The organism is Bartonella sp. PS17NMGDW (assembly GCF_042193555.1).
Taxonomy (GTDB): domain Bacteria; phylum Pseudomonadota; class Alphaproteobacteria; order Rhizobiales; family Rhizobiaceae; genus Bartonella; species Bartonella grahamii.
Genome location: NZ_JBHILY010000006.1, coordinates 1 through 57671 on the forward strand (window position 1 = coordinate 1; position 57671 = coordinate 57671).

The window sequence follows — 57671 nt, forward strand, 5'->3', positions numbered from 1 at the left end:
TCAAGCAACAGTGCGCTCCAGGTGATCTTTGGTTATGAGAACAGCATCAGTGCTTTTATGGGGTGTTTTGTTGTCGAGTCAGTGGTCAGTTGTGGTGGCAGTGATGGAGAGATCTTGCGCCTTTGTGGCAAAAGTGCCTCGATGCGTAAAGAACTCAAAGAACAGGCGAGTGAGCATTTTGATCACAAAACTGTTGGTGAGATTGTTGAGACACTTGCCAAACGCCATGGTTATCAAGCAAAGGTCAGTCCTCAGTTCACCAAACAAACTTTGCCTTATGTGATTCGCACAGATCAATCGGCTGTTGATTTTTTAACCCGCCTTGCTGATCGTATGCGGGCACGTTTTTTGATCAAGGACAATAAGTTTTTATTTTTAAGCGGTGACAATTTACCAGCACTCGAACTTCATAAACACGACTGTTCCAACTGGGAATTTACCCTAGAGCCACGCACGCAATATGGCACCATTGAAGCTTCTTATTTTGATCGCTCAAAAGGGCAGCAATGCCAAGTCAAGCATCAGACAGGGGTTAGCGGTCCCGTGCGGCGTTTACGGACTTGTTACACTTGTGAGGAGGAAGCACGAGCTGCTGCTGCTTCCGAGTCGGACAGGTTGTGTCGTGCTGTGGGCAGTGGTTCTTTGACCCTTGAGGGACGCCCAGAAATCATGGCGGATCAACCTCTGCTTCTTCAAGGGTTTCGAGGCGAAATCAATGGTCTATGGAAAGCCGCGACCGTCACCCACTGCTATGAAAAACAAAGTGGATACACCACAGAAATTACACTTGAAGCACCAAACAAGGGAAAAGAGGCAGGAGAAAAGGAAAACTCTGAGTGACAAAAAATCAAAGGGTCGACTTGACCCTTTGATCGGTGTTGAAGAGTATTGAGACCAAAATCAAAAGTTCGCACTTTGGTGTGGAGGTAAGGAATAGGTGCAACTTGCACCAATTGCTAAAACGAGCAATAGGATCAAGTTGATCCAATTGCATGAGTACAGCAATAGGGTAATGTTTACCCAATTCCTCAAAGGAGCAATGGTGCAAACATTGCACAATTGCAGACTGAAGAGCAATTTGGTCAAGTTGACCGAATTGCTTAAACGCTTTTTCTCTTTTTGATAGTATGCTTAGGATACAGAAAAATTATCAGTCAATTTGATTGATCATCTCAAATTGTGATTTTGAGCAGAAAAGAAAAAGAGGCTTTAAATGATCTTTGAAGATCCTTTGAGAACCACTTTAAAACTCTTTGAAAAAAAATAAATTGCTACAAAACCTAGTGGCAAAATATACAAAACCCGCTGGCAAGCTACAACAACAAAAAAAGTAATGGTAGCGGAGGAGGGATTTGAACCCCCGACACAAGGATTATGATTCCTCTGCTCTAACCTACTGAGCTACTCCGCCAAAATAAGCAATCATAATTGTAAAGAATTACATCTTTTGCGGATATAAGGGGTAGAATAGTAAGATGTCAAGCATCGTTTTTAAGCTTTTCTCTTGTCATTCTATTTTATCCTCGATATGTAAAAGTGTAATTTTATATGATAAAGTAGGGTAAGGCATGAAAATGGTGCCACGTGTAGCGGTTTTAGGATGCGGTCATTGGGGTGAAAATCATATACGAACACTCCATTCTCTCGGGGCTTTGGCAGCAGTCTCTGATATTGATAATGATCGTGCTGCTAGTTTTGCAACGATGTATGGTGTAGAGCTTGTTACACCAGATGATCTTTTTACTCATCGAGATATTGATGCGCTGGTATTAGCATTGCCGCCACAATTGCATACGCAAAATGTGCTCCGTGCTGTTAAAAATGGTAAAGATGTTTTAGTGGAAAAACCAATAGCCTTGAATGTTTCTGATGCTAAACGCCAAGTTCAGGAGGCTGAGGCTTATGAGCGAGTTTTTATGGTAGGCCATATTTTACGTTTTCATCCGGCTTTTGAAAAAATGTGTGAATTGGTGAAAAACGGAGAAGTGGGAGATGTGCGATATATTTATTCTCATAGATTAGGCTTTGGAAAATTTCACACACACAGCGATGCTTTATGGGATCTTGCGCCTCATGATCTCTCAATGATTTTGGCGTTGACAGGATGTGAACCTTCCGAAATTCGCGGTGAGGGGGCTGCTGTCGTTGATCAGATTTCTGATTTTTCTCATATTCATATGACTTTTCCAAATGGTGTGCGTAGTCATCTTTTTACTTCACGCTTGAGTTCTTATCGTGAGAGACGTTTAACTGTTGTTGGAACAAAGGCTATGCTCGTTTTTGATGATATGGAACCGTGGAGCCGTAAATTGGCAATGCACCATTTTGCCGTTTGGAAAGAAAATCAAGAGTGGGCTTTTAGCATGGATGAGCTGAATTATATTGATGTTTGTGAAGATTTGCCGCTTACTTGCGAATTACGGCACTTTCTTCATTGTATTGAAACGCGTCAATCACCTCGTACAAATGGTGATGATGCTATTGCGGTTTTACGGATTTTAACAGCTGCTGGTGTCAATTATGATAGATAAAAGAGATAGGTAGCGCTTTTGCATTCTTGTGATGATCAATGGAGTTAATATGCAATTCATCGACCTTGGGGCGCAGCGTGCGCGTATTGAAGATAAAATTAATTCTGCAATTGCACATGTTGTCGCTAGTGGTAAGTATATTTTGGGGCCAGAAGTAACAGAATTTGAAGAGAAATTGGCAGAATATCTTGGTGTTAAACATGTGATTGCATGTGCTAATGGAACAGATGCTTTGAAGATGCCTCTTATGGCTAAAAATATTGGTCCAGGGGATGCTGTGTTTTGTCCTAGTTTTACATTTTCAGCAACGGCTGAAGTGGTTGCTTTGGTGGGGGCTAAGCCTGTTTTTGTTGATGTTTTACCTGATACATTCAATATTGATATTGAAAAACTTTCTCATGCTATCGAAATGGTAAAAAAAGAGGGACGTCTAAGGCCAAAGGCTATTATTGCCGTTGATTTATTTGGTCTTTCTGCTGACTATGTGCAAATTGCTCAAGTGGCAGCAAAGGAAAATCTTTTTGTAATTGAAGATGCTGCTCAATCTATGGGTGGAAGAAGCGGTAATACTATGTGCGGTGCTTTTGGTGATGTGGCTGCTACAAGTTTTTATCCTGCAAAACCATTAGGATGTTATGGCGATGGAGGCGCTATGATGACCAATGATGATCATTTTGCAGAACTTTTACGCTCTATTTTGTTTCATGGTAAAGGTGAAACGCAATATGACAATGTACGTATTGGTATGAATTCGCGCCTAGATAGCATTCAGGCTGCAATTTTACTAGAAAAGTTTGCGATCTTTGAAGATGAAATGGAAAAGCGTGTAGAAATTGCTCAACGCTATTCCAATGGCTTAAGAGATGTTGTTACAGTTCCAGAAATAGGAGAAAATATTCGTTCTGCTTATGCACAATATACGATTAAGGTAAAAGAACGTGATAAATTAAAAGATTTTTTACAAAAAAATTCTATCCCTACAATGATTTATTATAAAACTCCTTTACATCAACAGCCAGCTTATAAACACTTTCCTTATGTAAAAGATTCCCTTTCTGTTTCAGAATCTTTAGGAGAGTGTGTTTTAAGTTTACCAATGCATCCTTACTTGACACAAACGGATCAGGATATGATTATCCAAAAAATAAGAGATTTTTATCACTTTTGAGAGCGTATTTTTATCCTTAAAATTATGGTCAAAGCTTTATTAGTGACTCATCTTAGAAGGTATTTTTTGTTAGAGTGTGTGACCAATGTTTTTGGTATTATTTGCTTTCTAGGACCTATGAAATGTTGTCCTTTCGGGCGGTGATATAATTAGCAAGTGAATCTGCTAAACAAGAAGATGCTTTTTAACAGAACGGTATGGGTTAAGAAACTTTGTCCTTTAGCTTAGCAAGAAAGTCACGTTTAATAAAAAGGATTTGGGTTATGAAAGTTATAATGAACCTTTGTTGATTTTACTCTTCATTCAAGGTGTTTTAAAAGATAACTTATTTAACGGGGTTTTGGGAGAGACAAGTGATTTTTTTGCGAATACGTGATGCGAGGTCATTTTTGCTTTTCGATTTTTGAATCAATGTATTGATGGGTGATGTGTTTCCCTCTTGTAGCGCTATTTGAGCTGCCAATGTTGCTGCAAGTTCTTTTGTTTCTTCACGGAGTTCTTCCAGCAATTGATGGTTAGCAGTCGTGTCAAGCTGATAAGTTTGGATTTTTTGTAAACGTTGCTGATAGTGTGCGATTTTTTCACGCATCATTTTTCTTTCCTTTGAAAGTTGTGGCGATATTTTGTTTGATTGCTATCGCTTCTTTAGTGAGAGTGTCTTGTGTGGGGAGGCATAGCCGATAAAATTGTTCTGTTATTTGGCTCAGTTGTACTTTTTGTTGGGCGTATTTTTTTTGCAAAAATTCGTACTTTTGTTGGTTGTTTGCTAATTCTACAGCATGTTGTGCACGAAGAAAATCGTGATTTGCTTCTATTTCCGCGAGTGATAATGGCATTTGCGCACAAACATCTTTATACGCAAAATGAACGGCTTTACGCCAAATAAAAGGAGACAAAAGCACCAGTACCCAAGAAGTGAAAGCAACTCCAAGAATAAAAAAAATAAACGATTGAATAAGCATAATACCCCTATTTCAAATAAGAATACGTTTAAAACGGATTCCATGTCGGTCTAGGTGTTAATTTTAAATATCCTATATTGATACCAAGGCGTGCACCGATCCCTGTACGTATTGGGATTAACAAGGTATTATGGTATTTGAGGACATGAAAACCAACACCTGCAATTAAATAGGCCGAACCTGAAATACCACCATAGCGTTTCCATAAATTATTTATGCTATTAAGGTTGTAAACTAAGATCATTAAACGGGAGCCTTGGCCGCCAAAATCCCATCCTACTGAGGGACCTTGCCAAAAAACTTTATGTTGACCATAGCTTTTGGTAAAAACTCTTCCTTCACCATAGGTTAATCCAGCAAAAAAGGCACCAGAAGCTTCTTCTCCTAAAATATAGGCATTGGGATAACCGTATTGTGAAAAAATATTTTGAATTGCAACAGCCAGACCACTGGCTGTTTTTCCAAAAAAAAGATGCCCAGAATCAATAATTTCTTGGAGTGAATAATGGGGTTCGTTTTGCTCTATTGGTTGTAGTTGAGCATGTGCAGTGTTTATGGTGATGAATAAAAGGAAGATTAAAGATATAATATTTTTGTACCAGTATTTGAGCAGAGAGAGAGCCATGAAGTTTTCTCCTTTTATTAGTGATAAACAAAAAGATAATATTAGAATTTTCATTCTATTCAAATAAAAAATAAGATATAAGGTTATTTAAATTCTTGAATTTATTTCTGAATTTCTTTTAGCATGATTGTTAATGTTTCCTATTATGCATCAGATATTAAGAGTTTTTCTTTAAAATAAAGTTTGTTTTTTTGAATCTAGGAGTTTTCAATCATTATGACGTTAGATATTTCTTTGAATCCTACGGATCTTGCTGCTTTGCTTTGTAGTCGTATTTGCCATGATTTGATCTCACCTGTGGGGGCTATTCAAAATGCAATGGAGCTTTATGATGAAGGAGGAGCTGAAGAAGATGCTTTACAATTGGTGCGTTTATCCGTTGCGAGTGCTGCTGCACGTCTACAATTTGCGCGATTGGCTTTTGGTTTTGCTGGTGCAAGTGGAGGACAAATAGATACACGGGCTGCAGAGCAGGTTGCTCAACAATATATGAAAGAAGAAAAAGCAACTTTAAAATGGCAAGCTTCTTCTTTATTGTTACCAAAAGATGAAGTTAAACTTTTGCTTAATTTATTATTGATTGCAAACGCAACAGTTTCTCGTGGTGGTGAAATTGTTGTTATGATTTTGCAAGAAGAAAATAAACGCTCTTTTCGATTTGAGGTTTTCGGTAAAACTCTCCGTATACCCCCTCATTTTCTTGCGTTATTTCGTGGAGAAGTTCAAGAAGAGCTTATTGATGCACATGTCATCCAATTTTATTACACAATGTTACTTTCTCAGATGACAGAGATGAAAATAAATATTGATGAAAATGATCATTGTATTGTTTTAGAAAGTGTAAAAAAGCTTTGAATAAGAGAGAAGCGCTTAAGCCGTGTTGGGAAAAGTGGCTTCGATTGAACATATGAGCAATAGAGTTATATGTGTAAATGCTGTATAGTTACTTATTAAGCTTTAAGCGCTTTCTATATGAGAATTTTTGGTGTGCGAGTTTTCTACTTTTAACAGAGAACAGATTTTGGGAAAAAATCTCGGCCCGCCACACTCCGAGATTTTACAAAGTGCATGTTCACTGCTTAAGCGGTTTTTCGTACGTTCTCTTCAACTGGATCACGTAATACATAACCGCGTCCCCAAACTGTATCAATGTAATTTACACTAGAAGAGACTGCTTCCAATTTTTTCCGCAATTTACAGATAAAAACATCGATAATCTTTAGTTCTGGTTCATCCATTCCACCATAGAGATGATTGAGAAACATTTCCTTAGTAAGGGTGGTACCTTTACGTAAAGAGAGAAGCTCTAGCATTTGATACTCTTTTCCGGTTAAATGAACGGGGCGCCCTGCAACTTCGACGGTTTTTGCATCAAGGTTGACAGTGAGATCACCGGTAACAATAACCGATTGTGCATGTCCTTTAGAGCGACGAACAACTGCATGGATACGTGCAATGAGCTCATCCTTATGAAAAGGCTTTGTCATATAGTCGTCAGCTCCAAAGCCAAAACCACGGACCTTGTCTTCAATGGCATTCATACCAGAAAGGATCAGGACAGGAGTTTTTATTTTTGCCAACCTTAGAGTCCGCAAGACATCATACCCTGACATATCGGGCAAATTCAGATCAAGCAAAATGATATCATAATCATAGAGTTTTCCTAAATCGATACCTTCTTCACCCAGATCAGTGATATAAACATTAAAGTTAGCTGACTTTAACATTAACTCAATGCTTTGAGTAACTGCTCTATCATCTTCAATTAATAATACGCGCATTTTAGATCCCTCACTTCGCTCCTTCACGAATCATAAGGAGCATTTCTATTTTATAATCAGTTAGCAAAACCACTGTTATAAAAACAATTCATGAAATCAAACACTTATAACAAAGTGTTTATGAATATTTCAGTAGTACGCGTAACAATCACTACTAAATTCCCCACTATCCATGATAGTGGTTAACAAAATATTTTTATTTTTGAAAGAGGCTGCAAAATTATTTTAGAAAAATCGCATATTTTTTTAACATAATAAAAAAAGAAGGGCTTTTTTTATAAACTTTAACTTAAAAAAATTTGTAAAAGAGCATTATAAATTACTTTTTTACAATTTCAGTGTTTGTTTACTGAGCTTTAAATCTCTTCATTTTATAATGGGGGGAAAAGTAAAGAAATAGTTATTGCTCTTTAAAGCAGATTGTATGTTCAGATGCTTTAATGAAAGGCGAAAATTGTTATAATTTCAAGTCAATAGACTGTTTTTGTCGGATAGACATATAACTAAAAGATATTTATTGGGTGTGAATGCGAGTTTTGAGTTGGCGCAATCAAGGAGTAGTGAGTATGAAGCCACGAGAAAATATGGTGCGATTGAGGATGTTTCAAGTGCGTGGAAAACGCCGTGAAATTGCACAGCTTGAGATGATGATCGCAGAGTTTGAACGAATGGTGTTAGAGCTGGAAGCACAAATTACTCATGAAGAACGTAAATCTGGAAACAATGATGTTCACCATTTTGCTTATTCTGCTTTTGCGCGTGCAGCGCGGCAAAGACGTGATAATCTGATCAATTCAATTCGTGATTTACAGCTTCAAAAAACAAACGCTGAAATTGCTCTCCATGAAGCTAATACAGAGCTGCAACGTGCACAGCTTTTGGAAGCACGGGAAAAGAAGATTGCTGCGGGTGGTGAGGATATTTTGATTCAATCTAATTCAATGGTTGGCTAATTCAATGGTTGGATGATAAAAGCAATTATTGAAAAATCTATTCTTTCAGATTTATCTTTTGGGTATAGTATAAAACAGCCAAATTTTTATCAAATTTGGCTGTTTTACAAGTTTCTTTATGTTATCGAATCGTCATCAAGGGCAACTTAATGCCTGTAGTTTTGAATCTTGGTCGTTCGTAATCCCGCTAAACCGTGTTCATCGATCAAACTTTGCCATGAAAGAAATTCTTCTACAGTCAAAGTATAACGTTGGCACGCTTCGTCAAGACTTAACAATCCACCTCTGACAGCCGCAACAACTTCAGCTTTGCGACGAATCACCCAGCGTCGTGTTGTTTGCGGCGGTAGGTCGGCAATTGTAAGCGGACTTCCATCTGGCCCAATAACATATTTCATTTGTGTTTTTATCAAATTGGTCATTCGTATCCTCTACCTTTAGTCAAGGACTTGATTCGTTTATAGAGCATGAAATTTAAAAAAGAGCTAAACGCGCTGAAAGAAAAAATTAATAAAGTGATTGAGCACGTAAAAAGAAACTTAAGTGAAGTGTGTAGAAGAGCTTCTTGCAATATTTTACCAGATTTTAAAAAGAGCAAAAAGGTTTTCTCCCAAACGATTGCCATTATGCCTTATTTCGATCATTCTTTTTTTGTTTGCAGCAGCTTTTAAGAAAGTAATGCCTATGGTTGTGGAAAAGATAAAAAAACAATATAAAGACAATCAATCGTGTAAAAGTGCTGAAGAGCGTACATCAAAATGTTAACATATGAGTAGACATTAAACAGAGCATTAAATAGAGAATGAATACATGTTTTTAAACAGTCTTGATTTACCAGGACAACCTGAGGATTCTCGCATTGTTGTTGCAATGTCGGGAGGGGTTGATTCATCGGTTGTTGCAGGTCTTTTGAAAAAGGAAGGGTATAATGTTATTGGCATTACGTTGCAGCTTTATGATCATGGGGCAGCGACGCATCGGGTGGGGGCGTGTTGTGCAGGACAAGATATTGAGGATGCACGCCGCGTTGCAGAAACATTAGGAATACCGCATTATGTTCTTGATTATGAAAAGCGTTTTCGCGAAGCTGTTATTGATCCTTTTGCAGAAAGCTATGCGCATGGAGAGACACCAGTACCATGTATTGCGTGTAATCAAACGGTTAAGTTTGCTGATTTATTAGCAACGGCACGCGAATTGGGGGCAGATGCTTTGGCTACGGGACATTATATTCGTTCGCGTTCCCACGGAGCGCATCGAGCACTCTTTCGTCCTCTCGATAATGATCGTGATCAGAGTTATTTTCTCTTCGCAACGACACAAGAACAGATTGATTATTTGCGTTTTCCACTTGGTGACCTTCCAAAAACCCGCGTTCGTGAAATGGCAGCAGAAATGGGCTTTGTGGTTGCCAATAAGCATGATAGTCAGGATATTTGTTTTGTTCCACAAGGAAAATATTCAGATGTTATCGCAAAACTGCGTCCAGAAGCAGCTAATCCTGGCGTTATTGTCCATATTGATGGAAAGATCTTAGGTAAACATTCGGGAATTGTTAATTATACGGTTGGTCAACGTCGTGGTATTGGAGTATCAACGGGTGAAGCGCTTTATGTGGTTTATCTCGATGTGGAAAATGCACGTGTTATTGTTGGACCGCGTGAAATGTTAGAAACACATAAGCTTTTTTTACGTGATGTGAATTGGCTTGGTGATGAGTCGTTAGATAATTTTCCTTCTCAAGGTATTGAGGTAGCTGTAAAGGTGCGTTCAACGCGTCCTCCTCACCTTGCGCGCTTACATTATAAAGAAGGTGTTTTTTCCGTTGATTTATTGGAATGTGAAAATGGTGTGGCACCAGGGCAAGCTTGCGTTCTTTATGATGAAAATGGTCATGATGCGCGTATTCTTGGGGGAGGATTTGTAACACATTCAGAACGTGCGGCCCATACTGAAATGATGTTGAAGCGCGTTTTATGCAATCTCGAAACAAAAGATTCTGTTTCTTCTGAACTAAAATAACAGCTTCATAAAAAATAGTCAGTTGATTTATAATGATAATTTTAAACTTAAACTTGAATGAGAGACTTCCGGAAGATTTTATCATTGAAAGTTTTTAAATGATTGGATCCATCAAAATTATGTCTTCTGCACGTCATGAGCGGGGTTAGGGTGCGGAAAGCATCGATAAGAAAAATATAAAAATGTTTTTTAATTAATGCTTTCAAATGCTAGGGAACAGCAACATTATTGGGACTGATAGATAACATACAACATCGGATATGTTTTACAACTTAAAGTGTTATCATCTTTAGTGGTCAAAGTTGGTAAAATGGGCAAGTGCAATACCTGAGGCTGTGGCAACATTAAGGCTGTCAAAACCGTCAGTCATGGGAATACGTAAGGTTTTTGATTGTTGTAGTATATGGGGTGGTAAGCCATCGCCTTCTGTTCCAAAAATAAGTGCCATTCTTTTAGTTTTGTTGGCTTGCTTGAGAGTGTGTGAAGCAGAAGGGGAGAGTGCATAAAAATGAAAGTTTTCATCGTTTAGAGCAGCTATAATGTCATTTATATCAGCGTTTTGCGTATAGGGTACTTTTAAAGCAGCGCCGGCAGAAACTCTTATTGATTTACGATAAAGTGGATCGCATGAGGTTTTGTCGACAATAATACCATTACTGGCAAAGGCTGCTGCATTACGAAAAATTGATCCCATATTATCGTGATTCGAGATACCACATAAAACAAGAATCAAAGCTTTTTCTGGAAGATGTTGTAGAAAACTTTGTAAGGATGGCAGTATTTTGCGTTTACCAATACCCAAGACACCACGATGAACATGGAAGCCGGTGATATTATCCATGACTTTTTGTGGAACGCAATAAATGGGACATAGAGGCTGTGTTTTTTCTAAAAGCGGTAGAAGTCCAGAGAGACGGTTTTCTACGATGAGCAGTGAGATGGCAGAAAACTCTTTCGAGTGCAGTAATGCGGACAATGTTACTTTGCCTTCAGCAATAAATTGATGTTGCCGTCCAACAAGATCTTTTTCACGGATATTATGATAGGCTTTTAGGCGTGGATCATCGGTTTCATTGATTGTTATGATATTCAAATGCATGAGAGATTTTTAGTGCTTTTTTCTTATGATTTCCAGATGTTAGAATTTATTTTATTTTAACAAAGAGAGAAAAAAACATTATTTTAAAACTTATGGTAGAATTTGTGTTGACAATATGCAACCATAGGTATAGTATAAAAATACTGATACGGAATCATATATTTTTTCTCGTATCGGGTGCAGTGTCTTGGGTCCCCGCTATTTCCCAAGTTCTGTATGCCCTTAATTTCTAAGGGAAAAGAATCTGGGTCCCCAATGCCCAGATTCTTTTTTTTGGGGTAATCATTGTTCTTCTTTTTTATATCTCAATTTTTTAGTAAATCATATTTTAAAATGCGGTTGACCTCTGAGGTTACAGTAGAGTGCTAAGATATTTTTTCTAAGTTGCAAAGATGGCTTATGATGCACATTATAAGACTGAAAAATAATGCATGATCATGGTATATTTGAGTAAAAACAAGTTTTTTGTTTATGAGATGTGAGATGGCTTTAAGTTATTCAGAAAACGATTAGTAATGAAGGTGATGTGTTTGATTGCTTTTGGGAAAGCTCTTTGTTTATTCTGTTCCTCTCTTCTTCCTTTATTGATTCTGTTCGTGTAACTGAGCAGTTTTTACGATAATAATGTGAGCTTGAAGCGTTTATTGTATGCTGAAGCTTCTGTAATATTGAGGAAATATTGTCGATATGCCAAAAGTATAATTATATGGTTGAAAATATTAATCCCTTATTTCGTGAAGAAAAGGATGAGGTTCATGGATGTAAAAATCAATATACAAAGCTTAACTTTATACTCTATTTTTATTGCGTGTATTGTTTTTGCTTTGAAATATTGGGCATATCACATCACAGATTCGGTTGCACTTTATTCTGATGCATTGGAATCAATAGTTAATATTCTTGCGTCATTTGCAGCATGGTGGGCTGTTAAAGTGAGTATGAAGCCAGCGGATCAGGATCATCCCTTTGGGCATCATAAAGCAGAATATTTTTCCGCCATTCTTGAAGGGATACTCATTATTATTGCGGCAATTGTTATTTTAAGAGAAGCATGGATAGCTCTTTCTACCGTTCAATTATTGCAGAAGCCTGGAGTATGGCTTGTTATTCATCTTATTGCAACTGTCATAAATTGTATGTGGGGAATGGTTCTTATTTGGCAGGGAAAACACCATCGCTCACCGGCTCTTAAAGCGGATGGAGTGCATTTTATAACGGATGTTTTTACTTCGCTTGCAATTTTAATTGGTCTGATTGCTGGTTTTATCGGGGGATGGGGAATTTTAGATCCAATTTTAGCGATAATCGTTGCCGTTAATATTCTCTTACAGGGCTGGAAGGTGATTAGAAATGCTGTTCAGGGATTAATGGACGTTGGCGTTGAATTGAATGAAAGCATGCGGATTCGGGAGCTGATTTCTGCAAATGCATCGGGTGCGCTTGAGGTCCATGATTTACGGACGCGTGTTGCTGGGAGGGTTACTTTTATAGAGTTTCATTTGGTTGTGCCTGCTATAATGCAGGTAGGAGAAGCACATAAAATTTGTGATAAAATCGAAGGTGTTCTTCAACAAGAATTTGATAATGTACGTATTTCTATTCATGTCGAGCCTGAAGATGAGGCAAAATTGCCTCCCGGTACAACGGTGATCCCTTTTATATAAAAAGATTTTTTCAAATTGTCTGCTATGTTATGGGGACTATTTTTTATGATGGGGCGATTCATACCTCTCGAAAATACAGTGAATCTCTTTCGTTGATTTAATTTTTGCATTAATCAATTATAAAAGGTTAAACAGAGTATTTAAGGCAAGATTTATTCTATTTCGTTAAAACACTGTTATTTAACGGTTGGGTATATAAAATTTGATCTATTAAGTGTTTTTAGAGTGTGGAGTAAATATTCAAAATAGGGCTTGCTGGTGTATCCTTGTGTAAGTGAATCTCATGAAATGGTTAGCCGCTTAAATTCACTTAAGAGAACGGATTGTTTACAGACTGTCAGGAGTAGATGTTTCGTTTCTTAGGGCGAGGAGGAATGAAGCTTTCGTCATAAGTTTAATGATAAATTTTATATAAAAGTTATGAGTAGAATTTTAAAGTTTGTGATCATAGATTAATCATCATTATTGTTGCTAATAAATGTGTTGTTTTACCGATAAAATGTGTTCTGTTTTAAATGTTCTTTATTGCATGAAGGATAGGGGACACATTAAAGAATGATGCTAAAGATAGATACTGGTTTTTAATTGATGCCTTCATATTTTCATTTCAATCTAGCATCAAAAATTTTACAATGACGCGTACAGTACTGGTGCATTCTAATCATAAATATGCTGCTACATCAGGGTTATTTTAATGTATAGACAACAAGAAAACGCAAAGACTTTATGAGGAAAATAATGCTATAAGGTCAAAAATTTATACGCAATAAATTAGAGAGATAGATCGAATTTTTATAAAATACTTTATGAGATAAAAAAAACATATCTGGCGTTACTTTTACTTATTTTTACAAACGTTTATCTATGTCTTTTGCGCTATATTCGTAAAGATCAGATTAGTGATAATCTATAGATAATTCTTGGTTGAGAATATAAAAGGAAAGCGTGATACTAAAATAGAGTTTTGCCTGTCTTTATTGTTCAACCAGTAAAAGTGATCACAAATCCGTGATTTTTTACATACCTGTAAACAAAGTTAGATCAAAACGACTTTTTCTCTAAAAACTGTAAAAATATATTGTATCCGTATAGCTTGAACGAAGTTAGATGTTTACCTGAATAACTACAGTATATATTTTAAGAATAGAGAAGATATTTCATATCACTATGATGTTATTAAAGAGCTCTTAAAACAATGATTCCTGGTGTTTTTGCAACATAATCCATAAAAGGAGAATCAACGACTTTTTCGTTTTCTTTTCGTGAAGAAGCATTTCTTAACATTGGCCCTTTATCTGTCATGATAAAGAAGCCCACATGTGTTACATCCAATCCAGCAAGTTTCGTATAAATACCAATAAAATCACCAGACTGTAAACGACCTACAACCTCCTCATTAATAAAGTTACTTGGGATATACGTTATCGTGCGTTTCACAACTGGCAACCCAGGTAGATAGTTTTCACCATCAGCTTTTTTGTTGAGATATTTTTCTATTTTTACCGCATGGGGACTTATTTCAGCGGTAATATCAGTGGCGAGTTTATATTCTCTATAAGCCCAGTCTGTAAAAAAATGTTTGCGATTTAAAAAATGAATATTACCGTTAATATAACGCGTTTTTATGACGTTATTTATGAATTCTGTTTGGGATGTTGATTTGCGTAATGCTTCAACATAATCCAGATAAGTGAAGCAATCTAAGCCTCTAAAATCAATAATCAGTTTTTCTGGTGTCTTTTCTGAGCCATGTAACATATTTGCTTGGTAAGGTGTCCCTAAAAAAGCTTCAGAAAGAAAGTCAATTAGTGCCCCTTTTTCCTGATAATTTGTTTCTGAACGTTTTTTGAGAAGAGCATTTAGTTTATTTAGAGTATAAGGATCTAGTTTTATGTTGTTTGTTTGTTGTGTTTTTATTTTATTTCCTAAAATACTCTCTTGTGAATCAGAATCCTGAACATCATATCCTGTTACCAATATTAAAATGAGAACTAATAGAGATATTTTTCGCATTCTATACACCATTTTTGCATTAACAATTCATGACTAACTATTTCTAAAAGTGCTATTTTTTAAATGCGTATCACGATCATTATTAGATTTAACAGTAGCATATAATCATTAAGAGCATCAATGAATATAAAGATATAATCATGGTTTTTAAGGTTACACAAATTGCAAGCGATATGAATAGTTTCTAAGATTATAGAATTAAAGAATATTTCTCTATAATATACTTATCTTTTAAAAGGTTTCAATTGCTATAGGATATCTAACGTATCAAATGGAATTGAGATTCCTGAAAACGGTGGTATGAGAAGGGGAAATGATGTCGGATAAAATCTGTCATAATGTCTCTAAAACTATTGGAAATGCTCTGTGTTTCATGAAATTTTGTTTATGAGTTGGTCGCACAAATATTTTATTCGTATAATGCAAAAAAATATTTTTATGCTTTGACAATGATATACTAATTAAAACGTAATTTTATATTTTTATCTTGACTCTTACTTAAATTTTTACTTTGCTATTATTTTATATATGACAAGTATATGGTATAGAATACTTTTAAAAGGAAAAGGGAGTAAAAAGATAGCGGGGGAGTAATTGTATGCGTAAAATAGTGTGTATGTTATGCAAGACCAAATGCTCAATCCGAATTTTGTTCAGCGTGGGCTCGTTTTAGTGTTCATCACTTTATTGTTAGATATTCTTGGCATTGCGATTATTTGTCCTGTTTTGCCTGAATATTTTTCTCAATTAACAGGAAAAGATGTCAGTACATCTTTTGTAGAAAGAGGAAAATTACTTGCAGCTTATTCAGTGATGCAGTTTTTGTTTGCTCCTGTTATTGGCAATCTCTCTGATCGTTATGGTCGTCGTCCTATTTTGCTGCTCTCTATTATCTGCTTTGCTCTTGATAATCTCATATGTGCCATAGCATGGAGTTATTCTATGTTATTTATCGGGCGTCTTTTGTCAGGGATGAGTGGTGCTAGTTTTGCAACTTGTACAGCTTATCTTGCGGATATATCCGATGATAAAACCCGTACACGCAATTTTGGTCTGTTAGGCATTGCATCCGCATTGGGGTTTATTTTAGGATCGTTTATTGGTGGTTTTTTAGGTCAGTTTGGTCCGCGTATACCGTTTTATTTTGCTGCTGGTTTTTCACTCATTAATTTTATTTTTGCTTGGCTTATGCTTCCAGAAACTCTTTCTCTGTGGAATAGGCGCTTTTTTGATATTAAGCGGGCAAATCCCTTAGGTGCTTTTTGGCACCTGAAACAATATCCGATGGTTCTTTGGGTGTTATTGGTCTTTTTTCTTTATTGGTTTGCGGAATCTGTATGGTTAAGTATTTGGGCTTTCATTGCAAAAGAACGCTATGATTGGAGTTCTTTTTCTATTGGGCTCTCCTATAGTGTTTTTGGGATAGGCCAATTTATTGTAGTCGCTCTCATTTTGCCTTATTTTTCTAAACGATGGAGTGATTGGCATATTGTTATAGTGGGGCTTTTGTTTGCCTCCGTTGCTATGCTAGGCTATACATTCGCAACGCAGGGGTGGATGGTTTATATGGTTTGTATGTGTACAATGCTTGAATATCTTGTTCATGCACCTATACGCGCTATTGCTTCAGCGCAGGTGCCAACAAATGTACAAGGAGAACTGCAAGGAGCGATGACATCTGTTATTTCGTTAAGTTTAATATTTGGTTCTGTTTTTTATGTGTTTCTTTTTGAATGTTTTACAGATAAAAATGCACAGTTTTATTTTTCTGGTGCCCCTTTTGTTGGAGGCTTTTTTCTTCTTGTCGTTGCAACAGTTATTTTTGCCTTGCGGGTACGTTAATTTTTTGAGAGGGGCTGGTACGTACTATTTTGCTAGAGAATGCACAAGATAAACAAAATGTATCATTTTATAGGCAGAAAGTTTTTTGTGATATTTGTTTCACAAAGTGTTGTATAGAATATCGATACATTCTTCTCATTTAGTGCAAATAATTTTTTTTATTCTTTAATAGGAATTACGCTTCTCATGCAAAATAGAATGCTTAGAATTGTATTGTGAATCCAATACTTATTTGAGGCACTTTACTCTTTTTAAAAATGGTTTTTATCGACACACTTATCTTGCTTAGGGGGAAGCCAATGATTTTGATGAATACAATTCTAAGAGGAGAGGTCATGAGAAAAATTCAAGTTATTCAGTGCTCTCATCTTAGTTGCAAAATGATAAATAATAACACTTATTCAATAAGTTGTAGGTATACAAATAATATAGTTGTGTATGGGAAGATGATATAATTTAAAGGAGAGAAGCTAGAAAGTGAGATATTTTATTTTAAGATATTTTTTTATAATTCATAATGAGATCACAGAAATGCTGAAAGAGGTAGTGGCTATCTTGTGGTCCAGGAGAAGCTTCGGGGTGATATTGAACAGAAAAAACTGGTTTTCCAATGATTCGAATACCACAGTTTGAACCATCAAAGAGAGAAATATGTGTTTCTTGTACATGTTGTGGTAAAGAGGCAGAATCTACGGCGAAACCGTGATTCATCGATACAATCTCAACTTTTCCAGTGTTGAGGTCTTTAACTGGGTGGTTGGCACCATGATGTCCTTGGTGCATTTTCATGGTTTTTGCACCAACCGTAAGAGCGAGAAGTTGGTGACCAAGACATATTCCAAAAATTGGTAAATTATGATCAATTAATGTTTTGATCGTTGGAACGGCATATTGAGCCGTAGCTGCGGGATCCCCTGGTCCATTAGAAAGAAAAACGCCATCAGGGTTCATTGCTAGAATTTCTTTTGCAGTTGTGTGGGCAGGCACAACAGTAATGCGTGCTTTTTGTGTTGCCATAAGGCGAAGAATATTGCGTTTAATACCATAGTCAATTGCAATGATATGAAGATTATGCACATTATTTGTACTGTATCCTTTGTTCCAGCTCCATGGTTTTTCATCCCATTGCATTGATGATTGAGATGTCACATCTTTCGTAAGGTCAAGATTGACGAGACCGTGCCATTTTTGCGCACGTTTCTTTAAAGAAGGAATATCAAAATTTCCATTAGAATCATGTGCAATGACAGCATTTTGCGCACCTTTTTCACGAATAAGAATTGTGAGCGCACGTGTATCAATACCACAAAGTGCAATAATTTTATGCGTTTTAAGCCATTGATGAAGATTTTCATTGGCACGATAATTTGAGGGATGTGTAATGTCTGCCTTGAAAATAGCGCCAACAGCACCATGACAATCGAGAGGAGAGAGAGCTTCAATATCTTCACTATTTGCCCCTACATTTCCTATATGAGGAAAAGTAAAATTAACGATTTGTTGTGTGTATGACGGGTCTGTGAGGATTTCTTCATAGCCTGTGATGGCGGTGTTAAAACACACTTCAGCTTCAGCAATACCTGTAGCACCTGCTCCTTTGCCTTCAATAACGGTTCCATCAGCTAAGACTAAGAGGGCTGTAGGTTTTTTGATACTCCAAGGGTGGCTGGGTGAAGTCGTTTGTATCATAGTATGTATCCACAATTTATTCTCTGAAAGGTATAATGATCAACTTTACACAAAAATCATACCTTTAACAGATGCTGTGTATATTATTCTGGTAATGTTTCGCTTGAAATAGGCAGTATAAGTACATTCCATGAAGAGGTAAAGTCTTGTTTTAGCTTTTCGAAGATCGAGTCCTTAATTATTTTTTTATCCTCCATTGCAAGATGGATAAAGATTGGTTAAAAGGCGCTTTCTTCTTGAACAAAATTGGATAAATTTATGTTGCGTAACCAGATTGATGGGGCTCTTAGGGCTGCTTTGAAAGCGCAAGATAGTGCGCGTCTTGCTACACTCCGTTTAATGAATGCTGCAGTTAGGGATCGTGATATTCTTTATTATGATCAAGGGAAGTTAGAAGTGGATGATCAGCAGATACAGTCTGTTTTCACTAAAATGCTTCAACAGCGTGAAGAATTGATGCGAGTCCATAAAGAGTCTGGTTGCTTGGAATTGGCAGAGAGAGGACAAGCAGAAATAGAAGTTATTCGTGAGTTTCTTCCCTATCAACTTAAGGAGATGGAAGTAGAACAGGTCCTTTGTGAAGCTTTGGTACAAACAAAAGCTGAAAAATTACGCGATATCGGTAAGGTGATGGCATGGCTTAAGGAACGGTATGCAGGGCAAATGAATTTTTCTAAAGTGTGCAATAGTCTTCGTAAAAAATTGCAATAGATCTTATTAATTCAAGGGGATTGGAAAATATTTTTTATTGTGCTTCGCCTTTGTAAGTCAGTAGGATGTTGATAAATGTCATTTATCTTTTACATACATACTATTATCAAAAAAATATTTTTTTGAAATAAACGAATCTTTTTTGGAGCTCATAGAGCAATAAAAACATCTTTTATGTATTATATTTTACTGTTCTTCAAAGCTGTTAGATCATTAACAAAACAAAAAAATTATAGAGTTTCTACTTTTAAAAAAAAGATCTATTGTCTGCACTATTAAAAATTTTAAAATAGGATGATTAAGCTAATTGATACAGATTTCCAATTTTGGGGAGTGTGTTGTTGTCTTTTTTGCTGTTTCAAAGCATTTTTTTGATAAAGAGTTGCCGTATTTTTTAGAGTGCTGATTATTCGGCAAGAAATTTAAATGTAGATGATATTTATCAATATGATGTATATCTTCTTAATTCAAGCGCTGGTTTTAATGATAAGAAAATTAGAACGTTAAACATTTTTTCTATAGAAGACATTTTTAAGCTGAGTTGATGAAATGAAAAGATATTTTGAAAATAACTCTTTGTTTGTAATGTGTTTTGAGATGATTTTGAAATTCTTTTCTCTGATTAAATCCCTTATAAGCTATATAAAATCTATAAATTATGCAGAATAAAATGAGTAACCTTTATTGGTGGGGATACAGCGGTGAATCTGTTAAAAATAGTTCAGTTAGCAACAATGGCTTACCCGTTAACCGCAAACGGGAACGGCGTGCCCATAGCACATCTTGTTGACCAATATGAATGTAATCGCGGGTTAATTGGTCATGGTTAAATAAATAATGTCCTAGAGGTACAGTTCCCAAATGCATCAAGGCTTGATTGTGTAGGAGGGTTTCTTGTGGAATTACAGTGCGTCCAAGGAGCCAAGGTTTATTATCTCCCATCAATATGATTTCACGTAGCCAATAACGCGCACTTTCGGGGAGATGCTCTGCTTCGTCTGTTAATTTATCTCGCGTAATAAAACATTCGCGTTGTGGTTGAATTTGGAGGCAGGTACAATATTTCTTTAATCGAAGCGTCATAGAGCCAGATTCCATGAGCCAATTGCGAATGTTTTCTGGTATTGGAGGATTTTGATTAGAGAGCCACTTTAGAGGCGGTAAGATGGAATCTTGAAGATCAGACATCGTTTTACTCCACAGCTAAAGTCTTATTCCATATGTTATGTTGGGTTAAGTAGATAGCTCTATTGTAATACAAGGAGTATAAAAGCAGCAAGATTTTAACAGGAAGATATCAAAGGGAAAGTCGAAAGAAAAGGTCTTTAAAAGAAGATATGCGGGAATTATATATTATAGGATTATTTTCATTAAAAAAGCAAAATAAGGTATTATGTTTTATCCAAGGCGCTTTCACAATGCGTTAGGGAAATTTCTTTATCGCATGAGCAATGGGAAAAATGTTTTGTGCTTTAAAATTCGTTTGTAACGCATATAAAAAGTCATCTATGTAAGATGATATAAAGAGAAAATTTAAAGAGAAATAAAACTTTATTTTATACTTTAGAAAGTGAAGAGATATTCAACCCTTTTGAATTGAGATGTAAAGGAGATCGTATTCTTTATAGTCAATAATTTTATAGTAAGGCATATATTTTTGAAAACTTAAAAATAGATTATATTATTGAAATTGTAATAAATTACTTCATATTAAAGAGTGTTTAGTCTTTTATAATAAATTTATATTAATATGTATTTATAATATATCTATTTTATTTCATAGATTAGAAAAAATCTCTTTATCATTTTTTGCTTACCTTCTCTGTTTATTTCTTAAGAGCGCAAAAGAGCTCTTCGAGTTTTTCGGTAAAAAGGTATTGTTGATGAAGTGTATAGGCGTTAAGTGCTATGCGGTAGAATCTTTAATCATCGTTAGTGATTTTTGTAACCTTACGGATTGTTATTACAGTGAGATGAGCTAGATTTGCGCGTACGGTACGAAAATAAGTTCGTATTTCGTTAAAATAACGCAACATATCTTTCCTGATATGCGTAACTTTATATAGGTATGAAATGGTGCGTTATAAAGATCTTTACTGCATTTCGTTTTAAAATACGGTGATGGTGTATACCCAAAATCGCAGCTTAAGCATCTCACCATCATATCAAAACTGGTGACAACGAGCTCCAGGGAAATATTTCAAACTTTTCTAGTTGTTTCCCAGTTTTTTATTAAATCCCAAAAGGTGTAAAAAAAATAAACGCTCTATGATCGAATTTTTTGTCCTACCCATATAAGAATGCAGGCTCCTATAAAACCTGAAATAAGATAGCCAAGCCAACCAGCAAAACTTACACCTAAAAGACTAAAAAGAAAGCTTGCTAGCGCAGCGCCAATAATCCCTAAGATAATATTTAACAATATTCCTGTTTGGCTTTTCATAATATACTGGGCAGCCCAACCTGCAATTCCGCCGATAATAATAGCTGCAATCCAACCGATGTTTGCATCTTCCATGATACCCTCCTTTGCCTGAACTTAAATTGTAACTAGAGTAAACTTTATAAAAATCAAGATTTATCCCTTTTTTATCCAGTGGAAAGGATATTTTTGTTAGAAATTTTACTTATTATTTTCCTTTATATTTAAATAACATTCACATTTATATAATAACAATACTTAACAAGCATGAGTATATATCACATTTTAATTTATAAATAAATTAATTATTTGAGAAACATGAATAAAAGAAGAAAATATTAGTGAAAATGTTTTAAGAAATCATAAAGTTTATTTATAAGCTTTTTAATCTCTCTCTTAAGTTTAAAAAGCAATTGTGATTTGTGATTAAAGCAATAAGTAAAATGGACATTTAAAAGTCTGGAGCTTGCCAATTGATATCAATGATGTTTGAAATGAAATTAAAACTGTTTTGTTGACACGTTATAGAATGGCTGTATAGGTTGAGCCTCTACCAATCTTGATATAAACGTTGCATTTTTGTGGGGTTTTGCATTCCTTATAGAGTATTTCTGTTTTTGCTGCTACTGCGGGGCAGTTCCTTTTTACAAGGCGAGTTTAGGTTGGAACCATCATACTCTTGACTTTCTCTTTATGTGTTTAACAGTCTTGGCTTTGAGATGATTAGGCATTTTTACGTCTTTCTTCAAGAATTCTATTCTACATGCTGCTTTGTTTATAATGTGCAAGCAAATGACTTTGAGTAATTCATCATGAATAGATTTTAAATGAAAGAAATTTACGATGCAGAAAACTCATTTAAATTGTCAAATAATAAAATATTTTGATTAAATCAATATCTTGACCATATTCCAAATCGAGTAATCGATGTGATGTATTTCTTATTCAAGTTATTTAAAAGTTTAAGGTTTTTCTGTTTGTTCTTCAGCAGGGTTGCGTAGGCGAGAACTTTGAAGAAGTCCCTGTTCTTCTAAAATGGGGTAGATCATTGAGGTCAAAAGAGAGTTGATTTGTTTAAGGTCGCGGACAGTGTCGAGATGAAGACTGGATGATTCTACATTTTTGAGATCCCCTTCACGCAAACGTTTAAAATGTTTTAAACTCATCTCTTTTTCTAAGTTTCGTAGTTGATCTTTTTTTTGTACCAATAGGTGTGCAGTGTGTGTATCGCGTGAGACGAGAACGTTAAATGCTATATGCGCGTTGGCTAGTACAATGGCGTGGAAACGAAGGAGATCATTCCAGCCCTCACTGCTGAACTGTAAACCTTTTTGTTGTTTCTTTTTAACCAGCATCAGCATATTATGAATAATGATATCGCCTGCTTGGTCTAATTTTATACAGGCGCCTAGAAGTTCTTGCGTTTGAAGAGCTTCTTCGTCAGATAATTTTTGTCCCGCTAATCGTGCAAGATAAAGTTTGATGGCGATATGTTTTTTGTCCAATATGGTGTTGAGTTGGTTAAGTTCACGAATAATATTGGGATCAGGACTTTCATAAAGTCCCATGATTTTTTCTAGCATGATGTCCACAAGATCACAAATATGAATGACTTCACGCATGACATTCGAGAGAGCGAGAGAGGGGCGTTCAAGCACACTGTCATCAAGAGCTGTTTGATCCGATAAATTGAGCGTTTTGTCGGTTTGCGTTTTTTTTGCACTTATATGAACAATTTGAGTGGTTAATTTTAAAACCCATTTTGAAAGCGGTATTCCAGCAAGGAGAATGAAAACATTAAAAATAATGTGGGCGTTGATCACTTGAGTAGGGGCGTTATTGCCAAGCCATGTGATGGGAGGGCGAAAGGAGAGAAATAAGATAAGTACAAGGATTGAACCGGCCCCACGCATGAGTAAGTTTCCTAAGGGAACGAGGCGGGTATTAGGAGAGGCGTTGCGCGTTAAAAGTGGTGCTATAAGAGAAGAGCCAAAGTTGACACCAAGAACCATGACAACACAGAGTTGCGTATGGATAAGATCGTAGTTGGCAAAATTGACCAGCAAAATGATTCCTGCAATAGATGAATGTAAGAGGTAGGTTAAGCCAGCAGCCAACAAAAAAGTGGAAACAGGATCGGTTGAAAGATAACGAATGATGCTAGGCAAAATTTCGCTTTCACGTAAAGGTTCTGTCGCTGTACTTATCATCTCTAAAGATAAAATCAAAAGACCAATACCGATGACAATACGTCCTATTTGACGCCACTCACGTTTTTCTGTTGTCATGAAGATACAAGTGCCAATTAAAAGACAAAGGGGCACAACAAGTGTGAGATCATAGGTGAGAATTTTAACAACGATTGCTGATCCTAATTCTCCTCCGCGTACAGCCATAAGTCCCGCTACTCCAGAGACAAAACCAGATTCAACGAAAGAACCAACAAGGAGCGTTATTGCTGTAGAGCTTTGTAAAATCATTGCTGTAAAAAGCCCAAAACTTACCGCAAACAATGGTTTTGAAATGACGTGGCACATTTTATATTTAAGTCTGTCACCATAGGCGCGTTCAATTCCTGTGCGCACCATGCGTGTGGCCCAGAGAAGTAAAGAAATAGCGCCGGCAAGATGAAGGAGTACCAATGAACCATTCATGATACTTTATTCTTTCTCTGTTGTTATGAGTATGTTTGCCTCAAAATTGATAAATTAAAGTTTATCGTTTTTATTTCGCTTTTGCTTTTAATACTTGATTAAAATCATAACCGCTTGGATTTTGAAAAACCTTTAGACCAAAACAAGGAAGAATGGAATAAAGGTGATCAAAAATATCACCTTGAATTTGTTCGTAGTCTATCCAAACGGTGGTGTTCGTAAAGCAATAAATTTCCAATGGTAAACCATTTTCTGTAGGAGGTAATTGCCGTGCCATAAAGGTCATATTAGGGTTGATGTTTATATGCTGTTGTAGATAAGCAAAAACATAAGCACGAAAAGTTCCAATGTTGGTTAAACGGCGCGTATTGGCTAAGACATCATGATTTTTATCTAATTGAGCGTTCCATTGGTCAATTTCTGCTACTTTTTGTGTGAAATAATTTTCTAATAAATTAAATCGGGAAAGATATTTTTGTTCTTCTTCTGTGAGAAAATGGATACTTGATTGATCAATAAAAAGGGAGCGTTTGATGCGTCTTCCACCCGATTCTTGCATTCCACGCCAATTTTTAAAAGGGTCGGTTACAAGTTTACGGATAGGAACTGAGGTGATGGTGTTGTCGAAATTTTGAACTTTAACAGTATGCAGGGCAATTTCAACAACATCACCATCGGCGCCGAGATTGGGGATTTCAATCCAATCACCAACGCGAACCATATCAGTGGATGAAATTTGAATACCGGCAACGAGAGAAAGAAGCGTATCTTGAAAAATTAACATGAGAACCGCGGCCATTGCACCAAGACCGGAGAAGAGAATAAGAGGGGAGCGGTCAATCAATGTAGCGACCATTAAAACTGTCGCAACAGCAAAAAGTGCAATTTTAGCAATTTGAATATAACCTTTTATTGGTTTTAACCGTGCTGTTGGTCGTTGTTCGTAGAGGATATTAATGACATTCAGACAGGCAGAAATTGTCAGAACAACAAAAAAGATAATGAAGGCGTTAGCAACATTACCGATGACAGTACTGAATGCATTGGGCAATGTTGGTATAAAATTAACACCAACTGAAATAATAAAGGCTGAAATGATATCCGCTATGTATTGAATAGCATTATTAATATCCACCGTTGTATTTTTGGGGAGAAAAGAAGAGAGTTTTTTTGCTCCGTGAATAAGTAATTTTCGTCCTAGAAAGTTGACTAAAAGGGCAAATATAGTAAGAATAACAAGCCAAGAAATAGCCTCTAACCACGGATATTGAACAATAAATTCGATCACTTTTCTACTCTCCATTTCTGAAATTATATGCAGTTAAGAGTTTAAAATTTTACAACTGCTTAAGAGGAAGTATTGGAATTATGCTCTAAAGTCGTTAAATATGCAAAAAAGAATTTTCAAACTTTGTGAGAGATAATGCGTTTCCCGCCCGATTTCCTTAATGAACTGCGTACGAGACTCCCAATTTCAACAGTGATTGGTCAACGGGTGGATTTTGATCCTCGAAAAAGTAAGCCTTCACGGGGAGACTTTTGGTGTTGTTGTCCATTTCATGGTGAAAAAACGCCAAGTTTTCATTGTGATGATCATAAAGGGCGCTATTATTGTTTTGGTTGTGGTGTAAGTGGGGATATTTTTACCTTTTTGTGTGAGCTTGATGGATTGCACTTTTCAGAAAGTGTAGAGCGTTTGGCTGATTTTGCGGGAATGAAACTCCCTATTTGGGATTCACAAAGTCATAAACGTCAACTGGAAAAAGCTGAGCTTTATGATGTGATGAAAATTGCTACAGATTTTTTTCAATATAATTTACGCTATAAAGGAGGTGCGCAAGCACGTCGTTATCTGGATGCACGTGGTGTGACACCAGAGCTCGTAGAGCGTTTCCGCATTGGTTTTGCACCGGTAAGGCGTACAGCTTTGAAAGAAGCTTTGAGTGCACGGGGCATTTCAATAAAGCAAATGGAAGAATGTGGACTTCTCACAGTGCATGAGGGGAGTGCGGATTCTTATGACCGATTTAGAAATCGTATTATGTTTCCTATCGAAGATTTGCGCGGACGTGTGGTGGCTTTCGGAGGGCGTGCATTAGAGACAGAGACACGAGCAAAATATCTCAATAGCCCTGAAACAGTGCTGTTTCATAAAGGAAATATACTTTATAACGCGGTAGCGGCTCGCAAAAACAGTCGCTTTGTTGGCGATGAAAAAAATCATTCACTCCTTGTTGTTGAGGGGTATATGGATGTCATTGCATTGACTAAAGCTGGTTTTGAAGGAGTCGTAGCACCCTTAGGGACAGCATTAACGGAAGCGCAAATTGAGCTTTTATGGCAGATGGGGAAGGAGCCCATTTTGTGTTTTGATGGTGATGCTGCTGGTTTAAACGCTGCTTTTCGTGTTGCTGATCGTGTGTTGCCTCTTTTAAAGGCTGGGGTTTGTGTACGCTTTGTTTTGTTGCCACAAGGAAAAGATCCTGATGAAATTGTTTGTGCTGGTGGAGCACAACTTTTTTCTTCTTTTTTGCAAAAAGAAATTCCTTTGAGTGAGCTTTTATGGTGGCGTGCTACCTATGGAAAGCATTTTGAAACTCCAGAGACACGAGCAGCGCTAGAAAAACAACTAAAACAACAAATTTTTACGATTAAGGATGAAGATGTCCGTCGTTATTATTTGCAAGATGTAAAAAAACGCCTTTTTGATTTTTTTCGTCCCTCTTTTTCGAAAAAAAGGGGGGAAGGGCGATATGATCAATCTTCACCAAATAGGATCTTTAAAGATCAATCCTTTTCTCTGTTAGCAAATTCTGAAATAGTACGAAATTCTTCGCAATCTATTCCTTTGCGAGAAGCAGTGATTTTACTCACTTTAGCTTACTATCCTGAGTTGTGGTATGAAAATTTTGAAAATCTTTCTGAGTTAGAATTAAAAAATACTCAATTGATGTGCTTTCATCAAGCTATGTTGGAAATTCTTGGGAATCAACAGCTTCATGATAAGGAGACGATGGTTGCGCTCTTAGAAAAAAGAGGGCAAAAGGCTCTGTTAGAGCGTATGAAACATCTTGTGCAAAATATTGGTATGCATATTATTTTTGGTAGAGCTTCTATAGAGGATGCACGTGCGATATTAAAACAAGCTGTCTACTTGCATCTTCAAGAACACCACCTACATAAGAGATTACAGGATATTAAAGAGCAACTTGTAGAAAATCCTAAGAGTGAGGTTTTTGATCTGCTTCGTGAGGTAAAAAATGAGCTGGAGCAGATGCAGGCAACAGAAGCGTTAATTGAAGGGTTTGGAAGTTGGTTGGATGAAAAAATAGACGGGAATACACAAGATACGATAAAATGATTCGCTTTTTTAATGCGAATCAGTCACTTAAATTTTAGATGAGGAAGTTTATGGGAGTGACATTTTCATAAAGATGGCAATTAAATTTTAGGAAAAGCGGGTAAATTTTAGGAAAAGCGGGAAATTGGTTCTTACGATAGGGTACAGAGATTATCTCAGAAGGGCTGAGAGGTGTCGGGGAAACTTCTGGAGTTTTCCCGCGTTTTTGTCTGGATGTCAAGTTTGTCTGGATGTTAAGGCGTATACAAAATGTATTCTTTCCAATAGTAATCTCTTAAAAGGAAGTATATATGAGAAACTATTGGTAGATTTTAGTGAGAGCAAAAAAACTGGTCACATGGAAACTATGGTTACATGGAAACTGTGAAGTGGTCGAGTGGAGTTATGGTATGGCAACAAAGGTTAAACAGAAAGATAATGCAGAAGTAACAAGCCAAGCAAGTTTGGATGGTCCTCTTCTTGATTTTTCTGATGATGCCATCAAGAAAATGATTAAACTTGCCAAAAAAAATGGTTACGTAACAATGGATGAACTCAATGCTGTTCTTCCTTCTGACGAGGTTACATCCGAACAAATTGAAGATATCTTGGCGATGTTCTCTGAGATGGGGGTTAATGTTGTGGATGATGAGGATGAAGTTGAGTCTGAAAATTATGAAGAAGAAGTTACAGTAGAGGGTGGTGATTTAGTAGAAGCCTCTAGCCACGCAATTGCAACGACAACGAATAAACGCGAAGTAACAGATCGTACGGATGATCCGGTGCGTATGTATTTGCGTGAAATGGGAGCTGTTGAGCTTCTTTCACGGGAAGGTGAAATTGCTATTGCTAAGCGTATTGAAGCAGGGCGTGAGACAATGATTGCGGGACTTTGTGAGAGTCCTTTAACTTTTCAGGCTCTTATTATATGGCGTGACGAGTTAAAAGAACAGCGTATTCTTCTTCGTGAAATTATTGATCTTGAAACGACTTATGCTGGTCCAGAAGCAAAGCAGGCTCCTGTTATTGAGCGAAGTGAAGTGAATAAGACAGAAGAAGAAAAAATGTCTTCTGGTATACGTAATATGGGGGAGAGCGCAGGAGAGAGAAACATTGAAGACGATGATGAAGAAGACGATGACGATGTTAACTTATCGCTTGCTGCAATGGAAAATGAACTTTGTCCTCAAGTTATGGAAACATTGGATTTTATTGCTCAAACCTATGTGAAATTACGAAAATTACAAGATCAGCATGTTGAAAGCAGTTTGGCAGAGCGTAAAGAGGGGGCCCTTACATCTTCTCAGAAGAAGAAATATATTCAATTAAAGGGTGAGTTGATTCAAGCAGTAAAATCTCTTTCTTTAAACCAAAATCGTATCGAGGCTTTGGTTGAACAGCTTTATGACATCAATAAGAGATTGATTCATAATGAAGGTAAGCTGAAACGGATTGCCAACAGCTATGGTATTGGCCATGAGGATTTTTTAAAAGAATACCAAGGGCGTGAATTGGACGCAGATTGGATGAATTATATTGCTGCTTTGCCTACACCTGGTTGGAAAGAATTTTCGATGCGGGAAGCAAAAGAAATCCAAAAACTGCGAAGTGAGATACAAAATCTTGCGCAAGAAACGGCTATTTCGATTGGTGAATTTCGTCGGATTGTTATGCAGGTGCAGAAAGGTGAACGCGAATCAACAATTGCGAAAAAAGAGATGGTAGAATCTAATTTGCGTCTTGTCATTTCAATTGCAAAAAAATACACTAATCGTGGTTTGCAGTTTCTTGATCTTATTCAAGAGGGCAATATCGGTTTGATGAAGGCTGTGGATAAGTTTGAATATCGGCGCGGCTACAAGTTTTCAACTTATGCAACATGGTGGATTCGTCAGGCTATTACACGTTCAATTGCTGATCAGGCGCGTACTATTCGTATCCCTGTTCATATGATTGAAACAATTAATAAAATCGTTCGTACATCGCGTCAGATTCTCCATGAAATTGGACGAGAACCAACACCAGAAGAATTATCTAGCAAGCTTTCTATGCCGTTGGAAAAAGTACGAAAAGTTCTTAAAATTGCAAAAGAACCCATTTCACTCGAAACGCCCGTTGGTGATGAAGATGATTCCCATTTGGGTGATTTTATTGAGGATAGGAATGCGTTATTACCAATTGATGCAGCTATCCAAGCTAATCTGCGAGATACGACAACACGCGTTCTTGCTTCATTAACACCGCGGGAAGAACGTGTTTTGCGGATGCGTTTTGGAATAGGGATGAATACAGATCACACGTTGGAAGAAGTAGGACAACAATTTTCAGTTACAAGAGAGCGTATTCGTCAGATTGAAGCAAAGGCACTTCGTAAATTAAAACATCCTAGCCGTTCACGAAAATTGCGCAGTTTTCTCGATTCTTAAATAAAGGAATTCGTGTGCATTTTAATAAATCCCTCTTTCTTCTTAATGAAGGGGGAGTCGTGTTGTACTTGGATGCTTTCTTGAGAAAATATTGGAAAATTTGAATAATCCAGAAAGTTTACGATGTTTAATGTTTTTCTTAGCTTTTGAATTTTGTATTTCTTTTTCTGAAAATAACAGATGTAGGGCAAAGACCGGTGTGGTAGTCATTTGAAAAAATGAACGAAAAACATTATCTTGCGTGTAGCGGCTTGTTTCTTAAGAAATAGGATCTATTAAGAATAAACTTATATTGCAACATACGGACTTTTTGATGAGAAATGTGTATTCGTTGCGGAATTTTTTTATCATTTTAGGTGACGCATTTTATTCTTCGTCAGTTTATAAAGGAATGTTTCAATAGATTATGTTCATTTATATGCTCTATTTTTTGAATATTTTCTTTTTATTCAGATAGATTTTAAGAAAACGGTTTAAAGCATACATTGAGTTGAATCTTTTTAAGAGACAGAAATAGATGAAATTATAGAAATTAAACGTTTCATTTTTATAGATCGTCTTAATTAAAAAAGGTGTGTCTGAGTTTATGAGTGGAGAGCTTCCCTTTTGGAAAGTAAAAAAATTAGAAGAGATTTCCATTTCTGAGTGGGAGAGCCTTTGTGATGGCTGTGGCCGTTGTTGTCTCCATAAAGTTGAGGACGATGATACGGGTGACCTTTATGCAACCAGTATTGCTTGTCGTCTTTTAGATGGGGAAACTTGTAGGTGTCGAGATTATGCTCATCGTAAATCAATTGTACCAGATTGTATATCGCTAGACATTACAACAGTTAAAACAGCGCGCTGGCTTCCAGAAAGTTGTGCTTATAGATTAATTTATGAGGGAAAAGATCTTCATTGGTGGCATCCATTGGTATCAGGAGATTGCCAGACAGTACATACAGCGCATATTTCTGCACGCGGACAGATAGAGGTTTACGAAGACGAATTATTATCTGAGGAAGATTATCTTCATCACATTACTGGTCTTCTATGTAAAGGCCAGTAATATGATTTTTTATACAACAGTTGGTGATTTAATCGATCGCAAAGACGACAGTGACGCTCACATTATAATTTAATTCACCAGCTGCAAAATTTGTATTTGCGTAGCTTGCATCTGCTGCTCTACTCATGAGACGTGGTGTTGGGTGGTAGTAATCATCCTTTTCATTGATTTCAATAATTTTTCCTAATTTTAAATTTGCTGCTTGCGCTATCGTTTGCGCTTTTTCAATGGCTTCAGTAATGGCTTTTTTACGTGCTTCTTGATAAAATGGCTTTGTATCTGCGTTGGTAAAAGTAATGCCGTTAACTGAATTAACACCTAGTGTCATCGCTTGATCAAAGATTTTACCAGCATTGGCAAGATCACGAATGCGCACGGTTAAAGAATTTGAAACATGATAGAGTTTTTCATTATTCTTTTTTTCGTGGTGTTTATCAGAAGTCGACTGATAAATGGATAAACCTGATGTTTGCAAATCATTTGCTTGGATGCCATTGTTTTTAAAAGCTTGTATAATATCATTGATGGATTGATTATTGGAAGCTAATGCCTTTTGGGCAGTTTTGTCATAGGTAACAACGGCTAGATTAATAATTGCCATATCCGGTGCAGCTTGACTTTCTCCGATTGCAGTCACTGTAATCGTTGCATTTTTCATTTTATTTTCTTCAGCATAAGCACGTACACTCAACGATGTGGCTAAGAGTGTAAATGCTAATATAACTGCTTTAACCAGAGAACCCTTCAGTGGTTGAATTTTCTTTTCTATCATATCTATACCTTTATATTTGTCAGTTAACTATTCTCTCATTTTTAAGAGTTCTTGTAAAGAAATTAGGGCACTGAAAAAAAAACCAATAGAAAAGAGAAAAAGATGGGTTATAATCTTTGTCAGCTCTTGTATCATAGGGCATTTTAGTTTAGAGAGAAACAACCTATATATGGGGCCTGTAGCTCAATTGGTTAGAGCCAGCGGCTCATAACCGCTTGGTTGGGGGTTCGAGTCCCTCCGGGCCCACCAATAGGGAAATGGCCAATAGAAAAATGGGTCGCTTATATAAAAATTTTGGGATTCTACCTTTTTCGTTTTTTATTTATTTTCCTGTTTGTTCTAAAATCCTTTGTCATTGTTTGTTGCTGTTTTTTTCTATCAGTCGCTTTAATATAAAGTGATGGTATGTTTTTTAGTCTCATTAAAGAAGTGCTCTCATTTTAAACATTGTAGCATTTGGATTAACTAATATGTGGCGCTATTTACTTTCTTAATTCATATACTGTTTTGTACTTTTTCTGTATGATGTTTTTCATAAAATAGAAGGCTAAAAGCTTCATTGAATAAGTTTATTTATGCTTGTTCTGCAAATAAACAGATCCCAATAAGACCAATTTTAAAGATTGTACTTTTTTAGAACAAATGGCTCAAAAAACATTTAGGGTAAATTTGCTTTTTTCTGGGTGATGTTAATGTCTTTTAGACGTTCGAATAGCATTATCGTGATGAAAGGTTGTATATAAGAGAATGTGATCCATAGGTGTTCACATATATCATGGGGGCAACGATGATAATAGCATTTGTTGATATTTTCTTTTTCCCAAGAGAGGCGTTCTATTTGATTTTTGAGAAATATTGTTCATAATGACGGTGGCGTGTTCTCTGAAAAGAATTTCATCAATCGTTCTTTGAAAAGTCAATTGAGCGATTGTTTCTATCGCTTTGCATTATCTAGATTTTATTGTAATAGGAATTTTATTATTCTGTAAGAAATGTTTTCTATGATATTGGAAAATTCGTTAAAATGCCGTTTTCTGTTTTTGTGTATTTTTCGCTTAATGCTCAAATTATAGAGTTTTCATGTAATCCAAATTATTATTGAAGAGCAGAAGTCTTTTTTGATTTTACTCTCATAAGGGATTGGCAATATTTCGGTAAAGCTAGCACTTTTTGGTATTGCTAATATTTTTCTCGTATTGATTGTGTAGAGAGTTTTCTCTCTTATGAAAAATTATTGGCAGAGAGGGTAATTTTTTTTGGAAAAGTATACTTTTCTTCAAAATTATACTTTGAAAATATAATTCTTCATTTACATAAGGGAATTTCTCTCTTGTGGTAAATCTGCGATACAATTTACGTACAAAGATTATGCGTGGTGATTCGTTTTATTTTTTAATAGTATCATTTTTGCTTATGATAGAGACTTATATTAGTATTTACAAGGTGCGTTTAGAGGGGAGGTTACCTATAAATGTGTTACAGAGTTTTAGGTAGTGTGGCTCTGTTTATAAGAATTTATTCCTATAACATTGTTATATTCTTGCTTTGCAATATTGTTTAAAAAACATAGATGGTGCTATGTAGAATAAAATTGTGATATATTTTTTTCAAAAAAGCTTTTTCGTGTTCTCTTATATAGAGTTCAGGAGTGTCTTCAGGGATATTTTCACATTAGTTTGTTATTGGTCCGAATCACAAGATATGCGTAACATTATTCGCATTTTTGATAGATCATACCAATTTTCATAAGAAGATCTGGATCGTGTGATGCTTTCTGTTTCACCATGGTACATGACTAATAGAACTTCATCTGATTTTGTAAAATAAGTTTGTACACAATTGCTTCCATACTCTGCCTATTGCAAATATTTTTTTCTAAGGTATGAGAGATATTTAAACGCTTTAGCGTTATATAGTTTGACTACATGGAGTATGACTATGAAGAATGATAAAAAATTTGAAACAACTTTATCTGATATTATTGTGAAATGGGAGTCTTTGTCGACGTCTCAAAAGCAAGCGATATTGGATAGAGTAGAAAATTCTACAGATTCTGCTCATTCAACAGAACATTTAAGGCTTCAATCTTCTTTTTATCTCCAGACGAAATCAAAGTTATGAGTTTTAAGTCTTCATCGGAGATGTTGAAACCAGTTATTACATATATGGCACTAGCATTTCCCAGTGTGTTCAAAATAGCCATGAGTTTATCTACTGAAGGCCTCTTTCCTCCATTTATCATTTGTTGGACGTAATTTTGTCCACAGCCTGCAGCTCTGCTTATTTCAATCATTGTTCGTCCGTCACTTTTAATCAATTCAACTAAGCGTTGGAACCAATCTTTTTCAGTCTTTGTCATTTTTAGACCTTTACATATTTACGCTATAGCGTTAATATTGCGCTGCGAATCCAGAATATATGATACAAGGAGCGTGAAAATATCCATGTGTAGCTCTTCGCTAATGAAGCATATAGAGTTGTTTTTAACTAATAACAAAATGTCCCCATACACTTTCAGATTCGAATCAATAAAAAATGGTTGCTTAGTTCCACGGTTGTGAAGAAGTAAATGTGTATACCGGAAACGGCGATACACACTCGTATGTTTATGAGATTTCACTGTGATAGTATACGTAGCAGCATTATAAATCAAGATATACCCCAACATCAGAATTTGTAAAAAAAAATTCTGCGTTGAGGTGGTGTGTGAGTATAACGAAGCTTTAGAGCCTTAAGAGATAGGATAATGGCTGTAGAAAAAATGTAAATTCATAGGCAAAGAATACTGATTTCTCCTCTATTGTAATAAATTAGATCACTATCAGATGGTATATCGTATATATGCGTTAAAAAAATTGGGAAATATCAAAAAAGTGATCTTGGATATTTTATTAAACAGGAAGGTAATCTGAGTCACAAAAGTGGTTGTTTGGGAGGGGGGGGTACATTCGATTAATGCCCTTATGGGGGTGAGTGTGTTTTTATGATGCTGCGGTTTATAATGAAGTCTGTGTTTACAATGATATTGTTATTGATAACAATGCATTAACATATGGTTGTGTAGTCGTTCGTAAGAGTTTGCATGTTTATGAAAGATAAGAACTTTATAGTTATTCGAATATGAGTGGAGATGCATATGTTTACGTTAATGCGGTCTTTTTTGATCAAGTTTTGAATGCTCAATGTATTGAATTTTATGGTGATACTCGTGATTATAGAAAGGCTCGAGTTTATAGTGATGCTTTAATTTATGGTGATGTAAAGATTTTTGGGAAGGCAAAATTTTACAGAAATGCTGTGTTTTGTGACACTGAAGATTTTTGTAATAATGAAAAACTTTCATATATAGCCGCATCCCACATGGCGTAAAAAAGGAAGATAGGAACGATTTGGGCAAGGCTTGTATGATTGCATGGCATCGTTAGTTTTATTTTATGTTCCTTATTTTTTGTATTTTGTGTCAATAAATGTGTCGCAAATAATTGGTGTAAGCGTGTAGATTTAGCCGCTTTCAGGGATTTTTTTTGCGTCATTTATCAATGGCTTTAATGGAGAAAATAAGAATGCCGAGAGTGATTGTTCACACTTGGAACATGCGGTTTATTGCATTCTTTTTTTGATTGAGGATGAAACAAATTGGTCAAGATGATCACTTGAGCGACAATTAAGGGAGATCCAAATGAGTGTAAACGAAATTTTATTGGGAGCAATGGTTGTTGTTTTGTTGTGCAGTGGGGTTATATTTCGGTTTTCTTTATATTATCGCAGTCAAGTGAAAATTTTAAAAGAGGAATCTAGAAGAATAAAGCATGAGTTTTTAAGAGATTCTATGAAGATGACTGAAGAACGAGATAGAGCTATTAGAGAGCAAAGTATGGTGATTAAAAGACGTGACCAAGCAATTGAAAAACTGAAAAAACAAATTAAACAATATGAAAAAAATGAAAAGAAATATCAAAAAATGCTTAAATCTGAAGATGATAAAGAGTGATTGTATTTATATTTTGCATTAAAGGGCTTGGAAATGTGTTAGGAAGATTGGAATGACGAGAGAGATAAACTTTAATGAAGCCAATTATGATGCTGATGGAGGGATTGTATTGAAAGAGAATATTCAAGTTTACTCTGATTTTATGAAAACATTTAAGTTTATAAGACAGAGCGTCTTTGATTATAAAATAAGAGTTTATGATGATAAACCAGTTTATAGGTATGCTGGTTATTAAAAAGCGCGTCTATACAATCCATTATGCTTGAAACAATTTTGCACGTTCCTTTTAGATATAAGATATAAATGCGACGATAGTTTCAGCTAATATGTCTAAAAAATTGCATGGTAATAGAAAGAAAGAGATATTTGCTTTTTATGAAGATGAAATGGGTAAGTCAGTTATGATTATCAGATACAGAAGAGGAATATAAAGGTAAAAGATATTAATATTTGGTAGAGTAATTGTATTTCATCGTTGATGATTCATCTTCTTTTCATGTGCGTTTATTTTTATAAAAAATAAAAGACTTAAAAGAGTTTCTTTTTTATAAGTGCTACAGAGAGTTAAGTATGATTGAAAACAAACATACAGTAATATGCAAGAATTTGACTGTTATTTATGAGTGTTAGAAATAACACAAAAGATTCATCCCACTGAGGGAAAAACAATCACTTTTTATTTGTCACAAAAGTAACTCACATACCATTATATAAAATAAACGCTTGTTCTAATGGTAAAGAACGTTAGAACTGTAGTTCTCTAATAAGAGCCTTATGTGTAATTTCTTTGATTTGTTCAATATTGATTAGGATATCTTGTTTTGTTGGATAACCTTTACTAGAAAAAGCAATTTTTTGTGCATCTCCTGAGATTAAACGCCAGTACCATTGATTGTGAACTCCTTGAAACACCTCAAAATACATGCTTCCCACCTCATAAAATAGCTGATAATTTTCAGGATAAATATTTAACTAATCCGTTTTTGAACATTAATGTATGTCTCTATAGGAACTCGTCAATATATTTCCCTTAAATTTTCTGACCTTAAAAAATAATTTCTATGAGAGCTATTATTCTTTTAACAAGAAAAAATTTCTTGTCAATAAGATATGAATGAAAATTTTATACTAAAAATTATTTTTTTAATTTAAAGACATTATACTTTTATTTACAATGGAAATATTTTTATTGTCGTGATAGAAACAAATTTTATAAATTATACAAAATCTTACCAGCATGGATAAAGTGAAAAATATTTTTCTCCATACTGGTAGAGCTTAATCATTTCTTGTTTTTTCTTTTAAAATAGATGTTTATTGATTAGCGATAACCTCTTTTTGGGATACGCTTCGAATGAGTAAATCAATGAATAAGCTAAGAGTATAAGAATTGGCCATTTTAGCTTTCATGTCGATCAGAGAGGTTGTAGTTTTAGGGTTAAGGCCATTAGATAAACCTTGTCTTGACAAATATTGCTGCAATTTTTCATAAGAGCTGTCGATTTTCTCTTTATTTAGTTTTTCGTTACGCTCACCATTGGCAAGTGTTTCTTCCAGTCCTTCGATTTTTTTAATAAAATAATTCCAGTCAAAATCACCTTTTGTATATTCGGTGTCAAACATTTTTCCTTGTCCAGTTAAGAGCCAATTAATATTGACACCATATAACGTGCGGTATGTTTGTAAAACACTAAGATTGGGTTCTCTCTCCCCACGCTCATAAAAAGCAATAGAATTTTTTGTCATGCTAAAATTTTTAGCTAAGGTTTCACGTGATGGATCGCCTAAAGCAAGACGTACATAACGCAAACGTTTTCCAAATATGGTTTTTGATTCAGTTTCAGGACGTGCCACGAATTATCTCCCTCAGTAAATCATCATGGTATAAATCATTAAATAATAAAAGCACACTATGTATTAATATTCTATGATATAATGTCAATATTTATAGCTTTAATTTCTTTTTATTTTTTTATTTTTCGTGGATAGAAAGAAATCTTTCGTTTACTGTATTGACAATTGATATTCATTTCAAAACAAAATTCTCTGTTTGCTACATTTGTCTCTTGCTTTTTTTGAGAGAATTTTCATGTAACTTTACCATATATATTCTATACACCTCTGCATTAATAGATGCAACTTTAAAGAGATGCAAACTTTGGATTTGTACTGGGTGTGCTTTAGATGAATTAGAAAATAAACTTTGAGGAATGATCATGGCCCTATTACGCTATTTTGGGTTTGCTTTTTTTTTCACGATTATTGGTGTCTTTTTAGGAGGGGTTATTGGTTGGTTTGAAACGGAAAGTATTACTGGTTTTCTTAAATATTTTTTTATTTGCTTTGTTTTAGGAGTTTTGGAAATTTCTTTATCGTTTGATAATTCTATTATCAATGCGCGTGTTCTTAGTAGAATGGATCCGTTGTGGCGTCGTCGTTTTCTTATATGGGGCATTTTGATAGCTGTATTTGGGATGCGAATTGTTTTTCCATTATTGGTGGTTGTCGTTGCTGTTGGGATTAATCCAATTGCGGCAGTAAAATTAGCGATATGGGAACCACATCGATATGCTGAAGTTTTAATCGATGCGCATATGGGGATTGCTGCTTTTGGAGGCACTTTCCTTATGATGGTTGGCTTAAAATATTTTTTTGATTCTGAAAAAGAGGTACATTGGCTTAATGTTATAGAGAGACCTGCTCAAAAGTTTGGGGCGCTTGTTGGGATTGATATTGCAATTGTTTTGATTTTGATCTTGTTTGTTTCAGGGCAGATTGACACAGAAGATAAAATGACTTTTTTATTGGCAGCCCTTTATGGACTTTTGACCTTTATCGGTGTTGAAGTTGTCGGTCATCTCTTGGATACCCCTCAAAAGACTTTAACAACAGTAACTCACGGGGGAGTAGGGGCGTTTCTTTATTTAGAAGTTCTTGATGCTAGTTTTTCTTTCGATGGCGTGGTTGGTGCTTTTGCCTTTTCACATAACCTTTTTATTATTGCGATAGGTCTTGGTATCGGTGCATTTTACGTTCGTTCTATGACAATTATGTTGGTTGAATCAGGAACATTATTGCATTATCGTTATTTAGAGCATGGTGCTTTTTATGCAATTTTAGTTCTTGCAGTGATTATGTATCTGCAAACGATTATATCGGTTCCTGAAGTTTTAACAGGACTTGTGGGAGTCTGTATTATTGGAATGGCATTATATTCTTCGATTCGTTTTAAGCATCGTCAATTGGATAAACATGTTGTGTCTAAGTAATGGAGATTTCTTCTTTTCTCAGGCTTTTGTTTATCACATATCTTTGAATAGAAAGAGGTCTTTTATGCAAAATAAAATACTATTTTATTGCTTATTTGTGTTTTTATTTTAAAGTTGAGTCCATTGCATGATACTACTCATGAAGGGAATAGTGTAAAATCTTTAGGGTACTTTTTGACCTAAATATAAGACAGAAAGCTGATGCTATACTTTTTACCAGCTTTCAATATTATGATAAGTTCTTGTATTTAATGGTTCATAAGAAGCATTTTTACTGTTTTTTTGAATGATTTTTATTCATACATTGATTCTCTTTGTAACGTGTAAGAGAATGGTTTTGAAACAGGTTTGAAATCAGAGAATTTACGATATTCTAGACTTTCACTTAAATATGTGAAAAATAATTTATCCTTTATAAATCAGTATATTATAATAGTAGATTAGAGAAGAATATTTTAAGAGACCATTAAAAGTTCTATACCAGCTTCGTTCATAGTTTTAAGCATAGTGTTTAGTGATCCGTTTACATCAATACCAGCACAGGCATTTAATGAAACACTGACTTTAAAACCGCATTGTATAGCGTGAAGAGCAGAAAATCCGACACAAAAATCAGTTGCTAAGCCACACATAATGAGCTTGGTAAAACCATGTTCTTTGAGATAAACTTGTAAACCTGTTGGTGTTTTTTGATCATTTTCAAGAAAAGCAGAATAGCTATCCATTTTTTGATTATAGCCTTTTCTAAGGATAAGTTGTGCCTTTTCCACTCTAAGAGATGGATGAAATTCTGCTCCTTGTGTTCCTTGTATGCAATGATCAGGCCAAAGTATTTGAGGACCGTAGTCAAGAATGATGGTATCATAGGGCTTTTTTTCAGGATAGCAGGAAGCAAAGCTGCAATGGTTTTTGGGATGCCAGTCTTGGGTTAAGATAACGTGGTCAAAATGATTTATGAGATTATTGATGGCGGGTAAAATAGCATCACCTTGTGGTACGGCAAGTGCTCCACCTAGTAAGAAGTCATTTTGAACATCAATGACGATTAAGGCTTTTTTTTCCATAAATATATTCCTATACGAGATGAGCTTTTATCGTATTTTTAAAAAGCTATATGTCGTCTTGAAGTTTTGAAATGATGTGTTGGATATTGATATTATTTTTATAATTATCAAGCCAAAAGAGGGGGATGGATAAGTTTTTACAATTGGTTTTATAGTTTTTTACGAATTGTAACCACGTACCAATGGGAAGTGCACTGTATTCATTTTTTGCTACGTGTTGATGCAAAGCTTTCATGATCATTGGGCTTGGGACGTCAGATCCCATAAGGCGGCGGTCGTTTTGTAAACGTAATTTAAGCCATATCAAGGCAAGGGGTGAAGTCCATTGCTTCCCGTAGCAAAAAATCGATGAAAAAAGAGAAGGATTTTTTACTGCGTAATATAAAGCCCATAAAGCGAAAAAAGAAGGCGCATAGAGAATTGCTTTTCTTTGTGGTACCATATTACATTGATAAGTTGGTTTAATACGATAAAAATACAATGTTATATCTGGTATGGAAAAGAGAGGCAATGTTTGATAACAGGTTTCAGGTACAGCTAAAAAGATTTGCTTTTTGCTTTTTGGGGGGATGTTTTTTTGCATTCAGAACCATACTGGGGCTTGTGAGATTAGAAAAAATATACCAATATAAGGCGAAAAGCTTTTGATACGATGTAAGTGCTATTTACTGTACAGTTTCAAAAAGCAAAAGCAGTTTTTTTCAAAATCCTAATCTTTAATATCGCACAATATAAAGAGAAATTTATGGCACGTCAATTTATCTATCATATGGCTGGACTTAACAAGTCTTACGGCAATAAAAAAGTTCTAGAAAATATTCATTTGTCTTTTTATCCAGATGCGAAGATCGGTATTTTAGGGCCGAATGGTGCAGGGAAGTCAACTATTTTACGTATTATGGCTGGGCTAGATAAGGAATATACGGGAGAAGCATGGATTTCTGAAGGAGCACGCTGTGGCTATCTACCACAAGAACCTTTGCTTGATGCGAGCAAAGATGTGCGTGGCAATGTGATGGAAGGTGTTGCAGATAAACAAGAAATTCTTGAGCGTTATAACGAATTGATGATGAATTATAGCGAGGAAACGGCTGATGAAAGTGCACGGCTTCAGGACATTATTGACAGTCAGAATCTTTGGGATTTAGAAAGTCAAGTGGAAATGGCTATGGCTGCTCTTGGTTGTCCGCCAGCCGATGGGGATGTAACAAAACTTTCGGGTGGTGAGAAGCGGCGTGTTGCACTTTGTAAATTGCTTTTGTCAAAACCTGATTTGTTACTTTTGGATGAACCGACAAACCATTTAGATGCTGAAACGACGGCTTGGCTTGAAAGGCATCTACGTGAATATCCTGGGGCTGTGCTTTTGATAACCCATGATCGTTATTTTCTCGACAATGTAACGGGTTGGATTTTAGAGTTAGATCGTGGGAGAGGTATTCCTTATGAGGGGAACTATTCTGCTTATTTGGGGGCTAAAGCTAAGCGTTTGGCTCAAGAAGGCCGTGAAGAGGCAGCGCGTCAACGTGCTTTATCACGTGAGCAAGAATGGATCGCTTCTAGTCCAAAGGGGCGACAAGCAAAGTCAAAAGCTCGGATTAAGGCTTATGATGAGTTGGTTCAAGCAGCACGTGAGCGCCGTCCTGGAGAGGCGCAAATCATTATTCCTATTGGAGAAAGATTAGGACAGGTTGTTATTGAGGTTGATAATCTCTCTAAGGCTTATGGTGAACGTGTATTGATTGATTCTCTTTCTTTTAAACTTCCTGCTGGTGGCATTGTCGGCGTTATTGGGGCCAATGGTATGGGAAAGTCGACCTTGTTTAAAATGTTGACGGGACAGGAACAGCCCGATTCAGGTCAAATACGTATCGGTGAAACAGTTCACATGAGTTATGTGGATCAGAGTCGCGATTCCTTGGTGGGGGATAAAACTGTTTGGGAGGAAATTTCTGGTGGAAATGACATTATTAAATTAGGTAAATATGAGATGAATAGCCGCGCTTATTGCGGGGCTTTTAATTTCAAGGGGGCAGATCAGCAGCAGAAGGTGGCAAATTTATCAGGAGGGCAGCGCAATCGCGTACATTTGGCGAAACTTCTAAAAGAGGGGGGGAATGTGCTTCTTCTTGATGAACCGACAAATGATCTTGATACTGAAACATTGGGTGCATTGGAAGATGCATTGGAAAATTTTGCTGGTTGTGCAGTTATCATATCGCATGATCGTATGTTTCTTGATCGATTGGCAACACATATTTTAGCCTTTGAAGGTGATGGTCATGTAGAATGGTTTGAAGGTAATTTTGCTGAATATGAGGCTGATAAAGTTCGTCGTCTTGGGGCGGAATCTCTTAATCCTAAGCATGCAAATTATAAACCTCTTACACGCTAGAATTTTTTATCTTATCTCAACTTTGTTGGAATAATAGTGTGTTTTATTGCGTTTTTTATTTCATAAATAAAGTGCGTGTGTACTCTGTGTAAGTTTTTATTCATTGAAAAGAGTAAGAGACACTTTATGAAATTATGACCTAAATAGGGTTATTCTACTCATGATATATAACCGGTTATTGCTTGTAAAATTGCAATGAAAAGGAGTGGATGAAGAGTATAGTACTATTTCTACAAATGCTCTGGTCATTGAGCATTGTCATCTTTACTTAATAAAAATGCAAGCTGGCACCATCATGTTATTTATTTTTTCTCAATGGTACGCAGTTCTTGTTTTGAGATGACTATAAAAAGTATTTTTATCCATATGTCTCCTCTGTTTATGAGCTGTAAGAGAATAATTTGGATTGATTTATCATGAATCGATTTGAAATGAGGAAAATTTACGGTATTCCGATGTTTTATTCAAGTTGAAAATGATTAATTGTTATTATAAATCAATGCATTATCATTATAACGAGAAGCAGAGAGATGAGATCTGTTCGTTTTTTACAGTAGCCTATTTTTTTATAGTATAATAAAATAGAGAGAACAAAATAGATGAGAATATGCGTTTTATGCTTGACTTTTTTTTCTGTAAACAAATGTTTATAAGAATGTTTAAGGGATAATTATGAAAAAAAGTGCAAGTTTAGATGCAATGATTGTGCTGCTAAAAGCGGTCGCAGAAATAAACCATTTACGTGTTCTTACGCTCTTGCGTCATGAAGATTTAACAATTCCTGATTTTATTTTTATTCTTGATCAGTCGCAAGCGTGTATATCACGATATTTACGTTTGTTGTACGAAGCACGATTGATTGAGCGTTATCAGAAGGGAGATAGCCTTTATTTTAAGCTTTGTCATGATTTTTTGGGTAAAGACATTGTGATGGGTGTTCTTTCGGCTTTACCAAAGCATGATATGTTGTTAGCGCATGATTTAGAACGTTTGAAGGATGTTAAAAAGCAGCGTCAAAAAACGAGGAAGAAGCATTTTTTACAAAATACGTTGCAATGGGATGTATTACGGTCATCCTATATGGCAGATCATGGTGTGGAAAACGCTTTACTTGAAATCATTGGCGATAAACCATTTCAAACGATGCTGAATATTGGAATAGGTGGAGACTCTGTTTTAAAATTGTTTTCTAATCTTTATACGCATGCGGTTGAAGTTGTGCTTGATAGCAATGTTTTTCACTTGTCTGTTGGAGATACAACTTTTGATTTAGTTATTCTTCATTGGGTTTTACATTTTCTTGAAAATCCTGAAATGTTTCTTCATGAGATATCAAGTGTTTTGCGTCCTCATGGACGTTTATTGATTGTGGATTTTGGTTATCATAAAATTGAGTCTTCATATTCTGATCAAGCACATACGCGTTTTGGATTTTCGGCTTTACAAATAGAACAATGGCTTAAAAATACGGGACTTGTTCTAGAACAAACGGTTTGTCTTACTCCTATACAAAATGAAAACAGTGAGAAGGGTATGGTTACGCTTTGGCTTGCTCGTGATCCGCGTTTATTAGTTGACGATATCAAAGATAAACAAGTCGATTTTGCATAAATCGCGTTTGTTGACCTGCTTTATTCTCTGATTTTTCTTAAGGAATAGCGTAGAGATAAAACTTTATTCAATCATTGATAATCTATTGTTTTTTACATTTGTATTATGTTTTTATATGAGAGTATTGGTGTTTTACAGGGGCTTGGTGGCTGTGTACTGTGTAATGAAAGCACCTTCTATAGAGATAAGCCTATGAGGATCGTTATTTAAGGTGTCTTGATATCATATTTGTTTTATTAGCCAATATATTGATTTTTTAGATTTCAATGAGAGGCTCGAATATAGGAATATTTTTTCATTTCAAATTTCTTGTTTCAGAATCGAAAAGAGTCTGTTTGTTTGTTACAAGAGAAGATATTTATCTAAATAATACCGTTTGTAAAAGGAAATACATATTTCTAAATATGAGAGCGGCGGCGATATGATGTAATAGCGCATAATATAATATAGTGATGGCTCATACCTTCATAAATGTCAAAAATGGTGGTACCCAATAGATCTTACGATGTTTCTTTAAAACAGGTGCTTAGATAAGAAGTACCTTGGAATTTTTAGTGAGGGGTGCAAAAAGATGCTCTAAAAAGACGAAGGGGTAAAAGGGTAAGACAATGCATGATTTTCATTATTTAAAACACAGCGTTATGAGCATGTTTGAAATTCGTAAAGGCAAATGAAAGGGATGGTAAAGACGGCAATAGGTTTTTATTTTTGGGCCTTTATGTTTTTTATCCATATGCTTTTTCTTGTTTGTGATGTGCCGTAGTATGGCTATTCATTGATTCAATAGACGAAGATTTAAAATAAGGGAATCTTACGTTCTTGAGATCTCTCATGTAAGTTGTAAAATGATGCGTTATGATTGTAAATCAATGCATTATTTACGTTAGAAGAACAGACTATAACAATTTTTGAGTGTAGAAACTACTGTGTGTATTATTTTACGGAATCATTTAAATGATAGAGATTAAGAGAAACTGTCTGCATTGATCTCGGTTTGTTATGTTAAAATGCGTTAGAGCCTGTTGGTTATTGTAAAATAGTTTATCGTTATTTGGAATGATTATAGAACGTGATTCGAAACAAATATCTTCAGAGTTCTCATTTTTTCATAAAAATTAAGCTGTTTAAATTCTTCATTGATTGTTACATGAGAGATGCGACAATATTTTAATAATCATTTACAGATTTTTTTATGAAGATAGATAAGATTTTATTTCTCTAATTTATTGTTTTCTTGCAAGAAGATGTTTTTCATTTTTTACGGTTATTTGGGTAAGATTTTAAAAATCTACATTTTTATTTTTGTGGTGATTGCTGTTGGAAAAGTGATTCTACTTTTACATAGTTTGATTTTTATAGGGTGGGTACGTAGAAATTACGGTTTTTTTAATTATGATCATCAGAGTTATGAAAGAAACTATTTAAAAGTTATAATGATTGTAGATTCTAATTGATGTTCCTTGAAATAAAATTGCTTCAAATTGGGTCATTTTAAACTTTTTTTGCCTAAATTTAAACATTTTTAAACAATTTATAACTCTTTTATGTTTTTTTGCGTAGAAGATGATAAGAATTTCTTGTTGTTTAAAGAATTTTATTCCATAGCAAGAATATTGCATCGGCTATCTTAGTGGTTGATGTGAGAGGACGATCGGGGAACCTCCTCCCCCCCCCCCGCGTGGATCCCCTAGATTGTCTGGCCTGACTGAGGATTTCCTCAGTCAGGCTTTTTATAATTGTTTTGGGGTATGTTGTAGCGTGTTATTAGGGGGAAGTGTAAGATCTGTTATTGTTTCGCCTATACTACCTGAATACATAGAGGGGCAGGTCTTGTTGGGCGGAGAGTGTTAGCGTATTCATTTTCAATAATTTGATTTTTCTTTATTGAGGCATCGTTGAATGCTATAAGGAGAATCATAAAAGGAATCTATGTTTGTGTTCTGTGATCTTTAGGTAAGAGATAATGGAATCTTTTTCGCGTCGTATTGTTTTTATTTTATTTATGTTTTTTATTTTTGGCGCTGTCTTTTTTGCTTCTCAAAGTAGTGCTGTTTATCAGTTTTTTTCCGGCCGCTCTTCTTTTTCTTCTCAGAAGCTTGATGTAACAGAGGAGGAGTTGTTAGAGAGATTGTCTGTATCTTTTCCAGATATTATCAAGCATCTTTCTAAGATGAGTCCTCAACAGCAAGAGGTGTTTATTGCGCAGCTGCGTCGTGATGTAATTGCGCTTGCTTTTAAAAGTGGTCAGAGTCTTGAGCAGGCTCACAAATCTGGTGAAACTGTTGCTATGGCTCTTTCAAAAGCGATTTCTCGTCCTTCCATTGCTAATGCTTATTTTTAGCTGTTTTTTTAATCGCGCTTTTGGGTTTTATTTTAAGCAGCAAGAGCTTTTCATGAATTTTTGAAAAGTGCGAGGAGATAATCAATTTGTAAGATAGTTAGCAAAATTTATCTTACTCAAAAGGTAAGCAATCAAAGTATAACGATAATGATGCAATCATTACAGGAGTGAAAGAAAGTCTGTCAAGGGTATTGGTCGAGTTAATTGTATTATCAATCGCTACAATGGCAAAAGCAGTATTGGCTATAATAAAGCACGTTAATCGTATTTTATATGCCAGTTATTTTTTTGTTTGATATAGGCAAATAAAAAAATTTTTAAAGGGTTTAAGCTTCCTTTGTTCTACGGACTTTAGGATATTTATTCATTTGTATGATTTGTGAAAATGAGGTGCAAGGCTGATAAGATGGTAGTCTGTGACAAAGAAAAAAATATTTGAATGAAGATGAGAGGTCTATTTTTATTTAAAAAGGCTTTGAGGGTATTGAGTTTCCTAACATTTTTCAAAAAAACAGACAAAAGTAATTGTTGAGCTTTGTTGTAGGGACAAAGACGGATATGGCTTTTTTAGCATATTGTTTTATAATGATAATTTGTCATTTTCATATTGAGTAAGAATCTTAAGAATTGTAAAATTCTCTCGTTTTAAATTTATTCATGGTGAAAAAATAAAAATTAGTTTCTTGTGCACTACAAGTGAGAGGCTTGTGTGGATAAAAGCTCTTTCAAAAGAAGAAGTAAAAAGCTTCTTTGAGGCATCTTAAGAGCTAAAAGTCTGTTGCAATATTTTGAATTGGTAAAGAGTATGATAGTTTTAGTATATTTATGAATTTTTTATGCGCAATGATGGGAGCGGGGACTTGTTTTATGATTTGTTGGGGTTTTATCGGACATAAAGAGTGCTGTGGGTGTTTATTAACCAGAGAGAAGTGTTGATAACAGTTTATATTTTTTGTGAAACTTTTTTGATATTGAGGATCTTCGGTAAAAAGATGTTCTTGTCTCTCTTTAAGATGCTATTTTTTAAATATAAAAATTGAGTGATACAATAGTGATAGCAGAAACTTACAGATTATATCATTTTATTTAATACGCTATAAGATTAATTATAGTCTCTTTATTTTTTTTATTTTATGATATAGATAAATCTATAATTTGTGCATAAAGAGATTTTCTTTTGTTGCAGAATTTTATCTTGAAATTGTCTTACTCTTTCCTTTTTCAAGCCGTTCTTTTGCTTTCTTTTTTTGTACAATACGTTTGCAAATTATTTGCAACTAGAATTTAAGAATGTTTGAGTGAAGAGAAAGAAAATGCAATTTTTGAAAATCTTGTTAAATACAGCGTGTGCTGTATTTTTTGTATTTGATGTAAGTTGGGCTCATAGTGTCTTAAATGTTGTGGAATCAGGAGAAGCCTCAGTGATTGTTGCTTCTAAGATTCCTGATCGTCCTTATGAGTTTCTTATTCAGAAACTTGCGAATAAATATAATGTTCCCGTTAATTTAGCACATGCTGTTGTAAAAGTTGAAAGTAATTATAAGGCAGGTATAAGGGGGGCTGCTGGCGAAATAGGTTTGATGCAAATTAAACCCTCTACGGCACGAGGGTTGGGCTTTAGTGGTTCTGTACAGGATTTGTACGATCCTGCGACCAATCTTGAATATGGTATGCGTTATTTGGCACGGGCGTATAAACTCAGTGGTGGAAGTACGTGTGGTACAATCCTTAAATATAACGCAGGTCATGCTGCAAAAAAAATGAATTCCATTTCGGCGAAATATTGCGCAAAAGTGAAAACTTATCTGGCTTCATTAAAATAAAAACATCTTTTTAGACAGGTTTGCTATAAAATATTTTAAGATGCTATTTTCACGGAGCAGAAAATGTTTTATAAATTAATGCGTCAGTCGGCTGGGCAGCCGCGCTTGTCTAATGCTGAAATGCGGCAGGTGAGGAAAGTCCGGGCTCCATGGAAAGACGGTGCCGGGTAACACCCGGCGGGGGTGACCCTAGGGAAAGTGCCACAGAAAGTAAACCGCCTATTTTTATAGGTAAGGGTGAAAGGGTGGAGTAAGAGCCCACCGCGCATTCAGTAATGAATGCGGCAAGGTAAACCCCACCGGGAGCAAGACCAAATAGAAATGACGTGCAAAATTTAATTTGCAGCCGATTTCCGGGCGAGTCATTCGGGTAGGTTGCACGAGGCGGATGGTAACATCCGTCCCAGATGAATGGTTGCCATGTAAAGTGTAAGCTTTACTCTACAGAACCCGGCTTATAGGCCGACTGATATTTCATGATGATACGCGATATTTTATAAGATCAATTATATATGCTCTTTTATGGATTCTATGTGTTTGAAATGGACACTTGAGCAAAGAGTATTTTAAAAAATTATAACATTTCTTTAAGTATAATGCGTTAGGATCTGTCTTGGGATAACTTTAGTTTTTTCGTTCATTGTGATTAATATGAAAGTTGAAGGCTAGGTTACTCTAAAATCAGTTGCTATGAGAGAGCTGTTGATTTGAGACAGCATAACTTCAAGACGGATTATTTTGATAAAGCAGGATCAAAGAGCTGAACGCCATATCCCAGTGTTGTTGCAGCCAGTTTTGGCTGGGCTTATGCCATTGGTTGGAGCAAAAGTGATTGATGGCACCTTTGGTGCTGGTGGTTACACGCGCGCTTTGTTAAAGGCAGGGGCGGAGGTGATCGCTCTTGATCGTGATCCTCATGCTATTAGTGCGGGACAATCGCTTGTTGAAGAATTTTTTCCACGACTTCGTTTGGTGCAAATGGAATTTTCACAGTTGGATCGCGTTGTTGAAGAGAAGGTAGACGCCGTTATTTTGGATATTGGTGTCTCTTCAATGCAGCTTGATGAAGCTGAAAGGGGATTTTCTTTTCAAAAAGATGGTCCATTAGATATGCGAATGGCTCAGACTGGTTTTACTGCTGGCGATGTTGTAAATCACTTAAAAGCAAGGGATTTGGCACGTATCTTTAAGATATTAGGAGAAGAGCGCTATGCGGGGCGAATTGCACGGATGATTGAAAAGCGTCGTGTTGTTCAGCCTTTTTTGTGTACAGGTGATTTGGCGTATGCTATCGAAGCGTTGATAGGACGTAAGCCAGGAGATCGCATTCATCCTGCAACACGTGTATTTCAGGCTCTTCGCATTTATGTTAATGATGAAATTGGTGAACTTGCACGTGGCTTATTTGCTGCTGAACGCATTTTGAAACCGGGTGGTCGTTTGGGGGTTGTCAGTTTTCATTCTCTTGAAGATCGTATGGTCAAAAGATTTTTTTCTTTTCGTTCAGGAGAGTGTATGAGATCACGCTATCTTCCTGAAATAAAAACGCCTCCAGCAACATTTTTTCCTTTGTTTAAAGGGGGGATAACTGCAAGTGAAGAGGAGTTACAGCAAAATCCTCGTTCACGTTCTGCGCGGTTGCGTGTTGGTGTACGAACTAAAGCAGAAGCTCTTGCAGCAGATATGAAGTTATTTGGTTTAGCAGAGATTGCCAGTTTTGAAGGCGGCAAGAAATGACAGTTTTTCGTACATTTGATATGATCTTAGTGATGATTATGATTTGTATGGCAGGTCTTACTTATAAAGTAAAATATGATGTTCAAAAACGAATGAACGAAGTTCGTCATCTTGAGCATGAAATTGCTGCAGCAAAAAATACGGTAAGTTTGCTTCGTGCTGAGTGGGCTGTGATGATAAGGCCTTCACGCATGCAAAAACTTGCAAAACGTTATCAAAAAGAACTTGAGTTAGAGGTTATACAGCCGCGTCAAATCGTGGCGTTTAAAGATATTCCGGTACGGGTACATGATCAAATTGAAGAAGTGATTAAACAAAATATCTTGGAAGATAATCAGGATATTTTGACAAATAATCGGGCTTCTCAGATAAATGATGTTGTCCAAAAAGGCGCGCAGTAATGAAATCGACTTTTTTATTCTCACAGAAGAAAAAGCGCTTAAAGAATTCGTTGAATAATCATAATGTTTCTGTTCGTCGTCCCTATTCTAGTCGTCCACGTTTGCTTTTTTCGTTGTTCTGCTTTTTAATTTTATATGGCATCATGGGGGCTTGCCTTATTTCTTATGGGTTGGAAGGTGGACAGATTGAAGAAGCAAAGGGGCCAGGAGTTCTTCAATTGATGGCACGGCCTGATATTGTTGATCGTAATGGTCGTTTATTGGCAACAGATATTAAAACTTATTCACTTTTTGCTGAGCCACGACGTATTATTGATGTGGATGAAACAATTGAATTGCTCTCAACAGTTTTGCCTGATCTTAATTGGCAGGAAACCTATAAGCGCTTAAAAAGAAAATCTGGTTTTTCTTGGATACAGCGTGGGTTAACACCAATGCAGAAGACGAAAATTATGGCTCTTGGTATACCAGGAATTGGTTTTCGGACTGAAATTCGTCGTTTTTATCCTGATGGACCTGTAACTTCCCATATTCTCGGTATGGTGAATGTTGATAATCAGGGCATTGCAGGTATGGAAAAATATATTGATGATGCGGGGTTGAGTGCTTTGCGTGCCGCTGGTCTTGCTATGGAAGAATCATTAAAACAAGTTCAGCTTTCGATTGATGTGCGTGTTCAGGCAATTGTTCATGATGAACTTATTCAGGCTATGAAGCGTTATAGGGCAATTGCTGCAGGAGCTATTATTTTAAATATACATACGGGGGAAGTTTTGGCTTTGGCATCACTACCAGATTTTGATCCTGGAAATCCTATTGAAGCTTTAAAAAGTGATCGTCTCAATCGGATGACGGCAGGAGCTTTTGAAATGGGATCAATCATTAAAAGTTTTACAACTGCCATGGCTCTTGATTCCGATATTTTTCATTTAAACAGTATTATTGATGCTTCAAAGCCAATAAAAGCAAGTAGTGGGTATACTATTCATGATTTTCATGGGAAAAATCGTCCCTTAACGTTATGGGAGGTTTTTATTTATTCCTCTAATATTGGTTCTGCTAAGGAGGCATTGGCGGTGGGGATTGATGGACATCGTAATTTTTTGAAACGACTTGGTTTACTGGATCGATTGACAACAGAATTGCCTGAAGTTGCCCATCCTATTGTGCCTCATCATTGGAAGGATATCCATTCTATGACGATTTCTTTTGGGCATGGTATGGCAACAACACCTTTGCAAACAGCTGTTGGGGCTGCTGCTTTAATGAATGGTGGTTGGTTAATCGCTCCGACATTTTTAAAACGTACAAAAGGACAAACGTTGCACTACGCAAAACGGGTTTTGCAGGCTAAAACAAGTCAAAATATGCGTTACCTTTATAAATTAAATAGTGATATTGGTTCTGGACGTAATGCAAAAGTTGAAGGTTATCGTGTAGGTGGTAAGACAGGAACAGCTGAAAAAGTTGAAAATGGAAAATATTCTAAAACAAAAAATTTCAATAGTTTTCTTGCTGCTTTTCCTATTGATGATCCTGTTTATGTTGTTTTAACAATTATTGATGAACCAAAGCCTGCAGAGGGACAGCGTTCAGCAACAGCGGGGATGAATGCTGGACCAATGCTTGCTAATATTGTTCGTCGCACAGCTAGTTTTCTTGGTGTAAAATCCGATTTTAAAAAAGAATATGAGCCTCTTTTAAGTAAAAAGAGTAATTCAAGTTTCGTTAAACAACGGTAAAATGAATACAAAGGTGCAGCGTTATGTTGTTTGGAACAGTTTTTACAGAATGTCTTGAAGATCAGAATCTTTCTTCAATGGAAATAACAGGAATCAGTGCAGATTCTCGACAAGTCTTGCCAGGCTATGTTTTTGTCGCTGTTCAAGGAAAAAAAAGTGATGGAAGGCACTATATAGATGATGCGATAAAGCGTGGCGCACGAGCAATTGTTACAGATTGTCATGCTGTTCTTGAGGATTTATCTGTTCCCATTTTACGTGTTTCTAATGTTCGTCATAGTTTAGCGTTGGCAGCTGCACGTTTTTACGGTTCTCAGCCTGAAACGGTCGTTGCTGTGACTGGTACAAGTGGTAAAACATCTGTTGTTTCTTTTATTCGGCAAATTTGGACTCATGTTGGATTTTGTGCTGCGAGTATAGGAACGGTTGGTGTTGTTTCTCCTAAACGGAATGTTTATGGTTCTCTCACAACACCTGATCCGGTTGTCTTGCACCGTCTTCTTTGTGAAATTTCCAATGAAGGTGTTACACATGCGGCCCTTGAAGCATCTTCGCATGGGCTTGATCAAGGACGACTTGATGGAGTTCGTTTAACGGCTGGTGCCTTTACCAATTTAGGGCGAGATCACATGGATTATCACACGGGGGTAGAGGATTATTTGCGGGCTAAAATGAAGTTGTTTGATACACTTTTGCCTGTATCTGCTCCTGCTTTGATTTTTGCTGATGATGTTTATTCACAAAAGGTTATTGATGTTGTTACACAAGCGCGCCGCCGTGTCTTGACAATTGGTCGTAAGGGGCAATTTATCACGATTAATCGTGTTGAACATCAACGCTCAAAACAGTGTATTGAGTGTCGTGTGGAAAATAATATTTATACATTTGATTTGCCTTTGGCTGGAGATTTTCAGGTAGCCAATGCGCTTATGGCAGCGGGGTTAGCAATTGTAACGGGTGTTTCACCTCGTAAGGTTTTTTCTGCGCTTGAAACTTTGCAGGGGGCGCCTGGGCGGTTAGAATTTGTCGGAAAGACAGAAAATAATGCGCCTGTTTATATTGATTATGCTCATAAACCAGAAGCTTTGGAGCAGGTTTTGCTTTCTGTTCGTCCCTTTACGCAAGGGCGTTTAATTGTTGTTTTTGGTTGTGGAGGAGATCGTGATCAAGGAAAAAGACCTTTGATGGGAAAAATTGCGGCGGATAAAGCGGATATTGTTATTGTAACGGATGATAATCCTCGCACAGAAATGCCAGAAAAAATACGCAAGGATATTTTACAGGCAGTGCCAACAGCAATAGAGATAGCAGATCGTGGTGAGGCTATTTCTTATGCGGTGGAGCTTTTGAAAGCTGGTGATACACTCATCATTGCTGGAAAAGGTCATGAGGATGGCCAAATTATAGGGCAGACAACGTATCCTTTTTCAGATCGTTTGAAAGCGATAGAAGCTCTAGAGGACCGAAAGAAATGACAGCTTTATGGGATAAGCAAGCACTTGTTGCTGCAATTAATGGTGTTGTAATGGGAAGCATGCCAGAAACTTTTTCTGGGGTTTCCATTGATAGTCGTACTCTTGCGGAAGGTGATATTTTTTTCTGCATTAAAGGGCATCATCTTGATGGTCATGATTTTGCTGCGCAAGCTTATGAACGAGGTGCAGGCGTTCTTATCGTTGCGGAACACCGTTTGAGGGATATGAAAAAGATATCGGCCCCGCTTATTGTTGTTCCTGATGTTTTGCAAGCCTTAGAAAAACTTGCACAAGCTGCACGCAAACGTTCAAGAGCTAAGATTATCGCGATAACAGGATCGGTGGGAAAAACAACGACAAAAGAAGCTTTGAAACAAGCACTTGCAACGAAAGGGAACGTTCATGCGAATCTCGCTTCTTTAAACAATTGCTGGGGGGTTCCACTTACTTTAGCGCGGATGCCTATGGAGAGTGATTATGGTATCTTTGAAATTGGCATGAATCATAGAGATGAAATTCGCCCTCTGGTCAAACTGGTTTGTCCGCATGTTGCTCTCATTACGCATATTTGTGCAGGACATATGGGTTTTTTCAAAAATCTTGAAGAAATAGCAAAGGCAAAAGCTGAAATTTTTGAAGGATTAGATGAGAAAGGCATTGCCATTTTAAATGCGGATAGTGATTTTTTTTCTTATCTCGTTCAAGAAGCAAAGAAATGCGGTGTAAAGAATATCTTAAGCTTTGGTGAGAGCAAAAATGCTGATTATCAAGCACGAGATATACGTCTTCTAACTGATCGTTCTTCTATGATTGTACGTATTAGGGAGCGGGATAGGGAGGTTCAAATTGGTGCTCCCGGACGCCATATTGTGCAAAATAGTTTAGGGGTTATTGCTGCTTGTGATGCTATGGGAGTTGAGTTAGAGCCTGTTCTTCTTTCTTTTCGCCATTTTTCTTCTCAAAAGGGGCGAGGTGTTCGTTATCGACTGTCTTTATCAAATGGGGGTGAATTTTATCTCATTGATGAAAGCTATAATGCAAATCCTGCTTCTATGCGTGCTGCGCTTGAGCTTCTTGCTACAGGACCAGTCGGAGAAGAGGGGCGGCGAATTGCTATTTTAGGAGATATGCTAGAGTTAGGGGAGTATAGTGAAAAGCTTCATCGTGATTTAATAAAGCCAATACGTCTTTCCGGTGCTAATCCGGTTTTTCTATTTGGTGAGGCGATGAAATCTTTAGTTAGTGATTTGTCTGCTGGTGTTAAGGTTCATTATGCTGAAAATATTGAGAAAATTTTATCTCTCCTTTTAGCAGAAATTTCTTCTGGGGATCTGCTTATGGTTAAATCATCCAATAGCCTTTGTTCATCAGATATTGTGACTGCATTGCTTGACCGCTATAAAGCGGTTTCTTCATAGTTTTAAGAGGTTTTTTGTACCATGATGCTGTTTTTTTCTTCGTTTAGTGATTGGCTTCCAGGTGTGAATGTATTTCGTTACATTACTTTTCGCACGATAGCGGCTATGCTTACTTCGGGGCTCATCGTCTTTTTGTTTGGACCTAGCATCATTGCTTCTCTTAAATTGCGGCAGGGTAAGGGGCAACCGATTCGTGCTGATGGTCCTCAAACACATTTTAAAAAGGCTGGAACACCTACAATGGGTGGATTGATGATTTTAACTGGCATTGTAGTATCGGCATTTTTGTGGTGTAATTTATCGAATATTTATTTTTGGGTATCGCTATTGGTTATGCTTTCTTTTGGGGCAATTGGATTTTATGACGATTATCTTAAGGTCACAAAACAAACAGACAAAGGATTTTCTGGGAAAGCACGGTTAAGTTTGGAGTTTTGTGTTGCCGCAATTGCTGCTTTTGTCATCCTGAAAATTGGCTCATCTGGATTCGCTTTGCCTTTTTTGAAAGATTATCTTATCAATTTGGGCTGGTTTTTTATTCCTTTTTCTGCTTTTGTTATTGTCGCGACCGGTAATGCGGTTAATTTGACGGATGGACTTGATGGCCTTGCTATTGTTCCTGTGATGGTTGCAGCCTTATCTTTTGCTCTGATTGCTTATCTTTCTGGTAATATGAATTTTGCTGATTATCTCCAAATCCATTATGTATCGGGAGCAGGTGAATTGGCTGTTTTATTGGGAGCTGTTGTTGGGGCAGGGCTTGGTTTTTTATGGTTTAATGCACCACCTGCAGCTATTTTTATGGGAGATACTGGTTCGTTGGCTCTTGGAGGATTATTAGGGACTGTTGCAGTCGCTACGAAGCACGAAATTGTTTTGGCTCTTATTGGTGGGCTTTTTGTTGTGGAAGCTTTTTCGGTCGTTATTCAGGTTGGTTATTTCAAATTAACAAGAAAACGCGTGTTTCTTATGGCACCGATACATCATCATTTTGAGAAAAAAGGCTGGACTGAAAGCCAAGTCGTGATACGCTTTTGGATTATTTCAATTGTTCTTGCTCTTATTGGTCTTTCAACACTTAAATTGCGGTGAGATTTTGATTTCTGTTGCGTGTTATAAAGGACAAAAAGTTGCTTTATTTGGATTGGGGAAGTCTGGACTAGCAACGGCACAAGCATTGATGCGTGGCGGTGCAGAAGTGGTGGCGTGGGATGATAGTCCTTCAAGCGTGCAAATGGCTTTTCGGCACAATATTCCAACGCGAGATCTCCGTTATGAAGATTGGTCAGAATTTGTTGCATTGATTGTAGCTCCTGGAGTTCCTTTAAATTGTCCTCAACCCCATTGGGTTGTTGAAAAAGCACGAAAAAAAAATATAGAAATTATCGGTGATATTGAATTATTTGTTCGTGCGCGCCAGCATTTTTTACAGCATTATGGTTTTTGTGACCAAGATGTTCCTTTCATTGCGATTACGGGGACGAATGGGAAGTCAACTACAACGGCTTTACTTGCGCATTTGTTGGAAAAAATGGGTTATGATGTGCAGGTGGGGGGGAATATCGGAAAGGCAATATTGACGCTTAAGCCATTTGTTAAAAAACGTATCTATGTGATTGAATGTTCATCATTTCAAATTGATCTTACACCCTCTCTTCAGCCGACCATTGGACTTTTATTGAATTTGACACCTGATCATATTGATCGACATGGGAGTTTTGCCTGTTATGTGCAAACCAAAAGGCATCTGATTGCTCAGGCTTCTCAGGCTTTTATTTCAGTTGATGATGCAGCTTGTCGGGTTTTATATCAACAGTTGCTTCATGAGGGGAAGAAAATTTGGGCAATTTCCAAGGATCATTTTGTTGAAAATGGTTTTTATGCAGATGGGACTAAGCTCTTTTCTGTTTGTCAAGGACAGCGTCATATGCTTGCAGATCTGGCGTCTATGACTGCTTTGCGCGGATGTCATAATGCGCAAAATGCCCTTATGGCATTAGCAACGTTGCAGGCTTTAAAAATAACCGATCCACATATAGAGAACTGTTTAGCAAGCTATAAAGGGCTGGATCATCGTATGCAGCAGGTGCGTAAAATGGGGGCGGTTTTGTTTATCAATGACAGCAAGGCGACTAATGCAGATGCAACAGCTCCTGCGCTTTCCACCTTTAATGATATTTTTTGGATTGTTGGGGGAGAGGCAAAACAGGGAGGAATAGAGTCTCTTAGAGAATTTTTTCCTAAAATTCGTAAAGCCTATTTGATTGGGAGCGCGGCGGAAGAATTTGCCCGCACCATTGGATCTGCTTTTCCCTTTTCTATGAGCTTAACTTTGAAAAATGCGGTGCATGAAGCAGCTGTTGACGCAATGGGTTGTAAGGAAAAAGAGGTGACGGTTCTTTTGTCACCTGCTTGTGCAAGTTATGACCAATTTAAAAATTATGAAATGCGAGGTGAAGCATTTGTCTCTTTTGTGATGCAGTTACAATAAAAAAGCATCAGTTATAAAAAAATATTTTTGCGTTAAGACTCCAGAATCTTTTTTTGTGTAATTTAGTTTTTAAAGTGTTTGTTAAATAGGCTGGGGAACCATATCACTTTAAGATAATTTATAAAATGGATAAGGTGGATACCATGGTTACGCGCGCAGATAGAGATCCAATTGCTAATTGGTGGTGGACG

General features: G+C 36.3%; 48 protein-coding genes, 2 tRNA genes and 1 other RNA gene (1 of these 51 running past the window's edge). 31 read left to right on the forward strand and 20 right to left on the reverse strand.

Going from position 1 to position 57671, the window contains the following annotated elements:
• Nucleotides 1–840: phage late control D family protein (locus ACFIJK_RS05260; RefSeq protein ID WP_375627010.1), on the forward strand; the 840-nt coding region annotated here is incomplete at its 5' end.
• A gap of 494 nt (nt 841–1334) precedes the next feature.
• Here ACFIJK_RS05260 and ACFIJK_RS05265 read toward each other — a convergent pair.
• Nucleotides 1335–1411 (reverse strand) — tRNA-Met (locus tag ACFIJK_RS05265).
• A gap of 163 nt (nt 1412–1574) precedes the next feature.
• Between ACFIJK_RS05265 and ACFIJK_RS05270 the strand changes: the two genes are divergently transcribed.
• Together ACFIJK_RS05270 and ACFIJK_RS05275 are read left to right on the forward strand one after the other, a co-directional pair.
• Complete coding sequence (locus ACFIJK_RS05270) at nt 1575–2531, forward strand: Gfo/Idh/MocA family protein (RefSeq protein WP_015856681.1); 957 nt, start codon at nt 1575–1577, stop codon at nt 2529–2531.
• A gap of 49 nt (nt 2532–2580) precedes the next feature.
• Nucleotides 2581–3699: a DegT/DnrJ/EryC1/StrS family aminotransferase gene (locus tag ACFIJK_RS05275; protein WP_375626200.1), complete on the forward strand. Its 1119-nt coding sequence runs from the start codon at nt 2581–2583 to the stop codon at nt 3697–3699.
• 325 nt (nt 3700–4024) lie between these two features.
• On the opposite strand, the gene ACFIJK_RS05280 is transcribed toward ACFIJK_RS05275, so the two are convergent.
• The 3 genes from ACFIJK_RS05280 to ACFIJK_RS05290 are packed head-to-tail and all read right to left on the reverse strand — an operon-like array spanning nt 4025 to nt 5286.
• Nucleotides 4025–4291, reverse strand: a complete 267-nt coding sequence (locus ACFIJK_RS05280; protein ID WP_375626198.1) for a hypothetical protein — start codon at nt 4289–4291, stop codon at nt 4025–4027.
• Nucleotides 4281–4661, reverse strand: a complete 381-nt coding sequence (locus tag ACFIJK_RS05285) for a hypothetical protein (protein WP_375627013.1) — start codon at nt 4659–4661, stop codon at nt 4281–4283. The genes ACFIJK_RS05280 and ACFIJK_RS05285 overlap by 11 nt, the downstream gene beginning before the upstream one ends.
• Nucleotides 4662–4689: 28 nt before the next feature.
• Nucleotides 4690–5286 (reverse strand): DUF1134 domain-containing protein, encoded by a 597-nt coding sequence (locus ACFIJK_RS05290; protein ID WP_375626194.1) that lies wholly within the window; start codon nt 5284–5286, stop codon nt 4690–4692.
• Between the two features lie 216 nt (nt 5287–5502).
• Between ACFIJK_RS05290 and chpT the strand changes: the two genes are divergently transcribed.
• The gene (chpT, locus tag ACFIJK_RS05295; protein ID WP_015856678.1) at nt 5503–6141 is read left to right on the forward strand and encodes a histidine phosphotransferase ChpT; all 639 of its coding nucleotides are present in this window, start codon (nt 5503–5505) and stop codon (nt 6139–6141) included.
• A gap of 224 nt (nt 6142–6365) precedes the next feature.
• Here the strand turns inward: chpT and ctrA are convergent, their stop codons facing one another.
• Nucleotides 6366–7067, reverse strand: coding sequence for a response regulator transcription factor CtrA (gene ctrA, locus ACFIJK_RS05300; RefSeq protein ID WP_015856677.1), 702 nt, complete (start codon nt 7065–7067; stop codon nt 6366–6368).
• Between the two features lie 566 nt (nt 7068–7633).
• On the opposite strand from ctrA, the gene ACFIJK_RS05305 reads away from it, so the two are divergent.
• Nucleotides 7634–8020 carry a flagellar export protein FliJ gene (locus ACFIJK_RS05305; protein WP_375626192.1) on the forward strand — a complete coding sequence of 129 codons (387 nt, stop codon included), beginning with the start codon at nt 7634–7636 and terminating at the stop codon, nt 8018–8020.
• 146 nt (nt 8021–8166) lie between these two features.
• Here ACFIJK_RS05305 and ACFIJK_RS05310 read toward each other — a convergent pair whose 3' ends face one another.
• The gene (locus tag ACFIJK_RS05310; protein ID WP_015856675.1) at nt 8167–8442 is read right to left on the reverse strand and encodes a DUF1153 domain-containing protein; all 276 of its coding nucleotides are present in this window, start codon (nt 8440–8442) and stop codon (nt 8167–8169) included.
• Nucleotides 8443–8487: 45 nt separating this feature from the next.
• Between ACFIJK_RS05310 and ACFIJK_RS05315 the strand changes: the two genes are divergently transcribed.
• Nucleotides 8488–8691 (forward strand): hypothetical protein, encoded by a 204-nt coding sequence (locus tag ACFIJK_RS05315; protein WP_375627017.1) that lies wholly within the window; start codon nt 8488–8490, stop codon nt 8689–8691.
• A gap of 139 nt (nt 8692–8830) precedes the next feature.
• Nucleotides 8831–10042 carry a tRNA 2-thiouridine(34) synthase MnmA gene (gene mnmA / locus ACFIJK_RS05320; protein ID WP_375627019.1) on the forward strand — a complete coding sequence of 404 codons (1212 nt, stop codon included), beginning with the start codon at nt 8831–8833 and terminating at the stop codon, nt 10040–10042.
• Nucleotides 10043–10331: 289 nt separating this feature from the next.
• Here the strand turns inward: mnmA and ACFIJK_RS05325 are convergent, their stop codons facing one another.
• Nucleotides 10332–11141 (reverse strand): TrmH family RNA methyltransferase, encoded by an 810-nt coding sequence (locus tag ACFIJK_RS05325; protein WP_375627021.1) that lies wholly within the window; start codon nt 11139–11141, stop codon nt 10332–10334.
• Between the two features lie 755 nt (nt 11142–11896).
• Here ACFIJK_RS05325 and ACFIJK_RS05330 point away from each other — a divergent pair.
• Nucleotides 11897–12805 (forward strand): cation diffusion facilitator family transporter, encoded by a 909-nt coding sequence (locus tag ACFIJK_RS05330; RefSeq protein ID WP_375626185.1) that lies wholly within the window; start codon nt 11897–11899, stop codon nt 12803–12805.
• A 1176-nt stretch (nt 12806–13981) separates the two neighbouring features.
• On the opposite strand, the gene ACFIJK_RS05335 is transcribed toward ACFIJK_RS05330, so the two are convergent.
• On the reverse strand, nt 13982–14818 hold the full coding sequence (locus ACFIJK_RS05335; protein ID WP_375627024.1) for a DUF1460 domain-containing protein: 837 nt from the start codon (nt 14816–14818) through the stop codon (nt 13982–13984).
• 621 nt (nt 14819–15439) lie between these two features.
• On the opposite strand from ACFIJK_RS05335, the gene ACFIJK_RS05340 reads away from it, so the two are divergent.
• Nucleotides 15440–16660 (forward strand): MFS transporter, encoded by a 1221-nt coding sequence (locus ACFIJK_RS05340; RefSeq protein WP_375627026.1) that lies wholly within the window; start codon nt 15440–15442, stop codon nt 16658–16660.
• Nucleotides 16661–17152: 492 nt separating this feature from the next.
• Here the strand turns inward: ACFIJK_RS05340 and carA are convergent, their stop codons facing one another.
• Nucleotides 17153–18349, reverse strand: coding sequence for a glutamine-hydrolyzing carbamoyl-phosphate synthase small subunit (gene carA, locus ACFIJK_RS05345; protein ID WP_375627028.1), 1197 nt, complete (start codon nt 18347–18349; stop codon nt 17153–17155).
• 258 nt (nt 18350–18607) lie between these two features.
• Between carA and ACFIJK_RS05350 the strand changes: the two genes are divergently transcribed.
• Complete coding sequence (locus ACFIJK_RS05350; RefSeq protein WP_375626178.1) at nt 18608–19060, forward strand: GatB/YqeY domain-containing protein; 453 nt, start codon at nt 18608–18610, stop codon at nt 19058–19060.
• 681 nt (nt 19061–19741) lie between these two features.
• On the opposite strand, the gene ubiC is transcribed toward ACFIJK_RS05350, so the two are convergent.
• The 4 genes from ubiC to ACFIJK_RS05370 form a co-directional block, all read right to left on the reverse strand.
• Nucleotides 19742–20248: a chorismate lyase gene (ubiC, locus tag ACFIJK_RS05355; RefSeq protein WP_375626176.1), complete on the reverse strand. Its 507-nt coding sequence runs from the start codon at nt 20246–20248 to the stop codon at nt 19742–19744.
• Between the two features lie 1078 nt (nt 20249–21326).
• Nucleotides 21327–21578, reverse strand: coding sequence for a GlsB/YeaQ/YmgE family stress response membrane protein (locus ACFIJK_RS05360; protein ID WP_375626175.1), 252 nt, complete (start codon nt 21576–21578; stop codon nt 21327–21329).
• A gap of 866 nt (nt 21579–22444) precedes the next feature.
• Entirely contained in the window at nt 22445–24136 is a 1692-nt protein-coding gene (locus ACFIJK_RS05365) for a Na/Pi cotransporter family protein (RefSeq protein WP_375627032.1), read from the reverse strand.
• A 70-nt stretch (nt 24137–24206) separates the two neighbouring features.
• Entirely contained in the window at nt 24207–25424 is a 1218-nt protein-coding gene (locus ACFIJK_RS05370) for a mechanosensitive ion channel family protein (RefSeq protein WP_375627033.1), read from the reverse strand.
• Nucleotides 25425–25559: 135 nt separating this feature from the next.
• Here ACFIJK_RS05370 and dnaG point away from each other — a divergent pair, with 135 nt between their 5' ends.
• The 3 genes from dnaG to ACFIJK_RS05385 all read left to right on the forward strand — a co-directional run bounded on the left by dnaG (nt 25560) and on the right by ACFIJK_RS05385 (nt 30950).
• On the forward strand, nt 25560–27497 hold the full coding sequence (gene dnaG / locus ACFIJK_RS05375; protein WP_375627035.1) for a DNA primase: 1938 nt from the start codon (nt 25560–25562) through the stop codon (nt 27495–27497).
• A 389-nt stretch (nt 27498–27886) separates the two neighbouring features.
• Nucleotides 27887–29902 carry an RNA polymerase sigma factor RpoD gene (gene rpoD, locus ACFIJK_RS05380; RefSeq protein ID WP_273788086.1) on the forward strand — a complete coding sequence of 672 codons (2016 nt, stop codon included), beginning with the start codon at nt 27887–27889 and terminating at the stop codon, nt 29900–29902.
• A gap of 586 nt (nt 29903–30488) precedes the next feature.
• On the forward strand, nt 30489–30950 hold the full coding sequence (locus tag ACFIJK_RS05385; RefSeq protein WP_015856661.1) for a YcgN family cysteine cluster protein: 462 nt from the start codon (nt 30489–30491) through the stop codon (nt 30948–30950).
• Between the two features lie 28 nt (nt 30951–30978).
• On the opposite strand, the gene ACFIJK_RS05390 is transcribed toward ACFIJK_RS05385, so the two are convergent.
• Nucleotides 30979–31722, reverse strand: coding sequence for an SIMPL domain-containing protein (locus ACFIJK_RS05390; protein WP_375627038.1), 744 nt, complete (start codon nt 31720–31722; stop codon nt 30979–30981).
• Nucleotides 31723–31894: 172 nt separating this feature from the next.
• Here ACFIJK_RS05390 and ACFIJK_RS05395 point away from each other — a divergent pair.
• Nucleotides 31895–31971 (forward strand) — tRNA-Ile (locus ACFIJK_RS05395).
• Nucleotides 31972–33660: 1689 nt separating this feature from the next.
• A complete protein-coding gene (locus ACFIJK_RS05400; RefSeq protein ID WP_015856659.1) occupies nt 33661–33843 on the forward strand; it encodes a hypothetical protein in 183 nt (60 codons plus the stop codon).
• Here ACFIJK_RS05400 and ACFIJK_RS05405 read toward each other — a convergent pair.
• Both ACFIJK_RS05405 and ACFIJK_RS05410 read right to left on the reverse strand, forming a co-directional pair.
• Nucleotides 33767–34081, reverse strand: a complete 315-nt coding sequence (locus ACFIJK_RS05405) for a helix-turn-helix domain-containing protein (protein ID WP_007347852.1) — start codon at nt 34079–34081, stop codon at nt 33767–33769. The genes ACFIJK_RS05400 and ACFIJK_RS05405 overlap by 77 nt on opposite strands.
• Nucleotides 34082–35006: 925 nt before the next feature.
• On the reverse strand, nt 35007–35255 hold the full coding sequence (locus tag ACFIJK_RS05410) for a hypothetical protein (protein WP_375627041.1): 249 nt from the start codon (nt 35253–35255) through the stop codon (nt 35007–35009).
• 146 nt (nt 35256–35401) lie between these two features.
• On the opposite strand from ACFIJK_RS05410, the gene ACFIJK_RS05415 reads away from it, so the two are divergent.
• Both ACFIJK_RS05415 and ACFIJK_RS05420 read left to right on the forward strand, forming a co-directional pair.
• Nucleotides 35402–35713: a hypothetical protein gene (locus ACFIJK_RS05415; RefSeq protein WP_375626160.1), complete on the forward strand. Its 312-nt coding sequence runs from the start codon at nt 35402–35404 to the stop codon at nt 35711–35713.
• Between the two features lie 52 nt (nt 35714–35765).
• Entirely contained in the window at nt 35766–35948 is a 183-nt protein-coding gene (locus tag ACFIJK_RS05420) for a hypothetical protein (protein ID WP_375626159.1), read from the forward strand.
• Nucleotides 35949–36457: 509 nt separating this feature from the next.
• Here the strand turns inward: ACFIJK_RS05420 and ACFIJK_RS05425 are convergent.
• Both ACFIJK_RS05425 and ACFIJK_RS05430 read right to left on the reverse strand, forming a co-directional pair.
• Nucleotides 36458–36637, reverse strand: coding sequence for a YegP family protein (locus ACFIJK_RS05425; protein ID WP_375626157.1), 180 nt, complete (start codon nt 36635–36637; stop codon nt 36458–36460).
• 390 nt (nt 36638–37027) lie between these two features.
• Nucleotides 37028–37567, reverse strand: a complete 540-nt coding sequence (locus ACFIJK_RS05430) for a helix-turn-helix domain-containing protein (protein WP_375626155.1) — start codon at nt 37565–37567, stop codon at nt 37028–37030.
• A 362-nt stretch (nt 37568–37929) separates the two neighbouring features.
• Between ACFIJK_RS05430 and ACFIJK_RS05435 the strand changes: the two genes are divergently transcribed.
• On the forward strand, nt 37930–38982 hold the full coding sequence (locus ACFIJK_RS05435; protein ID WP_375627044.1) for a DUF475 domain-containing protein: 1053 nt from the start codon (nt 37930–37932) through the stop codon (nt 38980–38982).
• A gap of 455 nt (nt 38983–39437) precedes the next feature.
• On the opposite strand, the gene pncA is transcribed toward ACFIJK_RS05435, so the two are convergent.
• Both pncA and ACFIJK_RS05445 read right to left on the reverse strand, forming a co-directional pair.
• Entirely contained in the window at nt 39438–40046 is a 609-nt protein-coding gene (gene pncA, locus ACFIJK_RS05440) for a bifunctional nicotinamidase/pyrazinamidase (RefSeq protein ID WP_375627046.1), read from the reverse strand.
• 46 nt (nt 40047–40092) lie between these two features.
• The gene (locus ACFIJK_RS05445) at nt 40093–40629 is read right to left on the reverse strand and encodes a hypothetical protein (protein ID WP_375627048.1); all 537 of its coding nucleotides are present in this window, start codon (nt 40627–40629) and stop codon (nt 40093–40095) included.
• A gap of 162 nt (nt 40630–40791) precedes the next feature.
• Here ACFIJK_RS05445 and ettA point away from each other — a divergent pair, with 162 nt between their 5' ends.
• The 13 genes from ettA to ACFIJK_RS05510 form a co-directional block, all read left to right on the forward strand.
• Nucleotides 40792–42441, forward strand: a complete 1650-nt coding sequence (gene ettA, locus ACFIJK_RS05450; protein WP_375627050.1) for an energy-dependent translational throttle protein EttA — start codon at nt 40792–40794, stop codon at nt 42439–42441.
• A gap of 672 nt (nt 42442–43113) precedes the next feature.
• Nucleotides 43114–44052 carry an ArsR/SmtB family transcription factor gene (locus tag ACFIJK_RS05455; RefSeq protein ID WP_375627052.1) on the forward strand — a complete coding sequence of 313 codons (939 nt, stop codon included), beginning with the start codon at nt 43114–43116 and terminating at the stop codon, nt 44050–44052.
• A gap of 1963 nt (nt 44053–46015) precedes the next feature.
• Nucleotides 46016–46393, forward strand: coding sequence for a hypothetical protein (locus ACFIJK_RS05460; RefSeq protein WP_375627054.1), 378 nt, complete (start codon nt 46016–46018; stop codon nt 46391–46393).
• A gap of 1313 nt (nt 46394–47706) precedes the next feature.
• Nucleotides 47707–48216 carry a lytic transglycosylase domain-containing protein gene (locus ACFIJK_RS05465; RefSeq protein WP_375627056.1) on the forward strand — a complete coding sequence of 170 codons (510 nt, stop codon included), beginning with the start codon at nt 47707–47709 and terminating at the stop codon, nt 48214–48216.
• Nucleotides 48217–48299: 83 nt separating this feature from the next.
• Nucleotides 48300–48690: RNase P RNA component class A (gene rnpB / locus ACFIJK_RS05470), an RNA gene on the forward strand.
• 264 nt (nt 48691–48954) lie between these two features.
• The gene (gene rsmH, locus ACFIJK_RS05475) at nt 48955–49953 is read left to right on the forward strand and encodes a 16S rRNA (cytosine(1402)-N(4))-methyltransferase RsmH (RefSeq protein ID WP_375627059.1); all 999 of its coding nucleotides are present in this window, start codon (nt 48955–48957) and stop codon (nt 49951–49953) included.
• Nucleotides 49950–50354 (forward strand): hypothetical protein, encoded by a 405-nt coding sequence (locus tag ACFIJK_RS05480; RefSeq protein WP_375626139.1) that lies wholly within the window; start codon nt 49950–49952, stop codon nt 50352–50354. Before rsmH ends, ACFIJK_RS05480 begins: the two co-directional genes overlap by 4 nt.
• The gene (locus tag ACFIJK_RS05485) at nt 50354–52096 is read left to right on the forward strand and encodes a peptidoglycan D,D-transpeptidase FtsI family protein (RefSeq protein ID WP_375627061.1); all 1743 of its coding nucleotides are present in this window, start codon (nt 50354–50356) and stop codon (nt 52094–52096) included. The genes ACFIJK_RS05480 and ACFIJK_RS05485 overlap by 1 nt, the downstream gene beginning before the upstream one ends.
• 23 nt (nt 52097–52119) lie before the next feature.
• Entirely contained in the window at nt 52120–53571 is a 1452-nt protein-coding gene (locus ACFIJK_RS05490; RefSeq protein ID WP_375627063.1) for a UDP-N-acetylmuramoyl-L-alanyl-D-glutamate--2,6-diaminopimelate ligase, read from the forward strand.
• Nucleotides 53568–54989, forward strand: coding sequence for a UDP-N-acetylmuramoyl-tripeptide--D-alanyl-D-alanine ligase (murF, locus tag ACFIJK_RS05495; protein ID WP_375627065.1), 1422 nt, complete (start codon nt 53568–53570; stop codon nt 54987–54989). Before ACFIJK_RS05490 ends, murF begins: the two co-directional genes overlap by 4 nt.
• Before the next feature lie 21 nt (nt 54990–55010).
• Nucleotides 55011–56081: a phospho-N-acetylmuramoyl-pentapeptide-transferase gene (gene mraY / locus ACFIJK_RS05500; RefSeq protein WP_375626132.1), complete on the forward strand. Its 1071-nt coding sequence runs from the start codon at nt 55011–55013 to the stop codon at nt 56079–56081.
• Nucleotides 56082–56085: 4 nt separating this feature from the next.
• The gene (gene murD, locus ACFIJK_RS05505; protein ID WP_375627068.1) at nt 56086–57480 is read left to right on the forward strand and encodes a UDP-N-acetylmuramoyl-L-alanine--D-glutamate ligase; all 1395 of its coding nucleotides are present in this window, start codon (nt 56086–56088) and stop codon (nt 57478–57480) included.
• A gap of 143 nt (nt 57481–57623) precedes the next feature.
• Nucleotides 57624–57671, forward strand: partial view of an FtsW/RodA/SpoVE family cell cycle protein gene (locus ACFIJK_RS05510; RefSeq protein WP_375626128.1) — the 5' end (the start) only. Its footprint extends 1107 nt past the window's final position; the window shows 48 of its 1155 coding nt (coding positions 1–48); it begins with the start codon at nt 57624–57626; its stop codon lies off the right edge, out of view.

Excerpts from the sequence above, each read along its gene's own strand:
- ACFIJK_RS05270 (WP_015856681.1), top strand. The coding sequence starts at position 1,575 with ATGGTGCCACGTGTAGCGGTTTTAGGATGCGGTCATTGGGGTGAAAAT.
- ACFIJK_RS05275 (WP_375626200.1), top strand. The coding sequence starts at position 2,581 with ATGCAATTCATCGACCTTGGGGCGCAGCGTGCGCGTATTGAAGATAAA.
- ACFIJK_RS05280 (WP_375626198.1), bottom strand. The coding sequence starts at position 4,291 with ATGATGCGTGAAAAAATCGCACACTATCAGCAACGTTTACAAAAAATC.
- ACFIJK_RS05285 (WP_375627013.1), bottom strand. The coding sequence starts at position 4,661 with ATGCTTATTCAATCGTTTATTTTTTTTATTCTTGGAGTTGCTTTCACT.
- ACFIJK_RS05290 (WP_375626194.1), bottom strand. The coding sequence starts at position 5,286 with ATGGCTCTCTCTCTGCTCAAATACTGGTACAAAAATATTATATCTTTA.
- chpT (WP_015856678.1), top strand. The coding sequence starts at position 5,503 with ATGACGTTAGATATTTCTTTGAATCCTACGGATCTTGCTGCTTTGCTT.
- ctrA (WP_015856677.1), bottom strand. The coding sequence starts at position 7,067 with ATGCGCGTATTATTAATTGAAGATGATAGAGCAGTTACTCAAAGCATT.
- ACFIJK_RS05305 (WP_375626192.1), top strand. The coding sequence starts at position 7,634 with ATGAAGCCACGAGAAAATATGGTGCGATTGAGGATGTTTCAAGTGCGT.
- ACFIJK_RS05310 (WP_015856675.1), bottom strand. The coding sequence starts at position 8,442 with ATGACCAATTTGATAAAAACACAAATGAAATATGTTATTGGGCCAGAT.
- ACFIJK_RS05315 (WP_375627017.1), top strand. The coding sequence starts at position 8,488 with ATGAAATTTAAAAAAGAGCTAAACGCGCTGAAAGAAAAAATTAATAAA.
- mnmA (WP_375627019.1), top strand. The coding sequence starts at position 8,831 with ATGTTTTTAAACAGTCTTGATTTACCAGGACAACCTGAGGATTCTCGC.
- ACFIJK_RS05325 (WP_375627021.1), bottom strand. The coding sequence starts at position 11,141 with ATGCATTTGAATATCATAACAATCAATGAAACCGATGATCCACGCCTA.
- ACFIJK_RS05330 (WP_375626185.1), top strand. The coding sequence starts at position 11,897 with ATGGATGTAAAAATCAATATACAAAGCTTAACTTTATACTCTATTTTT.
- ACFIJK_RS05335 (WP_375627024.1), bottom strand. The coding sequence starts at position 14,818 with ATGCGAAAAATATCTCTATTAGTTCTCATTTTAATATTGGTAACAGGA.
- ACFIJK_RS05340 (WP_375627026.1), top strand. The coding sequence starts at position 15,440 with ATGCAAGACCAAATGCTCAATCCGAATTTTGTTCAGCGTGGGCTCGTT.
- carA (WP_375627028.1), bottom strand. The coding sequence starts at position 18,349 with ATGATACAAACGACTTCACCCAGCCACCCTTGGAGTATCAAAAAACCT.
- ACFIJK_RS05350 (WP_375626178.1), top strand. The coding sequence starts at position 18,608 with ATGTTGCGTAACCAGATTGATGGGGCTCTTAGGGCTGCTTTGAAAGCG.
- ubiC (WP_375626176.1), bottom strand. The coding sequence starts at position 20,248 with ATGTCTGATCTTCAAGATTCCATCTTACCGCCTCTAAAGTGGCTCTCT.
- ACFIJK_RS05360 (WP_375626175.1), bottom strand. The coding sequence starts at position 21,578 with ATGGAAGATGCAAACATCGGTTGGATTGCAGCTATTATTATCGGCGGA.
- ACFIJK_RS05365 (WP_375627032.1), bottom strand. The coding sequence starts at position 24,136 with ATGAATGGTTCATTGGTACTCCTTCATCTTGCCGGCGCTATTTCTTTA.
- dnaG (WP_375627035.1), top strand. The coding sequence starts at position 25,560 with ATGCGTTTCCCGCCCGATTTCCTTAATGAACTGCGTACGAGACTCCCA.
- rpoD (WP_273788086.1), top strand. The coding sequence starts at position 27,887 with ATGGCAACAAAGGTTAAACAGAAAGATAATGCAGAAGTAACAAGCCAA.
- ACFIJK_RS05385 (WP_015856661.1), top strand. The coding sequence starts at position 30,489 with ATGAGTGGAGAGCTTCCCTTTTGGAAAGTAAAAAAATTAGAAGAGATT.
- ACFIJK_RS05390 (WP_375627038.1), bottom strand. The coding sequence starts at position 31,722 with ATGATAGAAAAGAAAATTCAACCACTGAAGGGTTCTCTGGTTAAAGCA.
- ACFIJK_RS05400 (WP_015856659.1), top strand. The coding sequence starts at position 33,661 with ATGAAGAATGATAAAAAATTTGAAACAACTTTATCTGATATTATTGTG.
- ACFIJK_RS05405 (WP_007347852.1), bottom strand. The coding sequence starts at position 34,081 with ATGACAAAGACTGAAAAAGATTGGTTCCAACGCTTAGTTGAATTGATT.
- ACFIJK_RS05410 (WP_375627041.1), bottom strand. The coding sequence starts at position 35,255 with ATGACGCAAAAAAAATCCCTGAAAGCGGCTAAATCTACACGCTTACAC.
- ACFIJK_RS05415 (WP_375626160.1), top strand. The coding sequence starts at position 35,402 with ATGAGTGTAAACGAAATTTTATTGGGAGCAATGGTTGTTGTTTTGTTG.
- ACFIJK_RS05420 (WP_375626159.1), top strand. The coding sequence starts at position 35,766 with ATGACGAGAGAGATAAACTTTAATGAAGCCAATTATGATGCTGATGGA.
- ACFIJK_RS05425 (WP_375626157.1), bottom strand. The coding sequence starts at position 36,637 with ATGTATTTTGAGGTGTTTCAAGGAGTTCACAATCAATGGTACTGGCGT.
- ACFIJK_RS05435 (WP_375627044.1), top strand. The coding sequence starts at position 37,930 with ATGGCCCTATTACGCTATTTTGGGTTTGCTTTTTTTTTCACGATTATT.
- pncA (WP_375627046.1), bottom strand. The coding sequence starts at position 40,046 with ATGGAAAAAAAAGCCTTAATCGTCATTGATGTTCAAAATGACTTCTTA.
- ACFIJK_RS05445 (WP_375627048.1), bottom strand. The coding sequence starts at position 40,629 with ATGCAAAAAAACATCCCCCCAAAAAGCAAAAAGCAAATCTTTTTAGCT.
- ettA (WP_375627050.1), top strand. The coding sequence starts at position 40,792 with ATGGCACGTCAATTTATCTATCATATGGCTGGACTTAACAAGTCTTAC.
- ACFIJK_RS05455 (WP_375627052.1), top strand. The coding sequence starts at position 43,114 with ATGAAAAAAAGTGCAAGTTTAGATGCAATGATTGTGCTGCTAAAAGCG.
- ACFIJK_RS05460 (WP_375627054.1), top strand. The coding sequence starts at position 46,016 with ATGGAATCTTTTTCGCGTCGTATTGTTTTTATTTTATTTATGTTTTTT.
- ACFIJK_RS05465 (WP_375627056.1), top strand. The coding sequence starts at position 47,707 with ATGCAATTTTTGAAAATCTTGTTAAATACAGCGTGTGCTGTATTTTTT.
- ACFIJK_RS05480 (WP_375626139.1), top strand. The coding sequence starts at position 49,950 with ATGACAGTTTTTCGTACATTTGATATGATCTTAGTGATGATTATGATT.
- ACFIJK_RS05485 (WP_375627061.1), top strand. The coding sequence starts at position 50,354 with ATGAAATCGACTTTTTTATTCTCACAGAAGAAAAAGCGCTTAAAGAAT.
- ACFIJK_RS05490 (WP_375627063.1), top strand. The coding sequence starts at position 52,120 with ATGTTGTTTGGAACAGTTTTTACAGAATGTCTTGAAGATCAGAATCTT.
- murF (WP_375627065.1), top strand. The coding sequence starts at position 53,568 with ATGACAGCTTTATGGGATAAGCAAGCACTTGTTGCTGCAATTAATGGT.
- mraY (WP_375626132.1), top strand. The coding sequence starts at position 55,011 with ATGATGCTGTTTTTTTCTTCGTTTAGTGATTGGCTTCCAGGTGTGAAT.